The organism is Streptomyces sp. SGAir0957, from assembly GCF_043523415.1.
In genome coordinates this window covers 2,637,489-2,692,670 of record NZ_CP027293.1, presented here as the reverse complement: position 1 = coordinate 2,692,670, position 55,182 = coordinate 2,637,489, and the positions used below count along the sequence as shown (strand labels likewise).

General features: G+C 70.3%; 62 protein-coding genes and 1 riboswitch (2 of these 63 running past the window's edge). Of the genes, 34 read left to right on the top strand and 28 right to left on the bottom strand.

The window, feature by feature from the left end; all coding sequences use genetic code 11:
• The 5 genes from C1N81_RS16935 to yhfZ all read right to left on the bottom strand — a co-directional run.
• Positions 1 to 771: the 5' portion of a phosphotriesterase family protein gene (locus C1N81_RS16935; protein ID WP_394429973.1), read on the bottom strand. Its footprint begins 177 nt before the window's first position; the window shows 771 of its 948 coding nt (coding positions 1–771); it begins with the start codon at positions 769 to 771; its stop codon lies off the left edge, out of view.
• Between the two features lie 246 nt (positions 772 to 1,017).
• Positions 1,018 to 2,364 carry a YhfT family protein gene (locus tag C1N81_RS16930; RefSeq protein WP_394429971.1) on the bottom strand — a complete coding sequence of 449 codons (1,347 nt, stop codon included), beginning with the start codon at positions 2,362 to 2,364 and terminating at the stop codon, positions 1,018 to 1,020.
• A gap of 16 nt (positions 2,365 to 2,380) precedes the next feature.
• A complete protein-coding gene (locus C1N81_RS16925) occupies positions 2,381 to 2,737 on the bottom strand; it encodes a DUF2620 domain-containing protein (RefSeq protein ID WP_394429969.1) in 357 nt (118 codons plus the stop codon).
• A gap of 44 nt (positions 2,738 to 2,781) precedes the next feature.
• The gene (locus C1N81_RS16920) at positions 2,782 to 3,156 is read right to left on the bottom strand and encodes a PRD domain-containing protein (RefSeq protein WP_394429967.1); all 375 of its coding nucleotides are present in this window, start codon (positions 3,154 to 3,156) and stop codon (positions 2,782 to 2,784) included.
• A 94-nt stretch (positions 3,157 to 3,250) separates the two neighbouring features.
• Positions 3,251 to 4,195 (bottom strand): GntR family transcriptional regulator YhfZ, encoded by a 945-nt coding sequence (yhfZ, locus tag C1N81_RS16915; RefSeq protein WP_394429965.1) that lies wholly within the window; start codon positions 4,193 to 4,195, stop codon positions 3,251 to 3,253.
• 103 nt (positions 4,196 to 4,298) lie between these two features.
• On the opposite strand from yhfZ, the gene ftsH reads away from it, so the two are divergent.
• A complete protein-coding gene (gene ftsH / locus C1N81_RS16910; RefSeq protein WP_394429963.1) occupies positions 4,299 to 6,239 on the top strand; it encodes an ATP-dependent zinc metalloprotease FtsH in 1,941 nt (646 codons plus the stop codon).
• Between the two features lie 24 nt (positions 6,240 to 6,263).
• Here the strand turns inward: ftsH and C1N81_RS16905 are convergent, their stop codons facing one another.
• Complete coding sequence (locus tag C1N81_RS16905; protein WP_394429961.1) at positions 6,264 to 7,127, bottom strand: class I SAM-dependent methyltransferase; 864 nt, start codon at positions 7,125 to 7,127, stop codon at positions 6,264 to 6,266.
• A gap of 256 nt (positions 7,128 to 7,383) precedes the next feature.
• Here C1N81_RS16905 and proS point away from each other — a divergent pair, with 256 nt between their 5' ends.
• The 18 genes from proS to C1N81_RS16815 all read left to right on the top strand — a co-directional run bounded on the left by proS (position 7,384) and on the right by C1N81_RS16815 (position 22,187).
• A complete protein-coding gene (gene proS, locus C1N81_RS16900; protein WP_394429959.1) occupies positions 7,384 to 8,799 on the top strand; it encodes a proline--tRNA ligase in 1,416 nt (471 codons plus the stop codon).
• A gap of 259 nt (positions 8,800 to 9,058) precedes the next feature.
• Positions 9,059 to 9,655: a hypothetical protein gene (locus C1N81_RS16895; protein WP_361064993.1), complete on the top strand. Its 597-nt coding sequence runs from the start codon at positions 9,059 to 9,061 to the stop codon at positions 9,653 to 9,655.
• Between the two features lie 211 nt (positions 9,656 to 9,866).
• On the top strand, positions 9,867 to 10,289 hold the full coding sequence (gene rpsP, locus C1N81_RS16890) for a 30S ribosomal protein S16 (RefSeq protein WP_394429957.1): 423 nt from the start codon (positions 9,867 to 9,869) through the stop codon (positions 10,287 to 10,289).
• A 2-nt stretch (positions 10,290 to 10,291) separates the two neighbouring features.
• Positions 10,292 to 10,531, top strand: a complete 240-nt coding sequence (locus tag C1N81_RS16885; protein WP_324767399.1) for an RNA-binding protein — start codon at positions 10,292 to 10,294, stop codon at positions 10,529 to 10,531.
• A gap of 140 nt (positions 10,532 to 10,671) precedes the next feature.
• Complete coding sequence (gene rimM, locus C1N81_RS16880) at positions 10,672 to 11,256, top strand: ribosome maturation factor RimM (RefSeq protein WP_394429955.1); 585 nt, start codon at positions 10,672 to 10,674, stop codon at positions 11,254 to 11,256.
• A complete protein-coding gene (trmD, locus tag C1N81_RS16875) occupies positions 11,253 to 12,074 on the top strand; it encodes a tRNA (guanosine(37)-N1)-methyltransferase TrmD (protein ID WP_394429953.1) in 822 nt (273 codons plus the stop codon). The genes rimM and trmD overlap by 4 nt, the downstream gene beginning before the upstream one ends.
• A 132-nt stretch (positions 12,075 to 12,206) precedes the next feature.
• Positions 12,207 to 12,557 (top strand): 50S ribosomal protein L19, encoded by a 351-nt coding sequence (rplS, locus tag C1N81_RS16870; RefSeq protein WP_361064980.1) that lies wholly within the window; start codon positions 12,207 to 12,209, stop codon positions 12,555 to 12,557.
• Positions 12,558 to 12,622: 65 nt separating this feature from the next.
• Positions 12,623 to 13,327: a signal peptidase I gene (gene lepB / locus C1N81_RS16865; RefSeq protein WP_394429951.1), complete on the top strand. Its 705-nt coding sequence runs from the start codon at positions 12,623 to 12,625 to the stop codon at positions 13,325 to 13,327.
• Entirely contained in the window at positions 13,320 to 14,444 is a 1,125-nt protein-coding gene (gene lepB, locus C1N81_RS16860; RefSeq protein WP_394429949.1) for a signal peptidase I, read from the top strand. The genes lepB (C1N81_RS16865) and lepB (C1N81_RS16860) overlap by 8 nt, the downstream gene beginning before the upstream one ends.
• Positions 14,332 to 15,309 carry a signal peptidase I gene (gene lepB, locus C1N81_RS16855; protein ID WP_394429947.1) on the top strand — a complete coding sequence of 326 codons (978 nt, stop codon included), beginning with the start codon at positions 14,332 to 14,334 and terminating at the stop codon, positions 15,307 to 15,309. The genes lepB (C1N81_RS16860) and lepB (C1N81_RS16855) overlap by 113 nt, the downstream gene beginning before the upstream one ends.
• 90 nt (positions 15,310 to 15,399) lie before the next feature.
• Positions 15,400 to 16,140, top strand: a complete 741-nt coding sequence (lepB, locus tag C1N81_RS16850) for a signal peptidase I (RefSeq protein ID WP_394429945.1) — start codon at positions 15,400 to 15,402, stop codon at positions 16,138 to 16,140.
• Positions 16,133 to 16,645 (top strand): NUDIX hydrolase, encoded by a 513-nt coding sequence (locus C1N81_RS16845; RefSeq protein ID WP_394429943.1) that lies wholly within the window; start codon positions 16,133 to 16,135, stop codon positions 16,643 to 16,645. The genes lepB (C1N81_RS16850) and C1N81_RS16845 overlap by 8 nt, the downstream gene beginning before the upstream one ends.
• 55 nt (positions 16,646 to 16,700) lie before the next feature.
• A complete protein-coding gene (locus C1N81_RS16840; RefSeq protein WP_005311352.1) occupies positions 16,701 to 17,009 on the top strand; it encodes a DUF2469 domain-containing protein in 309 nt (102 codons plus the stop codon).
• Between the two features lie 104 nt (positions 17,010 to 17,113).
• Entirely contained in the window at positions 17,114 to 17,491 is a 378-nt protein-coding gene (locus tag C1N81_RS16835; RefSeq protein ID WP_394429939.1) for a YraN family protein, read from the top strand.
• Positions 17,491 to 19,110, top strand: a complete 1,620-nt coding sequence (locus tag C1N81_RS16830) for a YifB family Mg chelatase-like AAA ATPase (protein WP_394429937.1) — start codon at positions 17,491 to 17,493, stop codon at positions 19,108 to 19,110. Before C1N81_RS16835 ends, C1N81_RS16830 begins: the two co-directional genes overlap by 1 nt.
• A complete protein-coding gene (dprA, locus tag C1N81_RS16825; protein ID WP_394429935.1) occupies positions 19,107 to 20,288 on the top strand; it encodes a DNA-processing protein DprA in 1,182 nt (393 codons plus the stop codon). The genes C1N81_RS16830 and dprA overlap by 4 nt, the downstream gene beginning before the upstream one ends.
• A gap of 365 nt (positions 20,289 to 20,653) precedes the next feature.
• Complete coding sequence (gene whiG, locus C1N81_RS16820; protein WP_394429933.1) at positions 20,654 to 21,496, top strand: RNA polymerase sigma factor WhiG; 843 nt, start codon at positions 20,654 to 20,656, stop codon at positions 21,494 to 21,496.
• A gap of 133 nt (positions 21,497 to 21,629) precedes the next feature.
• A complete protein-coding gene (locus tag C1N81_RS16815) occupies positions 21,630 to 22,187 on the top strand; it encodes a TetR/AcrR family transcriptional regulator (RefSeq protein ID WP_394437996.1) in 558 nt (185 codons plus the stop codon).
• A gap of 247 nt (positions 22,188 to 22,434) precedes the next feature.
• On the opposite strand, the gene C1N81_RS16810 is transcribed toward C1N81_RS16815, so the two are convergent.
• Positions 22,435 to 23,103 carry a M23 family metallopeptidase gene (locus C1N81_RS16810; RefSeq protein WP_394437993.1) on the bottom strand — a complete coding sequence of 223 codons (669 nt, stop codon included), beginning with the start codon at positions 23,101 to 23,103 and terminating at the stop codon, positions 22,435 to 22,437.
• A 412-nt stretch (positions 23,104 to 23,515) separates the two neighbouring features.
• Here C1N81_RS16810 and rpsB point away from each other — a divergent pair, with 412 nt between their 5' ends.
• The 6 genes from rpsB to C1N81_RS16780 all read left to right on the top strand — a co-directional run bounded on the left by rpsB (position 23,516) and on the right by C1N81_RS16780 (position 28,987).
• Complete coding sequence (gene rpsB, locus C1N81_RS16805; protein ID WP_394429931.1) at positions 23,516 to 24,424, top strand: 30S ribosomal protein S2; 909 nt, start codon at positions 23,516 to 23,518, stop codon at positions 24,422 to 24,424.
• A 125-nt stretch (positions 24,425 to 24,549) separates the two neighbouring features.
• Complete coding sequence (gene tsf, locus C1N81_RS16800; RefSeq protein ID WP_394429929.1) at positions 24,550 to 25,386, top strand: translation elongation factor Ts; 837 nt, start codon at positions 24,550 to 24,552, stop codon at positions 25,384 to 25,386.
• A gap of 203 nt (positions 25,387 to 25,589) precedes the next feature.
• Positions 25,590 to 26,360, top strand: coding sequence for a UMP kinase (gene pyrH, locus C1N81_RS16795; protein ID WP_394429927.1), 771 nt, complete (start codon positions 25,590 to 25,592; stop codon positions 26,358 to 26,360).
• A 249-nt stretch (positions 26,361 to 26,609) separates the two neighbouring features.
• Entirely contained in the window at positions 26,610 to 27,167 is a 558-nt protein-coding gene (frr, locus tag C1N81_RS16790) for a ribosome recycling factor (RefSeq protein ID WP_324767379.1), read from the top strand.
• 212 nt (positions 27,168 to 27,379) lie between these two features.
• Entirely contained in the window at positions 27,380 to 28,687 is a 1,308-nt protein-coding gene (locus C1N81_RS16785) for a phosphatidate cytidylyltransferase (protein ID WP_394429925.1), read from the top strand.
• A 120-nt stretch (positions 28,688 to 28,807) separates the two neighbouring features.
• Entirely contained in the window at positions 28,808 to 28,987 is a 180-nt protein-coding gene (locus tag C1N81_RS16780; protein ID WP_394429923.1) for a hypothetical protein, read from the top strand.
• Between the two features lie 117 nt (positions 28,988 to 29,104).
• On the opposite strand, the gene C1N81_RS16775 is transcribed toward C1N81_RS16780, so the two are convergent.
• The 12 genes from C1N81_RS16775 to C1N81_RS16720 form a co-directional block, all read right to left on the bottom strand.
• Entirely contained in the window at positions 29,105 to 30,367 is a 1,263-nt protein-coding gene (locus C1N81_RS16775) for a tyrosine-type recombinase/integrase (RefSeq protein ID WP_394429921.1), read from the bottom strand.
• The gene (locus C1N81_RS16770; RefSeq protein WP_394429919.1) at positions 30,367 to 30,561 is read right to left on the bottom strand and encodes a helix-turn-helix transcriptional regulator; all 195 of its coding nucleotides are present in this window, start codon (positions 30,559 to 30,561) and stop codon (positions 30,367 to 30,369) included. Before C1N81_RS16770 ends, C1N81_RS16775 begins: the two co-directional genes overlap by 1 nt.
• A complete protein-coding gene (gene repSA / locus C1N81_RS16765; protein WP_394429917.1) occupies positions 30,558 to 31,955 on the bottom strand; it encodes a replication initiator protein RepSA in 1,398 nt (465 codons plus the stop codon). Before repSA ends, C1N81_RS16770 begins: the two co-directional genes overlap by 4 nt.
• Positions 31,956 to 31,962: 7 nt before the next feature.
• Complete coding sequence (locus C1N81_RS16760; protein WP_394429916.1) at positions 31,963 to 32,145, bottom strand: hypothetical protein; 183 nt, start codon at positions 32,143 to 32,145, stop codon at positions 31,963 to 31,965.
• 91 nt (positions 32,146 to 32,236) lie between these two features.
• Positions 32,237 to 32,569 carry a SpdD-like protein gene (locus C1N81_RS16755; RefSeq protein WP_394429914.1) on the bottom strand — a complete coding sequence of 111 codons (333 nt, stop codon included), beginning with the start codon at positions 32,567 to 32,569 and terminating at the stop codon, positions 32,237 to 32,239.
• A 24-nt stretch (positions 32,570 to 32,593) separates the two neighbouring features.
• Positions 32,594 to 32,749 (bottom strand): hypothetical protein, encoded by a 156-nt coding sequence (locus C1N81_RS16750; protein WP_394429912.1) that lies wholly within the window; start codon positions 32,747 to 32,749, stop codon positions 32,594 to 32,596.
• 11 nt (positions 32,750 to 32,760) lie between these two features.
• Entirely contained in the window at positions 32,761 to 32,949 is a 189-nt protein-coding gene (locus tag C1N81_RS16745) for a mobile element transfer protein (RefSeq protein WP_383525804.1), read from the bottom strand.
• Positions 32,950 to 32,969: 20 nt separating this feature from the next.
• Positions 32,970 to 33,656: a DUF2637 domain-containing protein gene (locus C1N81_RS16740; RefSeq protein WP_394429909.1), complete on the bottom strand. Its 687-nt coding sequence runs from the start codon at positions 33,654 to 33,656 to the stop codon at positions 32,970 to 32,972.
• Positions 33,657 to 33,667: 11 nt separating this feature from the next.
• Positions 33,668 to 33,850, bottom strand: a complete 183-nt coding sequence (locus C1N81_RS16735; RefSeq protein ID WP_394429907.1) for a hypothetical protein — start codon at positions 33,848 to 33,850, stop codon at positions 33,668 to 33,670.
• Positions 33,851 to 33,932: 82 nt separating this feature from the next.
• Entirely contained in the window at positions 33,933 to 35,270 is a 1,338-nt protein-coding gene (locus C1N81_RS16730; protein WP_394429905.1) for an FtsK/SpoIIIE domain-containing protein, read from the bottom strand.
• 3 nt (positions 35,271 to 35,273) lie between these two features.
• Positions 35,274 to 35,603: an SCO3933 family regulatory protein gene (locus tag C1N81_RS16725; protein WP_394429903.1), complete on the bottom strand. Its 330-nt coding sequence runs from the start codon at positions 35,601 to 35,603 to the stop codon at positions 35,274 to 35,276.
• A gap of 133 nt (positions 35,604 to 35,736) precedes the next feature.
• Complete coding sequence (locus tag C1N81_RS16720) at positions 35,737 to 36,516, bottom strand: GntR family transcriptional regulator (protein ID WP_394429901.1); 780 nt, start codon at positions 36,514 to 36,516, stop codon at positions 35,737 to 35,739.
• Positions 36,517 to 36,546: 30 nt separating this feature from the next.
• Between C1N81_RS16720 and C1N81_RS16715 the strand changes: the two genes are divergently transcribed.
• A complete protein-coding gene (locus C1N81_RS16715) occupies positions 36,547 to 37,011 on the top strand; it encodes an NUDIX hydrolase (RefSeq protein ID WP_394429900.1) in 465 nt (154 codons plus the stop codon).
• Between the two features lie 496 nt (positions 37,012 to 37,507).
• On the opposite strand, the gene C1N81_RS16710 is transcribed toward C1N81_RS16715, so the two are convergent.
• Complete coding sequence (locus tag C1N81_RS16710) at positions 37,508 to 38,368, bottom strand: TIGR02391 family protein (protein WP_394429898.1); 861 nt, start codon at positions 38,366 to 38,368, stop codon at positions 37,508 to 37,510.
• A gap of 484 nt (positions 38,369 to 38,852) precedes the next feature.
• Here C1N81_RS16710 and rlmN point away from each other — a divergent pair, with 484 nt between their 5' ends.
• The 5 genes from rlmN (at position 38,853) to C1N81_RS16685 (ending at position 44,829) form a co-directional block, all read left to right on the top strand.
• Positions 38,853 to 39,959: a 23S rRNA (adenine(2503)-C(2))-methyltransferase RlmN gene (rlmN, locus tag C1N81_RS16705; protein ID WP_394429896.1), complete on the top strand. Its 1,107-nt coding sequence runs from the start codon at positions 38,853 to 38,855 to the stop codon at positions 39,957 to 39,959.
• A 30-nt stretch (positions 39,960 to 39,989) separates the two neighbouring features.
• Positions 39,990 to 40,109: riboswitch (TPP riboswitch) on the top strand.
• A gap of 79 nt (positions 40,110 to 40,188) precedes the next feature.
• Positions 40,189 to 41,277: a thiamine ABC transporter substrate-binding protein gene (locus tag C1N81_RS16700; RefSeq protein WP_394429894.1), complete on the top strand. Its 1,089-nt coding sequence runs from the start codon at positions 40,189 to 40,191 to the stop codon at positions 41,275 to 41,277.
• Entirely contained in the window at positions 41,253 to 42,956 is a 1,704-nt protein-coding gene (locus tag C1N81_RS16695; protein ID WP_394429892.1) for an ABC transporter permease, read from the top strand. The genes C1N81_RS16700 and C1N81_RS16695 overlap by 25 nt, the downstream gene beginning before the upstream one ends.
• Before the next feature lie 10 nt (positions 42,957 to 42,966).
• Entirely contained in the window at positions 42,967 to 44,007 is a 1,041-nt protein-coding gene (locus tag C1N81_RS16690; RefSeq protein ID WP_394429890.1) for an ABC transporter ATP-binding protein, read from the top strand.
• Between the two features lie 9 nt (positions 44,008 to 44,016).
• Complete coding sequence (locus C1N81_RS16685; protein WP_394429888.1) at positions 44,017 to 44,829, top strand: maleylpyruvate isomerase family mycothiol-dependent enzyme; 813 nt, start codon at positions 44,017 to 44,019, stop codon at positions 44,827 to 44,829.
• 77 nt (positions 44,830 to 44,906) lie between these two features.
• On the opposite strand, the gene C1N81_RS16680 is transcribed toward C1N81_RS16685, so the two are convergent.
• From C1N81_RS16680 to C1N81_RS16650, 7 genes are all read right to left on the bottom strand, one after another.
• Positions 44,907 to 45,599: an LAETG motif-containing sortase-dependent surface protein gene (locus C1N81_RS16680; RefSeq protein WP_394429886.1), complete on the bottom strand. Its 693-nt coding sequence runs from the start codon at positions 45,597 to 45,599 to the stop codon at positions 44,907 to 44,909.
• Between the two features lie 195 nt (positions 45,600 to 45,794).
• Positions 45,795 to 46,955: an LOG family protein gene (locus tag C1N81_RS16675; protein ID WP_394429884.1), complete on the bottom strand. Its 1,161-nt coding sequence runs from the start codon at positions 46,953 to 46,955 to the stop codon at positions 45,795 to 45,797.
• 75 nt (positions 46,956 to 47,030) lie between these two features.
• Positions 47,031 to 47,438: a VOC family protein gene (locus tag C1N81_RS16670; RefSeq protein ID WP_394429882.1), complete on the bottom strand. Its 408-nt coding sequence runs from the start codon at positions 47,436 to 47,438 to the stop codon at positions 47,031 to 47,033.
• Between the two features lie 86 nt (positions 47,439 to 47,524).
• Positions 47,525 to 48,751 carry a hypothetical protein gene (locus C1N81_RS16665; protein ID WP_394429880.1) on the bottom strand — a complete coding sequence of 409 codons (1,227 nt, stop codon included), beginning with the start codon at positions 48,749 to 48,751 and terminating at the stop codon, positions 47,525 to 47,527.
• Positions 48,733 to 49,473: an ABC transporter ATP-binding protein gene (locus C1N81_RS16660; protein ID WP_394429878.1), complete on the bottom strand. Its 741-nt coding sequence runs from the start codon at positions 49,471 to 49,473 to the stop codon at positions 48,733 to 48,735. Before C1N81_RS16660 ends, C1N81_RS16665 begins: the two co-directional genes overlap by 19 nt.
• 212 nt (positions 49,474 to 49,685) lie before the next feature.
• Positions 49,686 to 51,065 (bottom strand): aspartate aminotransferase family protein, encoded by a 1,380-nt coding sequence (locus C1N81_RS16655; protein WP_394429876.1) that lies wholly within the window; start codon positions 51,063 to 51,065, stop codon positions 49,686 to 49,688.
• Entirely contained in the window at positions 51,050 to 51,565 is a 516-nt protein-coding gene (locus tag C1N81_RS16650; RefSeq protein WP_394429874.1) for an Lrp/AsnC family transcriptional regulator, read from the bottom strand. Before C1N81_RS16650 ends, C1N81_RS16655 begins: the two co-directional genes overlap by 16 nt.
• Positions 51,566 to 51,730: 165 nt before the next feature.
• Between C1N81_RS16650 and C1N81_RS16645 the strand changes: the two genes are divergently transcribed.
• From C1N81_RS16645 to C1N81_RS16635, 3 genes are all read left to right on the top strand, one after another.
• The gene (locus tag C1N81_RS16645) at positions 51,731 to 53,173 is read left to right on the top strand and encodes a gamma-aminobutyraldehyde dehydrogenase (protein WP_394429872.1); all 1,443 of its coding nucleotides are present in this window, start codon (positions 51,731 to 51,733) and stop codon (positions 53,171 to 53,173) included.
• The gene (locus tag C1N81_RS16640) at positions 53,170 to 53,670 is read left to right on the top strand and encodes a DUF1990 family protein (protein ID WP_394429870.1); all 501 of its coding nucleotides are present in this window, start codon (positions 53,170 to 53,172) and stop codon (positions 53,668 to 53,670) included. The genes C1N81_RS16645 and C1N81_RS16640 overlap by 4 nt, the downstream gene beginning before the upstream one ends.
• 153 nt (positions 53,671 to 53,823) lie before the next feature.
• Positions 53,824 to 55,026, top strand: a complete 1,203-nt coding sequence (locus C1N81_RS16635) for a polyamine ABC transporter substrate-binding protein (protein WP_394429868.1) — start codon at positions 53,824 to 53,826, stop codon at positions 55,024 to 55,026.
• 20 nt (positions 55,027 to 55,046) lie between these two features.
• On the opposite strand, the gene C1N81_RS16630 is transcribed toward C1N81_RS16635, so the two are convergent.
• Positions 55,047 to 55,182, bottom strand: the 3' end of a protein-coding gene (locus C1N81_RS16630; protein ID WP_394429866.1) for a hypothetical protein. Its footprint extends 635 nt past the window's final position; 136 of the gene's 771 nt are visible here — the last part of the coding sequence; the start codon falls outside the window, past its right edge; its stop codon occupies positions 55,047 to 55,049.

Below are 55,182 nucleotides of genomic sequence, written 5' to 3'. Positions count from 1 at the left end.
GCTGAGCAGGGCCCGGTCGGCGTACCCCGCCTCGATGAGGCCGAGCAGGAGGCGCAGCCGGGTCTCGTCGCTCTGGTAGCTCTCCTTTCCGACGGTGTCGAAGGCGACGTACGCGCCGCTCGCCGCCAGCTCCTTGTGCACACCCGGGTCGTCCAGAAGGTCCTGGTGGCCGACGGAGACGCGGTGCGCGGGCAGCCCCTCCGAACTGAGCAGCTCCAGCTGGGCGAGGCCGCCGCGCCCGAGCTGGGCGTGCGTGGCGACGGACAGCCCCGTGGCGACGGCGGCCCTGGCGGCGGCGCGCAGCGAACGGGCCTCCGGCTCGCTCGGCACGTCCCCGTGACTGCCGACCTCGCCGAGAACGCCGGGCCGGATGCCGCTGGGGCCGAAGCCGCCCTCGATCTCGCCCACGAGGCTCTCCGTGAGCTGCTCCACGCTCGCCTCCGCCACCTCCGGCGTGTGGAACGGCTCGTAGTACCAGCCGGTCGCCGCGACGACCGCGACCCCTGTCTCCCGGGCGAGCGCGGCGAGTGCGTGCGGATCGCGCCCCATGCCGCGGCAGGTCAGCTCTATGACGAGGGAGAGGTCGAACGCGTCGCGCAGCGCCGCGAGTTCGGCGGCGACGGCGGGGCCGTGCCGCCCGGTGTCGAGCACGGCACCGCCGTCGCCCTCGCGGTCCAGGTTCAGGACGAGGTGCTCGTGGGCGAGAGCGGGGCCGCGGACGGCTTCGTAGGAAAGGGGTCCCGTGACGGTGTGGAGGGTGGTGGTGGACATGATGGGTGTTCCTTTCCGGCGAACTGGCCCCGGCGGGCCGAACTGGCCCCGGCGGACCGGGTGGTGCGGTCGGCCTCGGTCGTGGCCCGGTCACCCCCTCAACGACTCGCGTTCCGCGAAAGTTTCACGGAGAGTGACCGAATCTGGGGTGAGTTTCACGGAACGTAGGATTCCGCGGAGATCGGAGACCGGAGACCGGAGACCGGAGACCGGGGACCGGAGAGCGGATCACGACGGGCCGGGCGTTCACGCCTTGATCGGCGTGAACAGGTCGAGCCAGTACAGGATGTTGAGCAGGATTCCGCCGACGATCACGGCCGCGGGCGCCGCCGCCATCCGCACGACGGGCCGTCCCATCGCCTCGTTCAGCAGGTAGAGGCCGCCGACGACGAGGATGCCGAGCCCGGCACCCATCGCGTTCGCCGCCATCAGCGAGCCGAACAGGATGGCCAGTTGAAGCGTGTCGCTGATCGCGCTGCGCAGGTGCTCCGACGAGTCGCGCACGCTCGGCAGCTTGCCGAGGAACCTGCCGATGTAGGACAGGGCGAGGACCTCGGCGGCGAAGACGAGAGCGCCCACGACGGCCGCGAGGAACGGGTTCGGCAGCAGGTACCCGATGGGGTAGACGAGCGTGAAGCCCGCGATGCCGTACGCGCCGGAGGCCAGGGCCGTCGTCGCGATCAGCGGGATGAAGCCGAACACCCGGTAGAAGTCGACCTGGGCCGCTTCCCCGTACTGCCCCTTGGCGATCAGGAAGCTGGTCGCCTCGCCGCCGCCGAATATGTGCATCTGGGCCAGGACGCAGACGCCCGCGCCGAGCACCATGAACAGCGGCAGATACCGGCGAAGGCGCGCGGCGCTCGCGCTGAACAGGGATGCCATGGGGTCGTCGCCGGGGGCGATCTCCTCGACGGCGTTCGCCCGGTCCGCCTTGCGCTGCTTGAGGTCCTTGGCGATCGCGAGGCCGATCAGCATCAGGACACCGACGGCCATGGCGAGGGCGCCCGCGAAGATGTTCGGCCACAGCTTCATCGTCATGACGACGAGGGCGAGTTCGAGGACGCCCGCGACGCCGCCCCACTTGCGCCCGAACTGCTTGCTGATGGCGAGCACCGGGAACAGCGTGAACAGGAACAGGATCGGCGTCGACATCTGCTGCATCGCGGTCAGGAAGTCGACGGGCAGGTCGTGCGCCAGGTTGTTGGCGCCGTTCAGGCCGAAGACGACGACCGCGCCCCAGGCCGCGCCCAGGATCGGCGCGAGCCACTTCTTGGGCGAGAGGATGCCCAGGATGTCGGTGGGCAGGAACACCAGCCACGGGTTGAGGACGCCCGTGGACAGGGCCATGGGCGCGCCGAGGCCGAAGATGAACCCGGCCGACAGGCCGAACGAGACCGCCGTGGTGGCGCTGCGGGTGGACCGCCCCTGGATGAAGTCGAGCATGAAGGGGCGCACACCGTCGTTGAAGACGGCGAGGGCCATGTGCGAGATGAACGCGGTCAGCGCGCACAGGGCGATCACGGTGAGCTGCTGCGCGAGGCTGAAGTCGAGGTTGGCACCTGCGGCGATGACGGTGCCCGTGGCTGTGTTCATGGTGTGTCCTACGCGGCTACGAGCGAGCCGCGATCGCCCGCGCGAGCAGCGGGGCGATCCGGTCGATCTGGTCCATGGAGAAGCCGAACACCTTCTTGCCGTCGGCAAGGAGGGCGCCGACCTCCTCCTCGGTCGGTACGCCACGCCCGAAGGTGTGACAGGCGGGCTGTCCCATCAGGCCGACGAGCACGCCGAGGGAGGCGCCCGCGCCGGTGTGGCAGGTGCCCAGGAAGTAGTCGGCCTGTCCGGCGCGCAGCTTCATCGCCGCGTCCATGTCGCTGGAGACGGTGACCTCGACGCCGTCGAGGCCGAGGCCCTTGACCGTGTCGGCCACTTCGACCTTGCCGACGCCACCGGTGAGGATCTTCGTCATGTCTGGTTCCTTCTTTCTGGGGCCCGGGAGCCCCGGGGTGGGACTCAGCGGGCGGGCTGCTGCGCCAGGACGGCGAGGTGCATGGCCAGGAAGTTGATCTCGGACTCCGGCAGAGTCCGGCCGAGCGCCGCACGCGCGCGTGCGGCGACGAGCCGGGCGCGCGCCACGGCGTCGGGGTGGTCGGCGAGTTCGGCGGCGACCTGGTCGTCCGTGAGGAACTGCTCGATCGGAGCGCCGTCCACGAGCCGGGTGAGCGCCATCATGAGATGGCTGGTCAGCATCCCGGCGCTCTCCTCGGTGACGGTGTTCCCCTCGTTCTCGAGGGCCGCGAGCTCGGTGGTCACGAACTCGGCGACCTCGGGCCCGACCTGGCCGCCCTCCTGGAACAGCCGGATGCGGAGCGCTAGTTGGTCGTCCATGGGACCTCCCAAACGAGACAGTAACCGGGATTTTGGATTTTGAGCCGAAGGGAGAACCCCGGAGGCCGGGACCCGAGCGACTCGCGTCAGGACGTCAGTACGAGGGGACGCGCTCGCCCCGCACCACTTCGGACTGCAGTTGTGCCACCTGGGACAGGTCGAGGGCGTCACGCACCGCGGACAGTGCCTTCGCGCCCTCGGTCCTGCCGATGATCGCCGCGCTGGAGTTGCGCAGCGCCAGGTCGCGCGTGACCTCGTCGCCGAGCGGCAGGACGTCCACCTCCATGCCGAGCCGGCCCTGCACCTCGTCGAGGTTCCAGACGGTGGCGTCGGCCTGCTTCTGTGCGAACAGGTCGCGCAGCTGCATGTAGGACGACTCGACCCACTGGATGTCGTCGCGTCCGGCGAAGGCGCGCTCCGCCAGCATGCGCTGGTCCTCCGAGGCGTGGTCGACCGCGACGCGCAGGCCGGGGGAGTCCAGGGAGACCCCTTCCCGCACCAGGAAGCCGTGCGCGCCCACGTACGTGGCAGGGCCCAGGTCGGCGACGAGGGCCAGCTGGTCCTTGTGCTGCTCGACCAGGCCGTCGGCCGCGAAGCGCGACAGGACCACCAGGTCGACCTTGCCTTCGAGCAGGGCCGCCGTACGGTCTCCGGCGCCGCGCATGAAGGTGATGGCGAAAGGTGTCCCGGCGGCTTCGAAAGCGGCGCGCAGGCCCGTGGCCAGGCCCTCGTAGCGGCGTGAGTAGGGCAGCGGCATCGCGGCCAGCAGGGTGCCGAGGCCGGAGAGGCGCCAGAGTATGGCGCGGTCCGAGCGGACCAGGAAGGTCCCCAGATGGCCCCGGGCGGCGGTCGAGATGGCGCCGGCCTCCTCCAGGAGGCGCAATGCCGCCTGCACGGTCCCGTTCCCGCACCCCAGTTCCTGGGCGAAGTCCTTCACGCGCGGCAGCCGCGTCTCCACCTCGTGGCCCATCAGGAGGACCGCGAGCTGGCGCGCCGCAAGGCCGTTGCGCGTAAGGAAGCGCTCGTCGAAACCGTTCACGAACCAGACAGTAACCAGGATTCTGGATACTGGCAAGAGGTCCGGATCTGTGCGGTCATGGGCGCAGGATTCCACCGTCGCAGCGGGCAGGAGGAGAAGAGGCGTGGCGAACCCCGTACCCCCGCGCGACCGGACCGACCAGCCATGGCGCTCCGAAGGCGCGCCCCCGCCCCCGCCCCCGCAGTCGCCCAAGCGCAAGATGCCCGGCGGCTGGGGCGGCCTCGTCCTGACGGCCCTGATCGTCTACCTCATCGCCAACCTGGTGCTGTCGTTCTTCAACGAGGGCGACGAGCCGACCATCTCCTACACCGAGTTCAGCAAGCAGGTCGCCGACGACAATGTCACCAAGATCTACGCCAAGGGTGACGCGATCCAGGGCCAGCTCAAGAAGGAGCGGCCCACCCCGGACGACAGCGACGGCGGCAAGAAGAACTACACGAAGTTCACGACCCAAAGGCCCTCCTTCGCCGACGACGACCTCTGGGCCAACCTGGAGAAGCACAACGTCGTCGTGACGGCCGAACCGGTCGTCCAGGAGCGCAGCTTCCTTTCCAACCTGCTCATCTCGCTCGCCCCGATGCTGCTCCTGGTCTTCCTGTGGATCTTCATCGCGCGGCGCATGAGCCAGGGCATGGGCGGCGCGGGCGGCATGCTCGGCCGGAAACAGCCGCCCAAGCCGGTCGAACTGGAGGCCGGTAAAAAGCGCACCACCTTCGAGGACGTCGCAGGAATCGACGAGGTCGAGGGTGAGCTGAACGATGTCGTCGACTTCCTCAAGAACCCCGATGCCTACCGCAGGATGGGCGCCAAAATGCCCCGCGGCGTCCTCCTCGCCGGCCCGCCCGGCACCGGAAAGACGCTCCTCGCGCGCGCGGTGGCGGGCGAAGCGGGAGTGCCGTTCTTCTCCGCCTCGGCCTCGGAGTTCATCGAGATGATCGTCGGCGTCGGCGCCTCACGCGTGCGTGAGCTCTTCGCCGAGGCCCGCAAGGTCGCCCCGTCGATCATCTTCATCGACGAGATCGACACCATCGGCCGCGCGCGGGGCGGCGGCAGCGGCATGGGCGGCCATGACGAACGCGAGCAGACCCTGAACCAGATCCTCACCGAGATGGACGGCTTCACCGGCTCGGAAGGTGTCATCGTCATCGCCGCCACCAACCGCGCCGACGTCCTCGACCCCGCCCTCACCCGGCCCGGCCGCTTCGACCGCGTCGTCACCGTCTCACCACCCGACCGGGACGGCCGCGAGGCCATCCTCAAGATCCACTCGCGCGAGATCCCCCTCGCCCCCGACGTGGACCTCGCCCAGGTCGCCCGTACGACGCCGGGCATGACCGGCGCGGAACTCGCCAACCTCACCAACGAGGCCGCCCTCATCGCCGTCAAGCGCAAGCAGGACCAGGTCACGCAGACCGACCTCTCAGAGGCGCTGGAGAAGGTACAGCTCGGCGCCGAACGGCCCCTGGTGATGCCCGACGAGGAACGCCACCGCACCGCCTACCACGAGAGCGGCCACGCCCTCCTCGGCATGCTCCAGCCGGGAGCCGACCCCGTCCGCAAGATCACGATCGTGCCGCGCGGCAGGGCGCTCGGCGTCACGCTGTCCACCCCGGACGCCGACAAGTACGCGTACACGGAGGAGTACCTCCGCGGGCGCATCATCGGCGCCCTCGGCGGCATGGCGGCCGAACAGGTCGTCTACGGCGTCGTCACCACGGGAGCGGAGAACGACCTCGAACAGGTCACCAACATCGCCCGCGGCATGGTCGGCCGCTGGGGCATGAGCCAGAAGGTCGGCCGGCTGTCCGCTCTGCCGAACGACGCCCAGCAGGCGTACGGCCTCGCCGCCGCCCCCGACACACTCGACACGATCGACCGCGAGATGCGCCGCATCGTGGACGAGTGCTACCAGGAGGCGTGCGACACCCTGCGCGAGAACCGCGCCAGGCTGGACGCCCTCGCCGACGCCCTCCTCGAGAACGAGACCCTCGACGAGGCGGACGCCTACCGGGTCGCCGGAATCACCCGCCTCGTCAAGGACTGACGAACGGCGTACGGGCCGTACAGCTCAGGGCGTACGGGCGATCAGGTAACGGAAGACATTGGGCATCCACACGGTGCCGTCCTTGCGCACGTACGGCTGCAGCGCCTCCGTCACCTCCTTGTCCACCTGCGCCAGATCCGTCGCGCTCACCGCCGCGTCGAAGAGACCCGTGGACAGCAGGCCGCGCACCGCGCTCTCCGCGTCCGCGTACCCGAACGGGCACGCCACACGACCCGAGCCGTCGGGCCGCAGCCCCGCCCGCTGGGCCACCTCCTCCAGATCGTCCCGGAGCGCGGGACGCCACGTCCCCGTACCGCACAGCGGGTCGGAGAGCTTCGTGGCCACCCGCAGGACCGCCGACGAGGCACAACGCTCCGGCGGGCCCCAGCCGACGAGCACGACAGCGGCCCGCCGCTCCGTCAGCGGCGTGATGCGCTCCAGGAGGCTGGACAGACCCGCCGAGTCACCGGCCGTGCGGCCGATCGGCTGGAAGGCGGTGACGAGGTTGTAGGGAGGCTCGCCGGGCTCGGCCACGCTGATGCCGTCCTCGCCGCCGTCCGTGAGCCGCAGGGCGCGGGAGCCCGGCCCTTCCCCGGCGGCGGGCAGCAGCCGCTCGCGGGCGAGCGCGAGCCGTTCGGGTTCGGCGGGTTCGACGCCTGTCACGGCAGCGCCGCGCGAGGCGGCCATGAGCAGGGCGAGGCCGGTGCCGCAGTCGAGTCCGAGGAGCCGGGTGCCCGAGCCGACCTCGAGCCGCTCGTACACCGCTTCGTAGACGGGGACCAGCATGCGCTCCTGGATCTCCGACCAGTCACGCGCGCGTGCGCACAGGTCCACGCGCGGCGCGGGGTCCGCGTGGGAAAGGTGTCGCCGCACGAGCGTAGGTGTCATCGAAAGTGCCCCAATCCAACGAGAGATGCCGAGAGTTGTCGCTGTGGTGTGTGAACCGATTTCGCGCGCTGCTCGCTCTCCCCCCGTAAGCCAGAGAACTCCGCATCGTCCGTCACGTCTAGGGGGTGTCAGGCAGGCGTGCCGACAATGCCCGCGTGCTCCGTCGTGCGCCCCCCGGTCACGGCCGGAGGGGGAGCGCGGCAACCGGGCGAAAAGGATTCCCGTCCGCCAAGGCCCGCGCCGTAGCATGCGCGCCATGGCCAAAGCACCTGTTCTCACGCCCCGGGCGGAAGACTTTCCGCGCTGGTACCAGGACCTGATCTCCAAGGCCGAACTGGCCGACAACGGACCGGTGCGCGGCACAATGGTCATCCGACCGTACGGCTACGGCCTGTGGGAGCGGATGCAGCAGGACATGGACGCCCGCATCAAGGAAACGGGCACGCAGAACGCCTATTTCCCGCTTCTGATCCCGCAGTCCTATCTTGCCAGGGAGGCCGACCACGTCGAGGGTTTCGCACCCGAACTGGCCGTGGTCACGCACGGCGGCGGCAAGGAGCTCGAAGAGCCCGCCGTCGTCCGCCCCACCTCGGAAATGATCGTCAACGACTACTTCGCCAAGTGGATCCAGAGCTACAGGGACCTCCCCCTCCTCATCAACCAATGGGCCAACGTGGTGCGTTGGGAATTGCGCCCCCGCCTCTTCCTCCGGACGACGGAATTCCTCTGGCAGGAAGGCCACACGGCGCACGCGACATACGAGGGGGCGCGTGACTTCGCGGCACGCATCCACCAGCACGTTTACGCCGACTTCATGGAAAACGTGCTCGCGATGGATGTCGTCCTGGGCCGCAAGACGGCCAGGGAACGCTTCGCGGGCGCCATCAACACCCTCACGCTCGAGGGAATGATGGGCGACGGCAAGGCCCTCCAGATGGGCACCAGCCATGAGCTCGGCCAGAACTTCGCCAAGGCGTTCCACACCCAGTACCTGTCCAAGGAGGGCAAGCAGGAACTGGTCTGGCAGACGTCCTGGGGCTCGACCACCCGCATGATCGGCGCGCTGGTGATGATGCACGGCGACGACAACGGGCTGCGCGTGCCGCCCCGGCTCGCCCCCGTCCAGGCCGTGGTTCTCGCCATCAAGGGCGACGACTCCGTGATCGCCAAGGTGCGCGAGATCGGCGACGCCCTTCGAACGGCGGGCGTCCGGGTGCACGTCGACGACCGCACGGACATCCCCTTCGGCCGCCGCGCCGTCGACTGGGAGCTGAAAGGCGTCCCCCTGCGGATCGAGGTCGGCCCCTGCGACCTGGAGAACGGCACCGCCATGCTGGCCCGCCGCATCCCGGGCGGAAAGGAAGCCGTGAGTGTCGACGCCCTGGCCGGACTCGTCCCCGTCCTCCTCGAGGAGGACCAGGCGCTGCTCCTTGCCGAGTCACGCCGGCGCCGCGAGGAGCGCACGAGCGAGGCCGCGACCTTCGACGAAGCGGTCGAGGCGGCCCTGGCGGGCGGCTGGGCCCGCATCCCGTGGGCGGCTCTCGGCGAGGAGGGCGAGGCGGCCCTGGCCGAGCACGGAGTGTCCGTGCGCTGTCTGCTCGCCGCGGACGGGTCGGTGCCGGACGCGGACGACGCACCCGGTAACGTCGCGATCGTGGCGCGCGCCTACTGAGCTACCTTCAGCAGCGCGGAAGAGGCCGAAACGTCTCTTGCGCACCGGACCGATACGTACGCCCCGGCGCGAGCAGGCCACCTACGCGCCGGGGCGTACGCGTTGCTACGCACCACCTTGGTGCGAGCTGTGCGGCTTCTCCGCAGATCAGCGCACCCGCCCTCGTCCGGATACATGAGCGACGACTGACTGGTACGTGCAAAATATTTGGGATGCCCCGGAATAGGAACACAGAGGTACCCCGGCTCGTTGTCACGACGTGAGCACGACACCACCTGTTCTCGCCGCAGAGCTGGCAGGGGCGTGGGCCGACATTCAGCGGCACCACCCCGAACTGCCGGATCTCGCCGCGCCCGAATCCCTGATCGGGGAGTCGTCGTCCGCCTGCGGGCACGAGCTCTCCTTCGAGCGACTCCTCCATGAGGCAGTCCACGGCATCGCCGCCGCGCGCGGAATCCGCGACACCTCGCGCGCCGGCCGGTACCACAACCGCAGATTCCTGGCCATCGCCGAGGAGTTGGGCCTCGACCATCCCGAGGAGCCGCATCCCAGCAGCGGCTTCTCCCTGGTCACGCTCAACCCGGAGGCCAAGCAGCGCTACCGGCAGACGATCGAGCGGCTGCACCGCGCCCTCAAGGCGCACACCGTCGCGACCGCCGCCGACACCAAGCGCAGCTTCCGCGGCCCGGCCGCCCGGCACGGCTCCTCCGGAGGAGGCGTCCGCGTCAAGGCGGTCTGCGACTGCGGCCGCAATGTGCGCGTCGTACCGTCGGTCCTCGCCCAGGCGCCGATCATGTGCGGCGGCTGCGGCAAGCCGTTCCGCATCCCGGAGGTCGTCGGAGCCGCCGTGGGGTGAGCGCCCGGCGACTGGTGGGGACGGCCGGCGAGCACGCGGGGGAGGGTGCGGCCGTCCCGGCGAGGTGTGGCACAATGGCTAGCTGTACTCGACAGTCGCACAGGACCCCTCTCTCCTCCGGCTGACGCGTCCATCGGGCACTCGGGTACCGCAACCCCACGCGGCAATCTCGCCGTGCCCACCCACGTCAAGACCAGGAGACACCACTTCCGTGGCAGTCAAGATCAAGCTGAAGCGTCTGGGCAAGATCCGTTCGCCTCACTACCGCATCGTCGTCGCCGACTCCCGTACCCGCCGTGACGGCCGGGCCATCGAGGAGATCGGTCTGTACCACCCGGTGCAGAACCCGTCGCGCATCGAGGTCGACTCGGAGCGCGCGCAGTACTGGCTGAGCGTCGGCGCGCAGCCGACCGAGCCCGTCATGGCCATCCTGAAGCTCACCGGTGACTGGCAGAAGCACAAGGGTCTGCCCGCCCCCGAGCCGCTGAAGGTCGCCGAGCCGAAGCAGGCCCGCCCCTCCTTCGAGGCGCTCGCCACGGCCGACGAGCCCAAGGGTGAGGCCATCACCCAGAAGAAGAAGGCTGAGAAGAAGGACGAGGCCGCTGAGGCTGCGTCCGAGTCGACCGAGGCCTGAGCATGCTCGAGGAGGCTCTTGAGCACCTCGTGAAGGGCATTGTCGACAACCCCGACGATGTGCAGGTCGCCTCGCGCAATCTGCGTCGTGGGCGCGTGCTGGAGGTCCGGGTCCACCCCGACGACCTCGGCAAGGTGATCGGCCGTAACGGCCGCACCGCGCGCGCTCTGCGTACTGTCGTGGGCGCCATCGGCGGCCGCGGTGTCCGCGTCGACCTCGTCGACGTCGACCAGGCTCGCTGACAAAGTTGAACACCGGCTCGGGCCGGGGAGGGCTTACGAGCCGTCCCCGGCCCGTAGTCGTTTGACGGCCCCCCGGCCGTCCGACCGGCCCTTCGGCCGGTCCCCTTCGTACGACAGGCATGACAGGAGAGTCACCGACCGTGCAGTTGGTAGTCGGGCGCATCGGCCGCGCCCACGGCATCAAGGGTGAGGTCACCATCGAGGTGCGCACCGACGAGCCCGAGCTGCGGCTCGGCCCCGGCGCGGTGCTCGCCACCGACCCCGCCGCCACCGGACCGCTCACCATCGAGTCCGGCCGCGTCCACAGCGGCCGGCTGCTGCTGCGCTTCGCAGGCGTACGCGACAGGACCGGGGCGGAGGCGCTGCGCAACACGCTCCTGATCGCCGAGGTCGACCCGGAGGAGCTGCCGGAGGACCCGGACGAGTTCTACGACCACCAGCTCATGGACCTCGACGTCGTCACCGCCGACGGCACCGAGGTCGGCCGCATCACGGAGATCTCGCACCTGCCCTCGCAGGACCTGTTCATCGTGGAGCGGCCCGACGGCAGCGAGGTCATGATCCCGTTCGTCGAGGAGATCGTCACCGAGATCGACCTCGAGGAGCAGAAGGCGGTCATCACGCCGCCGCCCGGCCTCATCGACGACCGCGCGGAGATCGCCTCCAGCCGCGACGGCGACGCCGACGCCAGCGACGCCGAGCGTGCCGAGGACGAGTCCGCATGAGGCTCGACGTCGTCACGATCTTCCCCGAGTACCTCGACCCGCTGAACGTCTCGCTCGTCGGCAAGGCACGCGCGCGTGGCCAGCTCGACGTCCACCTGCACGACCTGCGGGAGTGGACGCACGACCGGCACAACACGGTCGACGACACCCCCTACGGCGGCGGCCCCGGCATGGTCATGAAGACCGAGCCCTGGGGCGAGGCGCTCGACGACGTCCTGGCGGACGGGTACGAGAACGGGGCGCAGGGGCCCGTCCTGGTCGTCCCGACGCCCAGCGGGCGCCCCTTCACCCAGGAACTCGCCGTGGAGCTCTCCGAGCGCCCCTGGCTGGTCTTCACGCCCGCGCGCTACGAGGGCATCGACCGCCGCGTCATCGACGAGTACGCGACCCGTATGCCCGTCTACGAGGTCTCCATCGGCGACTACGTCCTCGCGGGCGGAGAAGCCGCCGTGCTGGTGATCACGGAGGCGGTCGCCCGCCTGCTGCCCGGTGTGCTCGGCAACGCAGCCTCGCACCAGGACGACTCGTTCGCGCCGGGCGCCATGGCCAACCTCCTCGAAGGGCCGGTCTACACCAAGCCGCCCGAGTGGCGCGGCCGGGACATCCCGGACGTGCTGCTCAGCGGCCACCACGGCAAGATCGCGCGCTGGCGCAGGGACGAGGCGCTGCGCCGTACCGTGCGCAACCGGCCCGACCTTGTCGAGCGCACGGACCCGAAGGCCTTCGACAAGAAGGACCGGGAGATGCTCTCGATCCTCGGGTGGCGGCCGGGACCCGACGGGCGATTTGGGCCAACGCCCGAGGCCGTGGAAGAATAGGCCGCTGCTGTACGTCCAGCCGGCGCCCCTGCCACAGGGGGAACGACGTCAGGCCCGACGCGATCAGCTACCGAAACTCATCGCATACCTCCCGCCGATGACCTGTGGCATCGGTGAAGAAAGCAGACGATCATGTCTCACCTGCTCGACTCCGTCGACGCCGCGTCGCTCCGCAGCGACCTCCCGGCCTTCCGCCCGGGTGACACCGTCAACGTCCACGTCCGCGTCATCGAGGGCAACCGCTCCCGTGTGCAGCAGTTCAAGGGCGTAGTCATCCGCCGCCAGGGCGCCGGTGTCCGCGAGACCTTCACGGTCCGCAAGGTCTCCTTCTCCGTCGGCGTCGAGCGCACCTTCCCGGTGCACACGCCGATCGTCGAGAAGATCGAGCTCGTCACCAGGGGTGACGTGCGCCGCGCCAAGCTGTACTACCTCCGTGAGCTGCGCGGCAAGGCCGCCAAGATCAAGGAGAAGCGCGAGAACTGATCTCGCGCCGCGGGAGCACCTCTCGCGGACGGCGTCACAGCGTGGCCGGATACCATCCGGTCTCGATGGACACCGAAGCACAGCCTGTGGAGCGCGACCGCTCCTCCCAGCCCTCGAAGGACACCTCGGCGGGCGAGGAGGACCGGTCGCGCTCCTCTTTGCTGTCCGGGCTCGCCGCATGGCTGCCCGGCGGCCGCGTCACCCTCACACTCCTGACGTGCGTCGCGTTCATGCTGGCCGTCAGCGTCTTCGTGATGCAGCCCTTCCAGATCCCCAGCAGCTCCATGGAGAGCACGTTGAGGGTCGGGGACCGCGTTCTCGTAAACAAGTTGGCGTACCGTTTCGGTGCCGAACCCGGCCGCGGGGACGTGGTCGTGTTCGACGGCAGCGGGTACTTCGGGAATGCCGACTACGTCAAGCGCGTCGTCGGGGTGGGGGGCGACCATGTGGTCTGCTGCGACAGCAAGGGGAGTATCGAGGTGAACGGGCGGTCCGTGGACGAGCGCTCCCTGCTGCACGCGGGGGACGCCGCTTCGGAGGTGCCGTTCGACATCAAGGTGCCCGAGGGCACCCTCTTCCTGCTCGGCGACCATCGCGGCGACTCCCGGGACTCGCGTGACTACCTCGGCGCCCCGGGCGGCGGCTTCGTCCCCGTCGACCAGGTGATCGGCAAGGCACAGTGGATCGCCTGGCCCTTCGGGCACTGGCGGTCCTTGTCGCGGACGGACGTCTACGCGCGCGTGCCCGCGCCTGGCGGTGCCCATGGGTAGGCGCGGCAAGGCCCGCGACGGCCATGGCCCTGGCGAGCAGCTGCCCACGGGAAGCCGGCCCACCAGCGGCCAGCCGCCGCGCGGCAGGGCGGAGCGGCGCAGACTCGCCCGCAAGGTGAAGCGGCGCAGAAGGCGCTCCGCGATCAAGGAGATACCGCTCCTCATAGGCGTGGCCCTGCTCATCGCCCTTGTCCTGAAGACATTCCTCGTGCAGGCCTTCGTCATCCCGTCGGGCTCCATGGAGCAGACGATCAAGATCGGTGACCGGGTCGTCGTGGACAAACTCACGCCCTGGTTCGGCGCGAAGGTGCACCGCGGTGACGTGGTCGTCTTCCGGGACCCCGGGAAGTGGCTGGAGCAGGAGACCGGCCCGGCGGAGGAGGCCCCGGTCGGGATCAAGCAGATCAAGACCGGCCTGACCTGGATCGGGCTGCTGCCCTCCGACGACGAGCGCGACCTGATCAAGCGGGTCGTCGGCGTCGGCGGCGACACCGTGAAGTGCTGCGACGCGCAGGGCCGGGTCACGGTCAACGGCGTCCCGCTGAACGAGGCCGCGTACATCCACCCGGGCAATGCCCCCTCCAAGTTCACTTTTTCGGTAAAGGTCCCGCAAGGGCGGCTGTTCGTGATGGGCGACCACCGGGCGAACTCCGCGGACTCGCGCTTCCATCTCACGGAGGCGTTCAACGGCACGGTCTCCGAGGAATCCGTGGTGGGCCGCGCACGGTGGATCGTGTGGCCCGTGGGGCACTGGTCGGGGCTCGATGAGCCGGACACGTTCGCGGCGGTGGCCGACGCGCATGGCGACGGGTCGGCAGCGGCCGCCGGTACGTCACATAGGCTGGACCTCGCGACCAGCGCCGTACCGGGTTCGACACCATCGAGAACATCGAATTCGGACGGATTGATCCCCCTCCCGACCCCTGCGGAACTCCCGCTCGTTATGGGAATGGTGGGCCTGCATCGCGTAGGGATCAGGCAGCGGCACGGAGTGAGGAGTGGATGTGGGGGACTTGGCGGTCGGCGCACGGTCAGGGCATGGACCCGAGGAGCAGCCCGGGCGATCCGACGACGCGGCGAGTCCGGCCGTGACGGACCGCGTTCCCGAGGACGGTGACGCGATGGAACCGGCACCCGCGGACGGGCCGGGATCCGGCAGCGACGAGGTCGCGAGCAAGCAGAAGAAGCCCCGCTCCTTCTGGAAGGAGCTGCCGCTCCTCATCGTCATCGCGCTCGTCCTCGCCCTGGTGATCAAGACGTTCCTGGTCCAGGCGTTCTCGATCCCCTCGGCCTCGATGGAGAACACGCTGCAGATCGGCGACCGGGTGCTCGTCGACAAGCTGACCCCGTGGTTCGGCTCGGAGCCGGAGCGCGGCGAGGTCATCGTCTTCCACGACCCGGACAAGTGGCTGGAGGGCGAGCCGACGGCGGAGCCGAACGCGGTGCAGCAGGTCCTCAGCTGGGTCGGCCTGATGCCGTCCGCGGACGAGAAGGACCTCATCAAGCGCGTCGTCGGCGTCGGAGGCGACACCGTCGAGTGCAACGGCACGGCGCCGCTCAGGGTGAACGGCAAGGCGCTCAGCGAGCCGTACGTGTACGCGGGCAACACCCCGTGCAGCGCGGACAACGCGGGCGGAACGTTCAAGGTGAAGGTTCCTGAGGGCAAAGTTTGGGTCATGGGCGATCACCGCCAGGACTCGATGGACTCCCGGTACCACCAGAGCGACAAGAACCAGGGCTTCGTCCCGGTGGACAACGTCGTGGGCCGGGCCATCGTCGTCGCCTGGCCGCCCACGCACTGGTCGACGCTGCCGGTGCCGGACACCTTCGACCAGCCGGGCATCAACACGGCGGCGAGCGTGGCTCCCGGCGCGCTGGGCCTCGCGGGCGCGGTGCCGCTGGTCCTGCTGCGCCGCCGCAAGATCAACAAGCGCCTCACCGAGGGGAAGACCAGGGTTTCTGGGACCGGTACCGCCGGGTAGGGTGCCGTCCCAGATCGCCGATCTTCGGAGGTCCGTGCCGTTCGGGCCGGGCCGCGCGGGTCGAATTCTCCGACGCGGGGAGCAACTGGGATGAGCGGGACACGTCGTACGAGCGAGGGCCACGGCCGGGCCGGCAGCACGCTGTCGGGCATAGCCGTGGCCCTCGGCTGTGTGCTGTTCCTCGGCGGATTCGTCTGGGGCGCGTTCGTCTACCAGCCCTACACGGTGCCCACCGACTCCATGTCGCCGACGATCGGCGCGGGCGACCGGGTCCTCGCGCAGCGCGTCGACGGCAGCGAGATCAAGCGCGGTGACGTCGTCGTCTTCCAGACCAAGAGCTGGGGCGACATGCCACTGGTCAAGCGTGTCGTCGGGATCGGCGGCGACCGGGTGGCCTGCTGCACGGACGGCAAGCTGACGGTGAACGGCAAGAAGATCGAAGAACCGTATCTGCAGGGCGGTCAGAGCGCCTCGATCACCGGCATCAAGTCCACGACCGTCCCCGCCGGACGTCTCTTCTTCCTCGGTGACGAGCGCAGCGGCTCCCTGGACTCCACCGTCCACCTCGACGACATCCAGCACGGTTCGGTGGCCCGTGACGCCGTGAAGGGCCGCGTCGACGCGGTGGCCTGGCCCATGGACGGCATGCTGCCCACGCCGACCGGCTTCGAGGAGCTGCCCGGCGGGATCTCGCAGCCGGGGCCGCTCAAACTGATGCTGACCGCGGTGGTCGTCGGCGCCTTCCTCGTCCTCGCCGGAGCGGCCTACGGCCCGATCGCCCAGCGCACGCGACGCTCGCGTACCAGGTCCGCGGAGCCGGCCCGTGCCTGAGCTCGGGAGCGAACTGCGCAAGGTCGCCCGCGTCGTGCTGCTCGACCAGGAGGACCGCGTCCTACTGCTCCACGGGCACGAGCCGGACGACCGGACCGACGCCTGGTGGTTCACGCCGGGAGGCGGCGTGGAGGGCGACGAGACCCGGGAACAGGCGGCACTGCGGGAGCTGGCCGAGGAGACCGGCATCACGGACGTGCGGCTGGGGCCCGTGCTGTGGCAGCGGACCTGCTCGTTCCCGTTCGACGGGCGCCGCTGGGACCAGGACGAGTGGTACTTCCTCGCGCGGACGACCGCCACGGCCGACGTACGGCCTGAGCTGCACGGGACGGGCCTGACCGACCTGGAACGACGCAGCGTCGCCGGAGCGCGCTGGTGGACGTACCAGGAGTTGGCCGACGCGCATGAGACGGTGTATCCGACCAGACTCGCCGAACTGCTGAACCGGTTGTTCGACGACGGTCCCCCGAGCCGGCCGCTCGTCCTGGACACGGAAATCGTCTAGGGGTTGCAGGGGCTGGCGCACAATAGGGGGACGCACGGCTGAAGGGGAACATGCCATGAGCGCCGAGGACCTCGAGAAGTACGAGACCGAGATGGAGCTGAAGCTCTACCGGGAGTACCGCGACGTCGTCGGTCTGTTCAAATACGTGATCGAGACCGAGCGGCGTTTCTACCTCACCAACGACTACGAGATGCAGGTGCACTCGGTTCAGGGTGAGGTGTTTTTCGAGGTGTCGATGGCGGACGCGTGGGTCTGGGACATGTACCGGCCCGCGCGGTTCGTGAAGCAAGTACGGGTGCTCACGTTCAAGGACGTGAACATCGAGGAGCTCAACAAGAGTGATCTGGAGCTTCCCGGGAGCTGATGCCCCTGACGGGTGACGCGGTTTTCCACAACCCCTGAGTAGTTCACCAAGATCCACTTCCTTCTGATCCGTGCGTCAGCGTGGGTGTCGGAGGTGGTGCCGACGTGAACGCACGGGGCGCGATGGGAAAGTACGGCGAGGACCTGGCCGCGAGGCGGCTGACCGAAGCCGGGATGACGGTGCTCGCGCGGAACTGGCGCGCGGGGCGGACGGGCGAACTGGACATCGTGGCGCGCGACGGCGACGCGATCGTCGTGTGCGAGGTCAAGACCCGCAGGGGCCGCGGCGCGGCAGGTGGCGCCTTCGAGCACCCCATGGCCGCGATCACCCCGCTGAAGGCCCGGCGCCTGCGCGACCTCGCGGAGCGCTGGGTGCAGGAGCACGGGGGAGCGCCACCGGGCGGCGTCCGTATCGACGTGGTCGGGGTGGTGCTCCAGGAGCGCGGCGCTCCGTGCGTCGAGCACGTGCGGGGGGTGACCTGATGGGTTTCGCGCGTACGTGTTCCGTGGCCCTGGTGGGTGTCGAGGGCGTCGTCGTCGAGGTGCAGGCGGACCTGGAGCCGGGCATCGCCGCGTTCACGCTGGTGGGCCTGCCCGACAAGAGCCTCATCGAGAGCCGGGACCGGGTGCGGGCCGCGGTCGTCAACTCCGGCGCGGACTGGCCGCAGAAAAAGCTCACTGTGGGGCTCAGCCCGGCGTCCGTGCCGAAGGGCGGGTCGGGGTTCGACCTCGCCGTCGCGTGCGCCGTGCTCGGTGCCGCCGAACGGATCGACCCGCGGGTCCTCGCCGACATCGTGATGATCGGGGAGCTGGGGCTCGACGGGCGGGTGCGACCGGTGCGCGGCGTCCTGCCGGCCGTCCTCGCCGCGGCCGATGCCGGGTACGAGCAGGTGGTGGTCCCCGAGTGCACGGCGGGCGAGGCGACGTTGGTGCCGGGCGTCTCCGTGCTGGGGGTCCGCAGCCTGCGCCAGCTCATCGCCGTGCTCACCGACGAACCCGTGCCGGACGAGGAACCGGAGGAGCGCGGCCGTCCCGATCCGCTGCTCTCCGGCCTCAGCATGCCCGGGGGCGGCGCGGGCACGGGGCTCGGCGGGCCCTTCGCGGACGGGCACGGGCTCGACCTGTCCGATGTTGTGGGCCAGCGGTCGGCACGCACCGCGATCGAGGTCGCCGCCGCGGGCGGGCACCACCTCATGCTTTCCGGCCCGCCCGGCGCCGGAAAGACGATGCTCGCCGAGCGGCTGCCGGCCGTCCTGCCGCCGCTCACCCGCGGGGAGTCCCTGGAGGTCACCGCGATCCACTCGGTGGCCGGCATGCTGCCCGCGGGCAAGTCGATGATCGACACCGCGCCGTACTGCGCCCCGCACCACTCGGCCACCATGCAGTCCCTCGTCGGCGGTGGGCCCGGGGTGGCACGCCCGGGAGCGGTGTCCTTGTCACACAGAGGGGTGTTGTTTCTTGACGAGGCGCCCGAGTTCAGCGGCAAGGCGCTCGACGCCCTGCGCCAGCCGCTCGAGGCCGGGCACGTGGTGATCGCCCGCAGCGCCGGCGTGGTGCGGCTTCCCGCGCGCTTCCTGATGGTGCTGGCCGCCAACCCCTGTCCTTGTGGGCAGTACCGGGCCCTGGGCGGTGAGTGCGACTGCCCGGCCGCCACCGTGCGGCGCTATCAGGCGCGGCTCTCCGGGCCGCTCCTCGACCGGGTCGACCTGCGGGTCGAGGTGGACGCCGTCACCCGCAACGAACTGTCCGGGTACGCGCCGGGTGGGGAAAGCACCCAGGTCGTCGCCGACCGGGTGCGGACGGCCCGGGAGCGGGCGGCGACGCGGCTCGCGGACACGCCGTGGCGGACCAACAGCGAAGTGCCGGGGCACGCCCTGCGCACGAGGTGGCCCGCCGCGCCCGGCGCCCTGGACGAGGCCGAGCTGGACCTGGAGCGCGGCTTCCTCACCGCCCGCGGCCTGGACCGGGTCCTGCGGGTGGCCTGGACCGTGGCCGACCTCGCGGGGCGCGACCGGCCCTTCGCCCAGGACGTGGCGCTCGCCCTGCAACTGCGGACCGGGATCTCGCGCGGCGTCCCCATGATGATCGGCGTGGGCTCATGACGGCCCCGAGCGCGCCCGAGGAGGTGCGCCTCGCGCGGGCCCGGCTGACCCGCATCGTCGAACCCGGCTGGGAGGTGGCGGGGCGCTGGCTGAAGGAGTTCGGGCCGGTGGAGACGGTGCGGCGGATCGACGAGGCCGAGGAGGGAGCGGGCGACCCGCCGTCGCTGCCCGGGGTGAGGGCGGAGCGCTGGGCCGGGCTGGTCGCGCGGGCCCGCGCGGCGCCGCCCCCGGAGCGTGACCTGGCGCGCGTGGCGGGGTGCGGGGCGCGGTTCGTGTGCCCGGGGGACGCGGAGTGGCCCGGACAGCTGGACGACCTGGGGGACGAGCGGCCGGTCGGGCTGTGGGTGCGCGGCGGCGCCAGTCTGCGGATGTGGGCGCTGCGATCGGCGGCCGTGGTCGGCGCGCGGGCCTGCACGGACTACGGCGTACGGATGGGCGCGAGCCTCGGGGCGGGCCTGGCCGAGCGCGGCTGGGTCGTCGTCTCCGGGGGCGCCTACGGGGTCGACGCGGCGGCGCACCGGGGAGCGCTCGGTGCCTCGGGGGCCACCGTCGCGGTCCTGGCCTGCGGGGTCGACCGTGTCTATCCGCGCGGGCACACGCAGTTGATCGACAGGATCGCGGAACAGGGGCTCGTCGTCGCCGAGTTGCCACCCGGGGACCATCCGACACCGAGCCGCTTCATCCTGCGCAACAGAGTCATCGCCGCGTTGACGCGGGGCACGGTCGTCGTGGAGGCGGCCTACCGCAGCGGGGCGCTGGGCACGGCCCGTTGGGCGCTGCGGCTCGGCCGCCATGCGATGGGGGTGCCGGGGCCGGTGACCAGCGGTGTCTCCAGCGGGGTGCACGAACTGCTGCGCAAGGAGGGCGTCCTCGTGACCGACGCCGCGGAAGTGATCGAGCTGATCGGCGACATGGGGGAGCTGGCGCCCGAGCGGTGCGGTCCCGTGCTGCCGCGGGATCTGCTGCCACCGGCGACAGCGCGGGTGCTCGCCGCGCTGCCCGCATGGGGAACGCACACCGTCGCGGAGATCAGCAGGGAGGCCGAAGCCGGCGCCGACGACACGATCGGGAGACTGTACGAACTGCGCTCTTTGGGGTTCGTCGAACGACTGGGCGACGGCTGGCAGTTGACACGCCAGGCGAACCGCCCGGTGTTTCCGGACGGAGGCAGGCCCTGACTCTCTCCTGACGCAGCGTATTGCGCCGTCCGGATGACGCCCCGACGACCGTGGCAGCACCGGCAGTTGGCGATGCGCCCCGGTTACGGACGGCAACCGGAGGGATCGCGCAAGTCCCCCAACGGAACGTATCTGCGCGCGTACGAACCCATACCCTTCGCACACTGCGACACTTCAGTCACGCTACGCTCACCAGGATTCGGGTTCGTCCCCCTCAATGCGGAATCAGGCAGGCGGTTCGGCACCAGTCACCATCAGACGGGCATCACTCCATCTTCACCAGCAAAGCGACCCCAGCGACCTCAGCGATCCCAGCGACCCTCTCCGACTCCGTCGGCAGGCAGCAGAACGGCACAAGGCGGCGCATGCCACAGCACATCTCCGGATCCGACCGGGCGGCGGCGGTACCCCCCGCCGCCCGCGGCTCCAGCGTGCGGCCTCCGGCTCCCTCCTCCCTCGAGGAGCTGTGGAGGTCGTACAAGGCGACCGGTGACGAGCGGCTGCGGGAGCAGCTGATCCTGCACTACTCGCCGCTGGTGAAGTACGTCGCGGGCCGGGTCAGTGTGGGACTTCCGCCCAACGTCGAGCAGGCCGACTTCGTCTCGTCCGGGGTCTTCGGGCTGATCGACGCGATCGAGAAGTTCGACATCGACCGCGAGATCAAGTTCGAGACGTACGCGATCACCCGGATCCGGGGCGCGATGATCGACGAGCTGCGAGCCCTGGACTGGATCCCCCGCTCCGTGCGGCAGAAAGCGCGCAATGTGGAGCGGGCCTACGCGACGCTCGAGGCGAAGCTGCGGCGCAGCCCATCGGAGAGCGAGGTCGCCGCCGAGATGGGGGTCGCGCTGGAGGAACTGCACGCCGTTTTCAGCCAGTTGTCGCTGGCGAATGTCGTGGCCCTCGAGGAGTTGCTGCACGTCGGGGGCGAGGGCGGGGACCGGCTCAGCCTCATGGACACCCTCGAGGACCGTGCGGCGGACAATCCGGTGGAGGTCGCCGAGGACCGGGAGCTGCGCAGGTTCCTGGCGCGGGCGATCAATACGCTGCCCGAGCGGGAGAAGACCGTGGTGACGCTCTACTACTACGAGGGCCTGACACTGGCGGAGATCGGCAATGTGCTCGGGGTGACGGAGAGCCGGGTCAGCCAGATCCACACGAAGTCGGTGCTGCAGCTGCGGGCGAAGCTGGCGGCGTTCGGGCGCTGAGCCGCCGGTGACTCCCTGAGGCGAATCGTCCCTGCCGGATGCGACCGCTCCCGGGCGTCGGGGGCCCGTGCGACTCCCGTCCCGGGCGGCTCGTCCGTAAAGTGGGGCTGTGCCAAGGATTCGAGCGGCCTCTGTGGCCGAGCACCGGTCGATGCAGCGCGGCGCCCTTCTGGACGCGGCGCGTTCCCTGCTGTCCGAAGGGGGGACGGAGGCGCTGACGTTCCCCGCGCTCGCGGAGCGGACGGGGCTCGCGCGGTCCTCCGTGTACGAGTACTTCAAGTCCCGCGCGGCGGTCGTCGAGGAGCTGTGCGAGGTCGACTTCCCGGTGTGGGCCGCGGAGGTCGAGGACGCGATGGCGCGGGCCGCTACGTCGGAGGGCAAGGTCGAGGCGTACGTCCGGGAACAGCTGGCCCTGGTCGGCGACCGGCGGCACCGGGCCGTGGTGGCCATCTCGGCGAGCGAGCTGGACGCGGGGGCCCGGGAGAAGATCCGCGCCGCGCACGGCGGCCTCGTCGCCATGATCGTCGAGGCGCTCGCGGACATGGGGCACGAGCAGCCCCGGCTCGCCGCGATGCTGCTCCAGGGCGTCGTGGACGCGGCGGTCCGCCGTATCGAACTCGGCGCGGCGGAGCATCCGGACGTGATCGTGGACGCGGCGGTGGGGATGGCGCTGCGCGGGGTGCGGGGATAGGGCCGGGCGCTGCGATCGGCTGAGCCACGCTTCCCGGCCCACCGACTCGACTGGGCGGGCCCTCGCGACCTGGCCGCACAAGCTTCCCGCGATCTAGTCACCCGCGCCCCTGCGGCCCGGTCCCGCGCGCCCCGGCGAGCTGGCTGCATGCGCCCGCCCCCCTGTGGCCTAGCCGCCCGCGCCCCTGTGGCCCAGCCACACGCGCCAGCCCGCAACCCCGTCACCCGCGCCCCGCGACGCCAGCCGTTCAGGCCCCAGGCCGACCGCCCGCACTCCCTCCCTGCAGCCCTTCGGCGCACGCGCCCCGCTCTGACGCACGCGCCCTGTGGCACACGACAGCCGCGCTCGCCCCCGGCCCCGCGGTCGTCGCCCACCCCCACACCGGCAGCAACCTCACCCGGGCCCCGCCCACGCCGGACAGGTCCAGCAGCGACAAGGGGTCGAGGTAGGTGTCGGCTCGGCGCAGGCCCCAGTGGAGGCAGGACCGGGTGGGGGCCGGGCAGTGGCCCGTCGGGAGTTGCAGGGTGCCGATCACGTCGCCGGGGGAGACGTCGACGCCCCTCTTCAGCGTGGCCGTCACCGGTTCGTAGGTGGTGCGGAGCGGAGGATCGCCGGTGTGGGCCAGTTCCACCGACACCACGCCCCGGCCCGCGACCTCGCCCGCGAAGGAGACCCGGCCGGCGGCCACCGCACGCACCGGGGCGTCGATCGGGGCCGCGAGGTCGACGCCCCGGTGGCCCGGGCCGTAGGGCGTCGCCGGTGGGGACCAGGCTCGTACCACCGGGGGAGGGGGCCCGTCGCCCACCGGCCAGACGGTACGGGCCGGCTGCCGGTTCGCCCCGGGCGTGCCGTCAGCCGCGTACGCGGGCGGGACCGGACAGCCGCAGAGCGATAGAAGCAGCAGCAGCGACAGCATCAGCGACAACGACAGCATCAGCGGCAACGACAGCGACAACGACAACGACAACGACAGTAGAAGCCGCAGCGGGCGGGTCAGCAGCGGGAGCGTCACGTTGCGTAGTTTTTGCATGGCTCGGACGATCCACGATCGGTACGGTTTCGGGGGATCATGGCCGGGAAACGTGGACTACCGGTCGGTTGTGGACAGCGGCGTCACCCCCCACCTCGCGGGTCCCGTACACTTCATGTGGCGATCCGGGCCACCGGATCGACTTCGCACGCCCCGACACCGAGTCGCGGTGGGTCTCATCAAGCCTTTTCGAGACGCACCGGCTTCGTGCCAAGCGCCCTTCGGTCCCGTACTCACGTACGCGGCAGGCGCGAGCGGGGCGTCAGGAAACAACCGAGAAAACACAAGGAGTACGGCCATGGCCGTCGTCACGATGCGGGAGCTGCTGGAGAGCGGCGTCCACTTCGGTCACCAGACCCGTCGTTGGAACCCGAAGATGAAGCGCTTCATCTTCACGGAGCGCAACGGCATCTACATCATCGACCTGCTCCAGTCGCTGTCGTACATCGACCGCGCCTACGAGTTCGTCAAGGAGACCGTCGCCCACGGCGGCACGGTCATGTTCGTCGGTACGAAGAAGCAGGCGCAGGAGGCGATCGCCGAGCAGGCGACCCGCGTCGGCATGCCCTACGTGAACCAGCGCTGGCTGGGCGGCATGCTCACCAACTTCTCGACCGTCTACAAGCGTCTGCAGCGCCTCAAGGAGCTCGAGCAGATCGACTTCGAGGACGTCGCCGCGTCGGGTCTCACCAAGAAGGAGCTTCTCGTGCTCTCGCGCGAGAAGGCCAAGCTGGAGAAGACCCTCGGTGGTATCCGCGAGATGTCCAAGGTGCCCAGCGCCGTCTGGATCGTGGACACCAAGAAGGAGCACATCGCTGTCGGCGAGGCCCGGAAGCTCAACATCCCGGTCGTCGCGATCCTCGACACGAACTGTGACCCCGACGAGGTCGACTACAAGATCCCGGGCAACGACGACGCGATCCGCTCCGTCACCCTGCTCACCCGCGTGATCGCCGACGCCGTCGCCGAGGGCCTCATCGCCCGTTCCGGCGCCGCGACCGGCGACCAGAAGCCGGGCGAGAAGGCCGCCGCCGAGCCGCTCGCCGAGTGGGAGCGCGACCTGCTCGAGGGCGAGAAGAAGGCCGACGAGAAGCCCGCGGAGGCCCCGGCCGCCGAGGCGCCCGCCGCTGAGGCCCCCGCTGCCGAGGCGCCCGCCGCCGAGGCTCCGGCCACGGAGGCCCCGGCCGCCGACGCCGAGCAGGCCTGACCCGTACGGGTACCGGTAGCCACACCGGTTTCATGAGGTGACGGCGGGGGCCAGCCACAAGCGGGCCCCCGCCGTCCCCCGTGACCTCTTCAGACTTCTCAGACTTCGTAGAGAGAACCAGGATCATGGCGAACTACACCGCCGCTGACGTCAAGAAGCTCCGCGAGCTCACCGGCGCCGGCATGATGGACTGCAAGAAGGCGCTCGACGAGGCCGAGGGCAACGTCGACAAGGCCGTCGAGGCCCTGCGTATCAAGGGCCAGAAGGGCGTCGCCAAGCGCGAGGGCCGTTCGGCCGAGAACGGCGCGGTCGTCTCCCTCATCGCCGACGACAACACCTCCGGTGTCATCGTCGAGCTGAAGTGCGAGACGGACTTCGTCGCCAAGGGCGAGAAGTTCCAGTCGGTCGCCAACGAGCTGGCCGCCCACGTCGCCAAGACGAACCCGGCCGACCTCGAGGCGCTGCTCGCGTCCGAGATCGAGGCCGGCAAGACCGTCCAGGCGTACGTCGACGAGGCCAACGCCACCCTGGGCGAGAAGATCGTCCTGGACCGCTTCGCGCAGTTCACCGGTGGTTACGTGACCGCGTACATGCACCGCACCATGCCTGACCTGCCCCCGCAGATCGGTGTCCTTGTCGAGCTCGACAAGGAGAACGCCGAGATCGCCAAGGGTGTCGCGCAGCACATCGCCGCCTTCGCGCCGAAGTACCTCTCCCGCGAGGACGTCCCGGCCGAGGTCGTCGAGTCCGAGCGCCGCGTCGCCGAGGAGACCACCCGCGCCGAGGGCAAGCCCGAGGCCGCGCTCCCCAAGATCGTCGAGGGGCGTGTCAACGGCTTCTTCAAGGAGGCGACGCTGCTCGGTCAGCCGTACGCCCTCGACAACAAGAAGTCCGTCGAGAAGGTCCTCCAGGAGGCCGGTGTCACCCTGAAGCGCTTCTCGCGCATCAAGGTCGGCATCTGAGTCCGTACGGTCTGTACGGTCCGTACGCGACAGCCGCGAGACCCCGGTAGCCGTTCATAGCCGCTAGGGTCGACAGCAGTCGCCCGGGCACGCGCCGGGCGACCGCAGATGTGACGAGGAGGCCATTGCCGCGCATGGGATGCGAACACCCCATCGGCAGTGGCCTCCTTCGTATGTGTGCCAAGTAAAGAGGCGAGAATTCCATGACCACCACTCAGGCCGACAACGGTGACAAGAGCGACGACGGCAAAGGCGCGGGCCGCTTTCTGCTGAAGCTTTCCGGCGAGGCGTTCGCCGGTGGCGGGGGTCTGGGTGTCGACCCCGACGTGGTGCACGCCATCGCCCGGGAGATCGCGGCCGTGGTCCGCGGCGGGGCGCAGATCGCCGTCGTCATCGGCGGCGGCAACTTCTTCCGCGGCGCCGAGCTGCAGCAGCGCGGCATGGACCGGGCGCGCTCCGACTACATGGGCATGCTCGGCACCGTCATGAACTGCCTCGCCCTCCAGGACTTCCTGGAGAAGGAGGGCATCGACAGCCGCGTGCAGACCGCCATCACGATGGGCCAGGTCGCCGAGCCCTACATCCCGCTGCGCGCCGTGCGCCACCTGGAGAAGGGCCGCGTCGTCATCTTCGGCGCCGGTATGGGCATGCCGTACTTCTCCACCGACACCACCGCCGCGCAGCGCGCCCTGGAGATCCACGCCGAGGCGCTCCTCATGGGCAAGAACGGCGTGGACGGCGTCTACGACTCGGACCCGAAGACCAACCCCGAGGCCGTGAAGTTCGACGCGCTCAGTTACGGCGAGGTCATCACCCGGGACCTCAAGGTCGCCGACATGACCGCGATCACCCTGTGCCGCGACAACGCGCTGCCCATCCTCGTCTTCGAACTGCTGACGTCGGGCAATATCGCCCGGGCCGTCAAGGGTGAGAAGATCGGGACGCTCGTGGGCGACCAGGGCACCCGCGCCTGACCCTCACGTCCGCGCCCCCGTTCTCCGTGCGAGCGTCCGCTCGGGCCCCGCAGAGGGCCTTTGCGGGAGGGCTCGCGGGAGCCAAGGGGGATGGACAATGTCCTGCCGGTCGGACACCGTGCAAGGACACGAGGACTGACGAGGACTGAAGGACACAAGGACGCGCGGGAAACCGCGCGCCAAAGACACGCGACGCAGCCGGCCGCCCCGTGCACGCCGGGCCTCACTCAAGACACGCAGGAGCAAGTGGTGATCGAAGAGACCCTCCTCGAGGCCGAGGAAAAGATGGAGAAGGCCGTCGTGGTCGCCAAGGAGGACTTCGCCGCGATCCGCACCGGTCGTGCGCACCCGGCGATGTTCAACAAGATCGTGGCCGACTACTACGGCGCGCTGACGCCGATCAACCAGCTGGCCTCGTTCTCGGTGCCCGAGCCGCGGATGGCCGTGGTGACCCCGTTCGACAAGAGCGCGCTGCGCAACATCGAGCAGGCGATCCGCGACTCCGACCTCGGCGTCAACCCGAGCAACGACGGCAATATCATTCGTGTGACGTTCCCCGAGCTCACCGAGGAGCGCCGCCGCGACTACATCAAGGTCGCCAAGGGCAAGGCGGAGGACAGCAAGGTCTCCATCCGCTCGGTCCGTCGCAAGGCCAAGGAAGCCATCGACAAGGCGATCAAGGACGGCGACATCGGCGAGGACGAGGGCCGCCGCGGCGAGAAGGAACTCGACGACACCACCGCCAAGTACGTGGCGCAGGTGGACGAGCTGCTCAAGCACAAGGAAGCCGAGCTGCTCGAAGTCTGAGCGAGCGCGGAACATCGAGGTTCGAGGAATCCGTGAACGACTCTTCCTGGGGGGCGCCGTCCGGGCCCGGGTACGTGGGGCCGTCCGGCCGGGGGCCCGCCCATGGTCAAGGGCCCGTCGATGGACAGAGCTCTGTCCATGGCCAGAACCCCGCCCATGACCAGAACCCGGCCAATGGTCAGGGTCAGGGGCAGGGGCAGGGGCAGGGGCCGGTGCACGGCCAAGGACCCGGCTACGGCCCCGAGTCCGGCTACGGTCAGGAGCCCTCGTACGGCCGAGCGCCCTCGTACGACCCGGCGCCCTCGCAGGGCCAGGGTGCCGCGTACGACCAAGGGCGCTCGTACGGCCAGGCGCCCTCGTACGACCAAGGGCGCCCGTACGACCGAGGGCGTCCTCCGGCGGGTCCCGCGTACGAAGGGCACGCGGTTGAGGAGACTCGGCCCATGCCCATCGTGCCCGATATGCCCGACGTGCCCGCCGGTGGTGGGGACGGGGAGCAGGACGACGACCGGGGGGCCGCTCGGCTGAGCGGCCCCTTGTTCCGCGACGACCCGGTCCCGCAGGAGCCCTTGCCCGCCGCAGGGCCGCAGCCGGCCCCGTCGCAACCGGCCCCTCCGCAGCAGCAGCCGTCGCACGCGTCGCAGCCGTCGCACGCCTCGCAGCAGCCGCAGGCAGCGTCGCGGCGTGCGGAGCCCGCGAAGGCGAAGAAGAGCGCGGGCCGGGACCTCGGCGCGGCCATAGGGGTCGGTGTCGGACTCGGCGTCGTGATCATCGCGTCGCTCTTCATCGTCAAGGCCGTCTTCGTCGGCGTGATAGCGGTCGCCGTGGTCGTCGGCCTCTGGGAGCTGACCTCGCGGCTCCAGGAGCGCAAGAGCATCAAGGCGCCGCTCGTGCCGCTCGCCATCGGCGGCGCGGCCATGGTCGTCGCCGGTTACGTGCGCGGTGCCGAGGGTGCCTGGGTGGCCATGGCGCTGACGGCGCTCGCCGTCCTGGTGTGGCGGATGACGGAGCCGCCCGAGGGCTATCTGAAGGACGTGACGGCGGGCGTCTTCGCCGCGTTCTACGTCCCGTTCCTCGCGACCTTCGTGGCGATGATGCTCACCGCGGACGACGGGGCGTGGCGCGTCCTGACGTTCCTGATCCTCACCGTCGTCAGCGACACCGGTGCCTACGCGGTCGGCTGGCGGTTCGGCAAGCACAAGCTCGCCCCGCGCATCAGCCCCGGCAAGACCCGCGAGGGCCTGCTCGGCGCGGTGGCGTTCGCCATGGTGGCCGGCGTGCTCTGCATGCAGTTCATGGTCGACGACGGGGCCTGGTGGCAAGGGCTCGTGCTCGGCGTCTGCGTCGCCGCCAGCGCGACCCTCGGCGACCTCGGCGAGTCCATGATCAAGCGCGACCTCGGCATCAAGGACATGGGCACGCTGCTGCCCGGTCACGGCGGCATCATGGACCGCCTCGACTCCCTGCTGCCGACGGCGCCGGTCGTCTGGCTGCTCCTGGTGCTGTTCGTGGGCTCCTGAACCCTGGTCCGCATTCCTCGCACGGTCGTGCCGGACCTGTACGGGCCTCCGCCTCACGGTGGGGGCCCGTTGCCGTGCGGGGCGGTTGCCGTGGGGCGCCTTGGCGTAAGGTCCGCGTTCATGGGGCGCGCCGAGCGGGACGAGGACGGGATCTATGCGGGCTACACCCCGTGCGCGTGGTGCGACACTTCCATCGATCAGACCGGCCGCCGCAGACGCCGCCGCTACTGCCGTACGGGACACCGCTGGCGCCACTACGGGGCCCGGGTCGGGGTGCTGATCGGCGGGATTCTCGGCTGATCCGCGACGCGTGCGACACTGGATGAGCCATGCCTAAGCCCGGAGAACTGGCAGTGATCCGGCATCAAAAAGGCCCCCGACCTGCGCGTTTGGCGCGGATCGGGGGCCTGTTTTGGCTTACTGGGCCGTCTCTGGGCCGTCAGGCTCAGGAGGTGGCGGCAGGAACACCCGGTCCACGGCGTTCCGGGTGCGCTCCTGGCTCGACGGCATCAGGTGCGCGTACACCCGGAGCGTCAGCGCCGGATCGGTGTGCCCGAGGTACTGGCTCACGGCCTTGATGCTCTCTCCGGCGTCGAGGAGGACGGACGCGTAGAAGTGCCTCAGAGCGTGCATGCCGTGCTCGCGGGCCGACTCGTACTTGCCATCGGGCCCGGCGTCCGGGATGAGGCCAGCGAGCGCCAGAGCGGGCTTCCAGTCCTGGACGTTGAAGTTGCTGCGCCACACGATCCCGTTCGCGGCGTTCGTGAACAGGAGACGGGCCGTCACCCTCGGGCCGTCCGGCTTCCGCCATGGCAGCGTGATCTCAACGGGCTTGAAAGCGTCCATGTGGAGGCGGAGCGCCTCAGCGACGTATGACGGCAGGGGGACATCGCGTTCCTTGCCGCACTTCGGTGGGGCGAACACAGCCTTGCCCCGGATGAGCTTCACCTGCCGGACCACGCGCAGGGTGCCGGCATTGAAGTCGATCGCGTCCTCGGCGAGACCGACGATCTCACCCTGACGGAGGCCGCACCCGGCGCCAGTGTCGACCATGGCCCGGTATCGCTGGGGGAGTGCTGCCCGAACTGCCTGTACCTGAGTGGGCAGCCAGGGGACCACGCGTCGGTGTTCGGCAGTCGGCGGGCGCACGGACTTCGCCGAGCACGGGTTCCGGGACAGAAGTCCGTCGTCCACGGCCGCACTCAGCACGGCACGTACATCGCCGTAGATGTTGCGTGCGTAGGCGCCGCTGACCGCCGGGTTGGCCTCCAGGGCGCTCGTGAGCTGGCGGATGTGCTCGGGGCGGAACGAGTCCAGCGGGCGCGTGCCAATGACCGGGAACGCGTGCAGGCGTAGCCGCTGCTCGGTGACGATCTGGCTGGACAGGTCCGAGGTGTGGGCCTTGAGCCAGTTCTCGGCGTACTTCTTGAAGGTGATCCGCGCGGCGCGAGGATCGATGTAGTTCCCGCGGGACATGTCCGACGCGATGTCGGTCAGCCACTGCTCCGCGAGCCGCTTCTGCCGGTCGGGGAAGCTCTTGGACTTCTCGGAACCGTCCGGGCCGACGTACCGGGCGCGGTAGCGGAGGCCGACGCCATAGCGGTCGCTCTTGACCTTGACGGGCTTGCCGTTGGGGCCGGGCTCTACCTTGAACCAGCGGTCTTGGATGTGTCCGGCCATCAGGCAGCCACCTCCATCTGCGACTTGACCCAGGCGCGAACGTCCTCGGGGTCGAAGCGAAGGTGCCGGCCGACGCGGAAGCCCTTCGGACCTGTGCGCTTACGGCGCCATTGGTAGACGGTCTCGACCGGGACGCCGAGGAGGTCAGCCAGGTCGACCGGGGTCAAGTAGCGGTCCGGTAGCGAGCTGTTCATGCCCACACCTCCATGTCGTCGTTGGGCTGGTCGGCGAGGGCTTCACGGGCGAGTTCGCGGTTGTGCTCGATGTCGCGGCGGATGTTGGCGGCGAGCCAGGATTCGCCGGGGGTGTGGCCGTGTCCGGCGTAGGTCCAGTGGGCGAGGGTGAGTGTGGTTTCCTCGGGGATGTCGTCGGGGTCGGGGAGGCCGAGGGCGGCGCGGTGTTGGGCGGCGCGGTAGTCGGCGCGGACCTGGCGCAGCGCGCCGAGGGTGGTGGAGTAACGGCGGGATTTGGTGGAGAAGTGGCCGCGGAAGCCGAGCATGTGGGCCCAGTCGCGGAGCTTGCGGTCCGGGTAGGCGGGGTGCAGGTCGAGGCAGGCCTCAATGAGGCGCCGGGGGTGGTCGGCTACGCCGAGGAGTTCGAGGGCTTCCTTGTTGCCGATGCGGCGGTCGACGGTGCCGGTGGTCTCGGCTGCTTTGGTGGCGTATTTGGCGACGTAGGAGGCGACGGCCTGTTCGGTGATCTCGGAGCCGTCGCCGAAGGCCTTGATGGGCTGGACGTCGAGCCGGTCTCCCCAGCACAGGACGCGGGCGGGGTGGTCGCCGGAGGCGTCCAGGTCGACGCGGACGCGAGCAGCTGCCGCGTGGATCGCGTCGGTGAGCAGCTGCAGCGTGGCCCAGTGCGGGGGCGGTGTGTCGGGTCCTTCCGGACCGTCGAAGCGGATGACGGCGTGGAAGTGGATGGCGCCGCGCTTTTGGTACTCGGCGACCTTGCCGAAGGAGAGCCGGGACTGTTCCTTGGCTGCCTTCTGGGTGAGTCCGGCGCGGGCGGCGATCTCGCGGCGGAGGTAGATCGTGAAGTAGCGCCACAGGTCGGAGGCGTGGTTGTTCCACAGCACCGAGCCCGCGTAGTCGTACGTCTCCGGGTCGAGCGGGGTGCCCAACTCGGCGGCGTTGTCCGGGTGGTGGGCGCCGCAGCGGCAGGGGCGGGTGCCGGGCAGGTTATGGACCGGGCCGAAGGACGGAGCCGTCAGCGTGGCGAAGACGCGGGGGTGTTCGCGGACGGTGGGCGGGGTGCCCTTGGCCGGGTCGCCGACGAGTCCGGCGCGGATCAGGTGGTAGGTGTCGCCCGCGTAGGTCCAGGCGCAGGACGGGCAGCGGGAGGCACGGCGGTTGCCACAGGCGACCCGAAGGCGTCCACCGGGCTCAATGTCGGTCGAGTACGAGTACAGGACCTGGCCGGTGGTGCGGTCGCGGGTGACGGTGGCGCCCTGGAGGTGGATCGGGTCGGTGCAGCCGCCGGTGCGCTTGATCTGGTCTTGGATGCGGTCGAAGCCGGGGGACCCGGCCACCCTCAGGATGTCGGCGAGGGTGGCCGGGTCCAGGCCCGCCATGGTGGCGGTGTCGGTCATCGCTGTGTCACCGGCCCGCGCGGGTGAGGACGGCGGGCGCGCTCTGGCCTCGGCCCTGGCAGGTGGGGCAGTGGGCGGTGAGGGTCTGGCGGGAGCCGTCGCGGTTGCGCAGGCCGGTGGTGACCTTAACGGTGGGGAAGCCGTCGCAGTCGTGGCAGATGCGCGGGCGGGCAGGGGTGGGCTGGGCCATGATGGAACTTCCTTCCGGATCGTTTGGTTCGGGCAGGAGGCACGGCTCCGGAGCGGGCGAAACTTGGCGGTAGAGGCCGCTCCGGGGCCGGTCAGCGGTGGTGCTTGGTCTCGTTGTTGATGAGCGAGCGGACGACGAGCGCGACGATGGCGAGCGAGCCCGCGGTGATCGCGACGGCCAGGAGCATGGAGACCAGCACGGCGCCGACGACGAGCACGGCCGCGGTGCCGCCGCCGACCAGGAGCGCGAGGGCGCCGGGGGTGAGCTGCACGGTGGGCCGGTTTGTTGCGGCTGGGGCGGGAGCCGGGTGCTGGCAGGAGCAGGCGGCCGGGGCGTGCTGGTGACCGTCCACCACGGTGGTGGCGTTGAGCGGGATGATGTGGCCGGTGGGCTGGTCGTTGACCGGGATCTTCGGGGTGAACACGGGCGGTGCTCCCTTCCGGGGTGGTCAGTTGATGAGGGAGCCGACAGCGGGGCCGAGGAAGCTGTCGGCGATGAGGTAGCCGCCGAGCAGGAGCAGGACCACGAGCCAGATCGGCGGGCGGGTGAGCTTGATGCCGAGCCATCCGACGACGATCACAGCGAGCCAGAGCGGGACATCCATGGCGGGGTCTCCTAGGCGGTGCAGCGGTGGGTGCGGGCGGCGAGTTCGGCGGCGGAGCGGTTGTCATATTCGGCGGAGAAGTCACAGCGCGGAGCGGTGCAGGCGGCGGTGTGGCGCTCGCGGCCGCGTCCGTCAAAGAAGGTGGCGACCTGAACGGGACCGAACTGGCGGACGTTGCGGAAGCGCCGGTAGGCGGTCATGACGGTTGGTCCTTCCTGGTTCAGGCGAGTTGGAGGTGGGCGGCGATCGAGTCGACGACCGGGGCGGGGAGCCCGAGTTGGGCGCGCAGGCTGGCGACGGGCAACGGGGTGCCGGTGGTCGCGCGGTGGTGGTCGGCGAGCTTGCGGGCGTGGTCCAGGAGTGCTGGCGGAACGCTCGCCGGGACCGGCATGGGCTCGGGGGCCGGTTCGGCCGCGGGGAGTTCTGGGGCCGGTTCGGTGGGCTCCGGGATGGTGTCGAGTTCCGGCGCGGTGTCCGTGCGGTGCAGGTCGACGGCGTCCGGTTCTTCGGTCGGCTCCGGCACAGAGGCCGGGGCGGAGGTGGTCTCGGTGGGGGTGTGGACGAGGAGCGTGCCGCCCAGGAAGGCGAGGGCGGGCCATCCGGCGACGAGGACACGCAGCCAGGCCGGGACATGGGCCAGGTCGAGGAGTCCGGCGGTCGCGATGTTGGCGCCGAGCGAGGCGAACAGGGCGATCACGAACCAGACCCAGGCCGCACCGTCACGCCGGTTGGTCCGCAGCCGCCGCCAGGCCGCGACGAGGAGCAGGTCGACACTGATCGGGTAGGCCCAGGCCTTCCAACCGGACTGCCCGGCGGCGTCGGCCAGGTCGTGCAGGTGGGAGAAGGACAGAGCCCCGGCGATCACGGCTTGCACGAGGACGGCGTCCAGACGGATGGAGCGGATCACTGCGGCCCTCCTCAGAGGTTGTCGATGGGCTGGGAAGCCGCGCGCGGGCCGAGCCACAGCAGCAGCTCGGCGCGGACATCCGCATCGGCCGTGCCCTGGTAGGCGGCACGCGCGAGGGTGAGCGCTCCGGTGTAGTCGTCCTCATCGAGGGCCCGCTGCACCGCTCGTACGGCGTGTTCGGTGCTGGGGAGCATGGGTGTGCCTCCCTTCAGTTCAGGCATGGGCGGGGTAGGGACCTGGCGTGAGGCGGTCACGCCGACCGGGAAGCGTGGAGCGTCAGGGAATCGCCGGGGCCGTGGTCGGCATGGGCGGGATCGTCGGCGCCGGGACTGAAACGGCCGGCCGGAAGGGCTCCAGGGCCGGGAGGTCCGGGATCAGGTGGGCGAAGGCCCGGCATACCGTCACGGTGTCGTCGACGGAGGTGTGCGGGGTGCGGATGCGTCCCCAGCCGCCGGAGGCGTCAGCGGCAACGGCCTGTCCGGGTCGGTCGGCGGGGATCGTGCACGCGGCCGGGACGGACTCCGGGGCCACGTCGTTCAAGCCCATTTCGGCGGTCTGTTTGTCGTTGACGCGGTGCACCACCCGGCCGGTGAGCTGGGCCCGGAGCATGGTGGCGCCCTTGCCCAGCTCGGAGCCGAACCGCTGCCCGCAGATCTCCAGGTAGATCCCGACCGCGCGGGCCAGCTGGGCGAGGCGGATCAGCCCGGTGACGATCCGTTCCCGCCGCTCCTCGTCCTTCTTCGAGGAGATCAGGAACAGTTCCGCGATCTCGTCGACCAGGACCACGACCGGCGCCGGGCGCAGATCCTCGGGCAGCTCCCACAGGTCCGAGACGCCGTGCTTGGCCAGAAGGTCGAAGCGGTCTTCCATCTCCGCCACGAGCACATCCACCAGTGACGCGGCATCATCCGGGTTCGTCGCCAGGGCGGACAGCCGCGGGGCGTAGCGGGACTGCTCGACGCCGCGCTTGCAGTCGACGCCGACCAGGGCGACGGGCAGTTGCGCCAGGCCCTTGATCAGGTTGCGCTGGTACATGGACTTGCCCGACTGGTTCGCGCCGAGGGTCAGCGCGTGCGGGATCTCGCGGTAATCCCGCACGTAGGCCGTGCCGTCGTCCCGCAGGGCGACCGGTACCACCAGATCACGCGGGGTGGCCTTCTTCGGCATCCGCACCCGGTGCAGCAGGTCGTGCCCGGTCATCCGCAGTTCCACATAGCCGGGCTTCTTGGCGATCACGTGGACGGAGTGGACGCCCCAGGCGTGCCGCAGTCGCTCGGAGGCCGCAGCCAGGTCGGCGGGTTCCAGACCGGCAGGCAGGCGCAGCGTGACCCGCAGACCGGTCGAGGTGCCCCGCACCCGGCGGATCTTCGGAGGGACCGGCCGGACCTCGCTGCGGGCGACCCGGCGCGACATGAACGCCCGCAGGCCGGACGGCTGCACCGTCAGCCCGCACACGTCCATCGTGTTCCGGTAGGAGAGGGCGAACCGGCCCCAGGCCATCGGCAGACCCACCGCCGCCCAGTACACGCGCGGAGCCTTGTACTTGGCGTAGCCGACGCCACCAGCCGCCGTTATGGCGCCCGACGCCTCCAGCCACATGGTCAGGTCAGCCACGGCTCAGACCCCCGACGTGAGCGCGATCGCGCGGAAGGAGATGCCGTGCCGCTTCTGGCCGTTGAACTCGTTCTCCCAGTCACGGGCCTTGAGACCGGTCACCCGGACCGGCATGCCCGGCGCGAGGCCCTCGGGGATGCCCGTCTCCGGCACGGTCACCTGGTAGAGGTTGCCCTCCCCGTCGTCCGAGACCAACAGGCCCACCGTCGACAGCGGCGCGTTCGTCTCCCGGTCCATGGCCCGCTCGCCCGTCTTCTGGTTCACCAGCTTCGGTGTCGGCGCGGTCGCCACGAACACCACGGCGGTCTGAAGGTCGATCTTGAAGGACGGCATTGTTTCTCCTCTACAAGAGCTTCCCTCCTGCACTCATGTACAGGAGTTATGAGTAGAAGAGTGCCTAACTCATGTACATGAGTCAAGCTACAGCGGCCGACGGCGGGTTAGTTGGCCGTAAAGTGAGCGCCTGTCAGTCCCGAGCGGCGAAGCGGTAGTCGAGAACGAACTGGTCAGCAGCCATGACCGTGTCGCAGACCTCCACCACGCGCCCGGCATCCGTGATCGCGTTTCGGACAAGATGGATCACGGGCGCCCCAGGACTCAGAGCCAACGCGGTTCCCTCGGCCTTGGTCGCGAGGCGGGCGCTGACGGTCTCGATGAACTCCGCGAGCAGGTGGCCGTGCTCTTCGAGGCGGGCGTAGATGCCGCCGCCCCCGGGGTTCTCCGCGAACATCTCCGGGATGTCCTTGATCACGTCCCACGGCAGGTAGGAAGTCGCCTCCTCGGTGGGAACACCATCCCGGAAGTAACGCCGCTTGCGGGCAAGGACTTTGGAGCCTGACGGAACCTCTAGCCGCTCGGCGATCTCCGGTGGTGCGTCAACCGGGCCGACGAACAGCACGTTGACCGACGGGACCCCGCCCGATTGCTCCGCCTCGGCCAGGTATGCAGCCTTCCCGGCCTTGCGGTGAGCCCTACGGAAACGGTCGGATGACTTCCGCTGCACGGGCGGACGCGAGCGCACGAAGGAACCGCGCCCATGGTGAGTCTCGATCAACTGGGTCGCACGGAGTTCCGCTACGGCCTTGCGCACCGTGCCGGATGCCACCCCGTACCGGGTCATCAGATCGGACTCACTGGGTACAGGAGCCCCAGCAGCAAGCGCGCCCGATTGAATCTGCGCAGCCAGGTCGTCCGCGATCTGTAGGTACTTCGCCTTCGCTGAAGATGCCACGTTGCTACTCGCCATAGTCCTACAGTCTCTCCTATTCTCCTGTACATGAGTAACAGCGTCTCCGACAAGCCGTCAATGCCCCTCCACTCCGTATCCGTGGCGGGGATCGTCGTGCGGGATGACGGGCGTGTGCTGGTTATCCGTCGTGCCGACAACGGACGGTGGGAGCCGCCGGGTGGGGTGCTGGAGCGGGACGAGGCCATCGAGGATGGGGTGTGCCGCGAGGTCTATGAAGAGACCGGGATCAAGGTGCACGTCGAGCGGCTCACCGGGGTGTACAAGAACATGACGATCGGGGTCGTGGCCCTGGTCTTCCGGTGCCGGCCGGACGGTGGACACGAACAGCTCTCGGACGAGTCGACCGCGGTGACCTGGCTTGCCCCGGATGAAGCCATGGCCTCGATGAGTGAGGCCTACAGCGTCCGCATCGCAGATGCCCTGACCGACGAGTTGGCGCCCCACATCCGAACCCATGATGGCCGCAACCTCACCGTCCCGGACGCCACCTAGTCCAACTGCCCGGGGCCAGAGAGCTGTTACGAGTTTCTCTACCTCATCAAGCACCCGGCTGCGCTCCGCTCCGCCGGGCGGGCTTCCCGGCTCCGCTCGGGGCTGCGCTCATGCCTTCGGCCCGCGCTGCCCCGGCTGCGCCGACGCCCGCCCACAGTGGATAGGCCCGGAGGTCATGAGGCGAGCACCCGACGACTTCGGCCCACGGTCACAGACGATGCCTCCGGCGGGGGATCGGCCGGCACCGGGTGGGAGGGGGCGCCGTTCCCGGCCGCAGGCCCGTGCGTGGTGAGCGTGGTGGGCTCCCATCCCGTCCACCATCGACCCAGGCAGAGCCGAGCAGACGCGGCCCATGGCGTCCAGGTCGTTCGTACAGTGGCGCGCTCCACCTGGACGCCATGAACCACGCCCGCTCCACGGTGTGTGGGTCGACGGCGGACGGGATGGGAGCTGGGGAGAGTGGGGGTGCATGGCTGTGAGGCTCAGCCTGTATCGATCACGGGGAGTTCAGTCGCTGAGAAGCCAGGTCCAGGCGGCGTAGTAGCAGGCTTCCAAAGGCAACCGCTTCGTAAGCTTCGGCCTCCTCTTCCTTGGGCGGGTTGCCATGAGCCCGAGGGTTTCGCAGGCCAGCCATGGCCCCCATATATAGAAACTTAAATCCCGCCTGCTCACTCTGGCCCGACATTCCATGAGATTTTCGCACGTCTAAACCCGCATCCGAGAACGCTTTAGCCATTAGCGATTGCCCTGATTCGGATAGCTCGCCTGTTACCTTTTGGACCCGGAATTCGATGTGACGGAAAACCGCAAGGACGGCCTGTGTGAAGTGGCCGTCGGCCCAGAGTTCGCCAGCCGCAGAAATCACCTCCGGGTGCATTCCGTCGAGCGTGCGACCCATGCGTAGGGTGTCAGATCTAAGGATGAAATCCTCGCGCCTACGCCAATAATCGGTAATACTTCGAGTCCCGGAAAAGAAGCGAATCCTGCTGTCGACCGACATTCCTGCAGGCACATACATGTCCCAGCCGCCGCTCCTAGATGCGCCGATACACCAGGGCTCAAGTTCCACAATCCCCATCAGGAAATCAACCGGATTGCGGAAGGTGAGTCCCGCAAGTGCAGACTTGACCCGATCGGTCTCCTCGGGGGTGATGCGTACTCGCCCCAAGGTCCATCGACTCTCTTCCCGCTCCTTCTCTGCAGCCTCCGCAAGGATCTCGAAGAAAACCCGCAAGATCGCGTCGGATCCGACGCAGTTGGCAACTCCTGCAAATGTCAGATGTACTTCGCCGATTGAGTTGCGGATGTTGATTTCTTCTGCGGTTTCTCTCGTAAGTCCAGAGGGCAATTCAAGCATGGCCTCGGGGAGTGACGTGCTAGACCTCTGAAGTAGCCGGTTCAGCTTTTTGGGGCTTAGCCAGCGGCCGTCTCTCTTGTGTGCCGTGAATAAAGACTGAAGGAGTAGCCTTCCGGAATCTCCGGCCGGTCGAGGGAATCCCTCGGGTAATTCGATTGAGATAGGCATCTTCTTCAGTTCCCCCTTGTGCGTCAATGTGTCGTTTTCTCCTGATATTGCCAGCAGTTGCCGCGGAAGCGATCGTGTATGGATACCCATGGCTTGAACGTCCTCATGCCCGTGCCTGGGGGGGCAATGCCGACGCGTTGCGGTAGACAGCCGAAACCGCCATCGGCCGAGGTGGATTGGGGTAGCACTGGCGCGGCCCGGGCCGTCCCTGGGCCGTCCGAGGCCGCTCACCAGTGACCAGCGGCGACCGACAGTGACAGGCGTCCAGCGCGACGACCCCAGGTCAGCCCCATCTATCTGCGACACTGGTACAGCCATGCCTAAGCCCGGAGAACTCACTTTCGTCGCCCCCCGCGGAGCCAAGAAGCCGCCGCGGCACCTTGCCGACCTTTCGCCCGCCGAGCGGAAGGAGGCTGTTGCCGCGATCGGTGAGAAGCCGTTCCGCGCCAAGCAGCTGTCGCAGCACTACTTCGCGCGGTACGCGCACGACCCCGCGGAGTGGACCGACATCCCCGCCGGTTCGCGGGAGAAGCTGCGGGAGGCGCTGCTGCCCGAGCTGATGACGGTCGTGCGGCATCTGTCGACCGACCAGGAGACCACGCGCAAGACGCTGTGGCGGCTGTTCGACGGGACGCTCGTCGAGTCCGTGCTCATGCGCTACCCGGACCGGGTCACCATGTGCATCTCGTCGCAGGCGGGATGCGGGATGAACTGCCCGTTCTGCGCGACGGGGCAGGCCGGGCTCGACCGGAACCTGTCGACCGGCGAGATCGTGCACCAGATCGTGGACGGGATGCGCGCGCTGCGGGACGGGGAGATCCCCGGTGGTCCCGCGCGGCTCAGCAACATCGTCTTCATGGGGATGGGCGAGCCGCTCGCCAACTACAAGCGGGTCGTCGGCGCCATCCGCGCGCTGACCGACCCCGAGCCGGACGGCCTGGGGCTGTCCCAGCGCGGCATCACCGTGTCGACGGTCGGGCTCGTGCCGGCCATTCACCGGTTCGCCGACGAGGGGTTCAAGTGCCGCCTCGCCATCTCGCTGCACGCGCCCGACGACGAGCTGCGCGACACCCTCGTACCGGTCAATACCCGGTGGAAGGTGCGCGAGGTCCTCGACGCCGGGTGGGAGTACGCCGCGAAGTCCGGGCGCCGGCTCTCGATCGAGTACGCGCTCATCCGCGACATCAACGATCAGGCGTGGCGTGGTGACCGGCTCGGCCGGCTGCTGCGGGGCAAGCCGGTACACGTCAATCTCATCCCGCTGAACCCGACGCCGGGGTCGAAGTGGACCGCGTCGCGGCCCGAGGACGAGAAGGCGTTCGTCGACGCGATCGCCGCGCACGGGGTGCCCGTGACCATCCGGGACACCCGTGGCCAGGAGATCGACGGGGCGTGCGGTCAGCTCGCCGCGACCGAGCGGTAGCCTGGGGCCGGCGGGAACAACTACATCTTCATATTCCGACAGGGGAGCGCCACAGCGCTGAGAGTGCGGCACCGGTTCCACACCGCAGGCCGCAGACCCTCTGAACCTCGCCCGGGTCATTCCGGGTAGGAAGTTCGGTCATCACTCATGCTGTTGCGCCCTGCCCGGGGACCTGTGAAGGCTCCGGGCGGGGCCGCGTCTTCTCCTGGTCATTCCAGGAGGAAAAACAATGAGCACCATCAGTAAGAGGACAAGCGTCGCCCTGGCCGTGGGGTTCGGGCTGGTCGCCCTCGCCGCCTGCGGGTCGTCCGGTGACGGCGGCTCCGGCGACTCGAAGACCGTCACCCTCGTCAGTCATGACTCCTGGGCCGTCTCCAAGAACGTGCTGAAGGACTTCGAGGAGAAGTCCGGGTACAAGGTGAGAGTCCTGAAGGACGGTGATGCCGGGCAGGCCGTCAACAAGGCGATCCTGTCCAGGGGCAATCCGCAGGGCGACGTGTTCTTCGGCGTCGACAACACGCTGTTGTCCCGGGCCGTCGACAACAAGATCTTCACCCCGTACAAGGCCAGGGGGATCGACCGGGTGCTGAGCGAGTTCCGGCTCGACGTCCTCGTCGGCAGGTACCAGGTCACGCCGGTCGACACCGGCGACATCTGCGTGAACTACGACAAGAAGTACTTCGAGCGGCACAAGCTGGCGCCGCCGTCCTCCTTCGCGGATCTCGTCGAGCCGCAGTACAAGAACCTGCTCGTCACCGAGAACGCGGCCACCTCCTCGCCCGGTCTCGGCTTTCTGCTCGGGACGGCCGCACAGTACGGCGAGGACGGCTGGCAGGGCTACTGGAAGAAGCTCGTGGCCAACGGGGTGAAGGTCGTCGACGGCTGGGACCAGGCCTACAACGAGGAGTTCAGCGGCAGCGCCGGCGGCAAGAAGGCGGGCGGCGACCGGCCGCTCGTCGTGTCGTACGCGTCCTCGCCGCCCGCCGAGGCGATCTACGCGGACCCGCAGCCGAAGACGTCGCCGGTCGGCGTGGCCACCAAGACGTGCTTCCAGCAGATCGAGTTCGCCGGGCTGCTCGACGGGGCGAAGAACGAGAAGGGCGGTCAGGCGCTGCTCGACTTCCTGATCTCGAAGGAGTTCCAGGAGGACATGCCGCTCAACATGTTCGTCGACCCGGTGACCGAGGACGCCCACGCGCCCGCCGAGTACACCAAGTACGCCGTACGGGTCGACGACCCCGCGTACATGAACATGCGCATGATCACGGACAATCGTGACAAGTGGGTCAAGTCGTGGACCTCGCTCGTAAGGAAGTGACGCGGGAGACCCCTGCGCGTACGTCCCGGCCCCGTCTCTCCGGGGACGCCGCGCGGCTCGGCCTCATGGTCGTGCCCGTGGCGTTCTTCGCCGTCTTCTTCGCCTATCCGGTCGTCGCCATCGTGCGCCGCGGGCTGCTCGTCGGCGGCGCCTGGCAGTTCGGCCGGATCGGGGACGTCCTCGGGGACGCGGACATCCGGCACGTCCTGTGGTTCACGGTGTGGCAGGCGCTCGCGTCGACGGCTCTGACGTTGCTGATCGCGTTGCCCGGCGCGTACGTGTTCGCGCGGCTCGACTTTCCCGGCAAGCAGATCCTGCGGGCGGTCGTGACCGTGCCGTTCGTGCTGCCGACCGTCGTCGTCGGGACGGCGTTCCTGGCGCTCGTCGGGCGGGGCGGGCTCCTCGACGAGCTGTGGGGAGTGCGGCTCGACACCACGGTCTGGGCGATCCTCGTCGCGCACGTCTTCTTCAACTACGCCGTCGTCGTGCGGACCGTGGGCGGGCTCTGGGGGCAGCTCGACCCGCGCCAGGAGGAGGCCGCGCGGATGCTCGGCGCCTCGCGGTTCGCGGCGTTCCGCAGGGTGACGCTGCCCGCGCTCGGTCCGGCCGTGGCCGCGGCGGGGCTGATGGTCTTCCTCTTCACGTTCACGTCGTTCGGGGTCGTGCAGATCCTCGGCGGGCCCGGCTACTCGACCCTCGAAGTCGAGATCTACCGGCAGACCGCGCAGATCTTCGACCTGTCGACGGCGGCCGTCCTCACGCTCGTGCAGTTCGTCGCGGTCGGGCTGATCCTCGGCGTGCACGCCTGGAGCGTGCGGCGCCGGGAGAGCGCGCTCCGGCTCGTCGACGCGGCGCACACGGCGCGCAAGCCGCGCGGGGCCGGGCAGTGGGCGCTGCTCGCCGGGGTCCTCGCCACCGTCGCCGTCCTGATCCTGCTGCCGCTCGGCGTGCTGATCCAGCGCTCGCTCGACGCACCGGGCGGATACGGGTTCGCGTACTACCGGGCGCTCGGCGACTCCGACGGCGGGACCTTCCTCGTAGCGCCGATCAATGCCGTCTGGAACTCCCTGGAGTACGCGCTCGCCGCCACCGGGATCGCCCTCGTCATCGGTGGGCTCGCGGCGGCGGCGCTGACCCGGCGCGCGGGCCGCCTGGTGCGCGGGTTCGACGCGCTGTTGATGCTGCCGCTCGGGGTGTCCGCGGTGACCGTCGGGTTCGGGTTCCTCATCACGCTCGACAAGCCGCCGCTCGACCTGCGCGCCTCCTGGATCCTGGTGCCGCTCGCCCAGGCGCTGGTCGGCGTGCCCTTCGTCGTACGGACGATGCTGCCGGTCCTGCGCGCCGTGGACGGGCGGCTGCGGGAGGCCGCCGCCGTGCTCGGCGCCTCGCCGCTGCGGGCCTGGCGGGAGGTCGACCTGCCGATGGTGCGGCGGGCGCTGCTGGTCGCGGCGGGGTTCGCGTTCGCCGTGTCCCTGGGCGAGTTCGGGGCGACGGTGTTCATCGCGCGGCCCGACAACCCGACGCTGCCGGTCGCCGTGGCGCGGCTGCTCGGCCGCGCCGGAGACCTCAACTACGGGCAGGCGATGGCCCTCTCGACGGTCCTGATGATCGTCTGTGCCGTCTCGTTGCTGCTGCTCGAACGCGCACGGCCCGCGCGGGCCACGACCGGGGAGTTCTGAAATGGCGGCCATGCTCGCACTGGACGACGCGACCGTACGGTTCGGGGGGCGCGCCGCGCTCGACCGCGTGGACCTGGAGGTCGCCGAGCACGAGATCGTCTGCGTCCTCGGGCCCAGCGGCAGCGGCAAGTCGACGCTGCTCCGGGTGGTCGCCGGGTTGCAGCACCTCGACTCCGGGCGGGTGGTCCTCGCCGGGCGCGACCAGGCGGGCGTGCCCGCGCACAAGCGGGGCGTGGGCCTGATGTTCCAGGACCACCAGCTGTTCCCGCAGCGGGACGTGGGCGGCAATGTGGCGTTCGGGCTGCGGATGCACGGTGCCGGGAAGAGCGAACAGCGGGCGCGCGTAAGGGAGTTGCTCGACCTGGTCGGGCTGCCCGGGGCCGCCGGCCGGGCCGTCGGCGCCCTGTCCGGCGGTGAGCAGCAGCGCGTCGCGCTGGCCCGCGCGCTCGCGCCGCGGCCCCGCCTCCTCATGCTCGACGAGCCGCTCGGCCAGCTCGACCGGTCCCTGCGCGAGCGCCTGGTCGTCGAACTGCGCCAGCTGTTCGGCGAGTTGGGCACCACCGTCCTCGCCGTCACCCACGACCAGGGCGAGGCGTTCGCGCTCGCGGACCGCGTCGTCGTCATGCGGGACGGGCGCATCGCCCAGTCCGGCACGCCCCTCGACGTGTGGCGGCACCCGGCCGACGAATTCGTGGCCCGCTTCCTCGGTTTCGACAACGTGGTCGAGGCGACCGTCTCGGTCTCGGGTGACGCCGCGGACACCCCGTGGGGCAAGGTGCCGGTCCCGGCCGGCGCGCCGCGGGGGCCCGGCAAGATCCTCGTACGGCCCGCGGGCGTACGGCTCGTCGACGCCGCCGATGCCCAGCTGACCTGCACCGTCGCCGCGCGCACCTTCCGGGGGACGCACGTCGCGCTGCACCTGCGGCCCGAGGACGCGCCCCAACTGGAAGCGGCCTGCGCGCTGCGGGACGCGCCGGAGCAGGGCGCCGAGGTCGGCGTGGCCTTCGACGCAGCCGAAATTGTGGTGCTGGGCGGGGGACCGGCTACGTAGGGTCGGCGCATGACGACACCCGCGCGCACCCCCGACAGCCTGCTCACCCACGACCGCTTCTGCGCCGAAATCATCGCGCAGAGCGACCTGTTGCGGGCGCATCTGGACGGGGCCGATCTCGCGGCGACCGTGCCGACCTGCCCCGACTGGACCCTGCGCGAGCTCGTCGAGCACGTGGGCCGCGCGCACCGCTGGGCCGAGGCGATGGTGCGCACCCGGGCGAGCGAGCAACTGGACGAGGACGACGTGCCGGACCGCGCCCCGGCCGACGACGACCCCGCCACCCTCGGCGCCTGGCTCGCCGACGGGGCCCGGCGCCTCGCGGACACCCTGCGCGCGGCGGGGCCCGACACCGCCTGCTGGAGCTGGGCGTGGCAGCACGACTCCGGGTTCTGGGCCCGCCGGATGACCCACGAGACGGTGATCCACCGGGCGGACGCGGCGCTCGCGGCCAAGGCGGAGTACGACGTGGCGCCCGAGGTCGCCGCCGACGCGGTCGACGAATGGCTGCGGATCGTGCGCTACGTGCAGGACGTCGACGCCCGGGACGCGGCGCAGGAACTCAAGGCGGGCGGCCGCACGCTGCACCTCCACGCGACCGACACGGCCCCCGAGTCGGCCGCCGAATGGCTGATCGAGCTGGGCGACGAGGGGATCGGCTGGCGGCGCGAGCACGGCAAGGCCGACGTGGCGCTGCGCGGCCCGATGACCGATCTGCTGCTCGCGTTCTACCGGCGACAGCCTCTGGACTCCGGGCGGGTCGAGGTGCTCGGTGACCGCGCGCTGCTCGACTTCTGGCTGGAGCGGGCCACCTTCGGCTGAGACCGGGGCCGTCCCGGCCCCGGGCGCGCGAAAGGGGCCGTACGGGGCAGATGCCCCGTACGGCCCCTTCCTTGCTGCTAGTTCTGGGCCGCGCCGCGCTTGCGCAGGGCGAAGACCACACCGCCACCGGCGACGACGAGCGCCGCCGCGATGCCGGCGAACAGGCCGGTGTTGCTGTCGGCACCGGTCTCGGCGAGGTCCGAACCACCGGCCGGGGAGGCCGAGTTGTCCGGGGCCGGGGCCGCGGGGGTCTCGGACTCGGGGGCCGACGGGGTCGGCGTGGCGGTCTCGGCCGGGGTCGACGTCTCCGGGGCCGGGGTCGGCTTCTCAGTGACCGGCGGGGTCGGCTTCTCGGTGACCGGCGGGGTCGGCTTCTCGGTGGCGCAAGCCGTCGCCGGCGTCTTGACGTCGCCCTTGATGTAGTCGTCCACGTTGTACTTGACGGTCTTCACGTGGACGCGGTACGTGGTGCTCGGGGCCCAGTTCTCCTCGAACGTGATGGTGGCGCCCTCGCGGGTGCCCTTCACGGTCTGCTGGCCGAGCTGCTTGCCCGACGCGTCTTCGAGCGTGACGGTGGCCTCCGTGCCAGAGGCGTCGACGTCCGTGACGGTGATGACGCCCTTGTCACCGACGCAAGAGGCCTTGGCGCTGAACTCGTTGATGTTGCACGCAGAAGCGGTACCGGCGACGCCCAGCGTCAGCGCGGTCGCGGCGGCCGCGACACCGGCGAAACGGGCGGCGCGTGCGGATATACGGGGGGTTACGGACACGGTTGTCCTTCACGGGATCAGTGCAGAAAAAGATGAGGTGCCGCGAGGGGAACGCGTAGCTCCCGCCTCAGCACCCTCACGGTCCCCTCACGTTTACAAGTGGGCATGACGTAGCGTCAATACGGAAAGAGGTTTAAGACGCGACTCTTGACCTGTACTTGACCTTACGTGGCTCAGACAAGCCCTGGTCGATCTTCATACGGCCCGGATCCGCGCCAGCGCCTCGCCCGCCTCCTCCACCGAGTCGACGAGCGCGATGCGCGACTCCATCGACCGGCCGCGCGCGAGCGCCTCCAACAGCGGCCAGGCGGGCAGTTTTTGGGTCCAGTGCTCGCGGTCGACGAGGACCATCGGGGTCGGCTCGCCGCGGGACTCGTAGTAGTTGGGCGTGGCGTTGTCGAAGATCTCCTGGACCGTGCCGGCCGCGCCGGGCAGGAAGATGACGCCCGCGTTCGAGCGCGCCAGGAGGCCGTCCTCGCGGGTGGCGTTGGCGAAGTACTTGGCGAGGTGCGCGGCGAACGCGTTGGGCGGCTCGTGCCCGTAGAACCAGGTCGGGATGCCGACCGACGCGCCACCCTCCGGCCAGCGCGAGCGCACCTCGAACGCGGCCGCGGCCCAGTCCGTGACCGACGGTGTGAAGGAAGGGTGTTTGGCGAGGAGGCGCAGCGCCTCGTCGAGCACGCCGTCGGCGAGCGGGGCGGCGTACGCGCCGAGGTTGGCCGCCTCCATGGCGCCGGGGCCGCCGCCCGTCGCCACCGTGAGCCCGGCGCGCGCGAGGGTGCGGCCGAGCCGGGCCGCGCCCGCGTACGCGTCGGTGCCGCGCGCCATCGCGTGGCCGCCCATGACGCCCACCACCCGGGCACCGGCGAGGAGTTCGTCGAGGGCGTCGGAGACGGAGTCGTCATGGACGGCGCGCAGCATGGACGCGAACACGTCGCCGTCGGCCTTGGTCCGCTGGAACCAGGCGTACGCGCGCGCGTCCGGTGTCGCCTCGTACCCGTCGGGGCCGGAAAGGCCGTCGAAGAGTTCGCCGGGCGTGTAGAGATGACCGCGGTACGGGTCGAACGGCAGGCCCGGGACCGGCGGGAAGACCAGCGCCCCCTCGGCCCTGACCCGGGCGGCCGCCGCCGGGTCCATGGGGCAGCCCAGGAACACGGCGTCCGCGACGTCGGCGGCGAGCAGCCGGTCCGTCCGCTCGGTCAGGTCGACGGCCTGCACCCGGTGCCCCGCGAGCGTGCCGCGGGCGGCGAGGACCTCGTCGAACTCGGCGAGCGTCTCGATCTCGTGGTCGTCGGAGGTGACGGCGGCGCCGCGCGGGGCCGGTACGGACGGTGGTGTTGCTGAGGTCGGCTGCACCCGCCCATGCTAGGCGCGGCCGCACACGCCCATGTCACGTACGGCCGCAACCGTCCCCGCCCGCCCGGTGGTTGCTCAGCTCTCGATGACCGACGGGTCCATCCAGGCGACCTCGAAGGTGTGGCCGTCCAGGTCGTCGAAGGCGCGCCCGTACATGAAGCCGTGGTCCTGCTTCTCGCCGGACTCGGTGCCGCCCGCCGCGATCGCCCGCTCCACCAGCTCGTCGACCTTCTCCCTGCTCTCCGCGCTGAGCGCGAGCAGGACCTCGCTGTGGCTGGTCGAGTCGATGATCGTCTTCTTGGTGAAGCCCGCGTACTTCTCCTTGGTCATCAGCATCAGCACGATGGTGTCGCTGATCTCCACGGCGGACGCGGTCTCGTCGGTGAACTGCTTGTTGATGGTGTAGCCGAGCTCGGTGAAGAACTTCTTGGAGGCATCCAGGTCGTTCACGGCCAGGTTCACGAAGATCATCTGCTGGTACATGGGAGGCCCGTCGCCTTCTCTGTGTCGGTGAGGTCTTGCGCGTACGCAGGATTAGACGGACCCCGGCGGCAAAAGTCATCGCCAAGTCATCGGGAAATCAGGGGAATGGCCGAAAGTTCCGCGACGGCCCAGGTCAGCGGCGCGAAGACGAGCAGCAGCGCGCCCGCGCGCAGCGCCGCCGCGGCGCGCAGGGACACCGCGGGGGCGCCCAGGCGCAGCAGCGCGGCGGCCGTGTGCCTGCGCGCCTGGCGGGCCTCTGCGGCGGCGGTCAGCAGGGTGGCGAGGGTGCAGCCGATGACGAGCACCGCGCCGAGCGCCGTCAGCGGGCCGAGCCCGGGGGCCGACGCGGGGGCGTGCCCGTACAGCACGTTCGCCGCGTACGCGCCCGAGGCCACGGCGCAGACGACGCCGAGCGGGCGGCCGATGCGCCGCGCCTCCTCCTGGAGCACGCGCCCGGCGAGCAGCCGGACCGCGCCGGGCCGTACGGCCTGCAGCGCCCAGCCGGTCAGGTAGGTGAGGCCCGGCCCGGCGAGCGCCAGGCCGAGCGCGGTCAGCGCCCAGCCGGCCAGGACCGCGCTGGGGCTGCCGCCGAGCCCGCCCGGCATCCGCAGCCCGTCGCCCGCGCCGGCGCGCGCGGCGTACGTCTCCACGGCGAGTCCGGCGGCGAGCAGGGCGACGCCCCAGGGGAGGCCGGCCGGCGCGGGGACGGGTTCGGCGAACAGTTCCTCGGGCTCGGCCGCGGCCTGTTCGGCGGCCCGGGGCGCTCCGCCGTAGCGACCGCCGCCCCTCGCGGGCGCCGCCGCCTTGCGCGGCCGCAGCACGACCGCGCTCGCGCCGGACGCGATCAGGGGCACGAACGTGAGGAGCGTGAGGGTGGCGGGCAGCGGCAGGGGGTGGTCGGCGGCGAGCAGGCCGCGTGCCGCGCCGTCGAACGGGAGCCCCGAGAGGTCGCCGCGCAGATGCAGGAAGAACAGCAGCGCGAGGAGCGAGCCGAGCGTGCAGGCGATCGCCGTGGAGATCGCGGCGAGCAGGGTGAGCCGGGCCGGGCCGAGGCCGACGGCGGAGAGGCCGGAGCGCGGTTGCGTGCCCGGGTCGGAGCGGGCGACGGCGACCGCGAAGTACACGGTGGCGGCGAGCGGCACGGCGCACCACAGGAGCCGGGCCACGGCGCCGGTGGCGGCTCCGGGGTGGCCGAGCGCGTAGCCGAGGGTGCACAGGAGCAGGAAGCCGGTGCCCGCGGAGGCGGCGGCGACCAGGAGCCGGCGGAGCTGGACCAGCGGACGGCCGCCGCGCACTAGACGGAGAGCGAGCACTCGGCGAGCCCTTCGGGACCGGCCGCCGCGGTCGGCAGCTGGACGGTGGTGACGCGGCGCCCGTCGAGCAGCGGCACCGTGCGGTCGGCGTGCGCGCCGACCTCCGGGTCGTGCGTGGCGAGGACGACGGTGATGCCGTGCGAGCGGGCCGCCGCCGTCAGGGTGCGCAGGACGTGGGCGCGGTCGGCGCGGTGCAGGGTCGCGGTCGGCTCGTCGGCGAAGACCACGTCGGGGGCGTGCACGAGGGCGCGGGCGATGGCGACGCGCTGGCGCTCGGCCATCCGCAGGGCGCCGGGCCGCTTGCGCGCGAGGTGTCCGACGTCGAGTCGCTCCAGCCACTCCTGGGCGGCGTTCTTCGCGGCGCGGCGCCCTGTGCCGCGCAGCATCAGCGGCAGGGCGGTGTTCTCCCAGGCGTTCAGCTCGGGGACGAGCGCGGGTTCGGGGTCGATCCAGCCGAACCGGTCGCGCCGCAGCCGCTCGCGCACCAGGGTGCCCATGGTGTGCACGGGGGTGCTGTTGAACCACACCTCGCCCTGCTGCGGCAGGAGCTGGCCCGAGAGGCAGCGCAGCAGAGTCGTTTTGCCTGAGCCGCGCGGGCCGCTGACGGCCAGCGTCTCGCCCTCGCGGACCTCGATGGAGACACCCGTGAGCGCCGGGGTGCCGTTGTGCGAGACGTGCAGCGTGCGTGCCCAGAGCACGTCGTTGTCCGGCGGGGCCACCATGGCGTACACCTCGGTTCGGATCAGTTGTGCCGGGAGGGGATCCCGTCCCCCGTGCGTCCCGTCCCCCGTACGGGGGAACGAAGGCGGGGCCGATCGGTTACAGGCACGTTAGGTATTCCGGACGATATGGCTGGAAAAGACGCGGCCCGGCCGCGCCCATCTCACTCGGATGGGCGCGGCCGGGCCGTCGACGCACTGGCTCCCGGGGGAGGTCAGATCTTCGTCCAGGCCTCCGTGAGGACCTGACGGACGATGGACTCGATCTCGTCGAACGTCGACTGGTCCGAGATCAGCGGCGGGGAGAGCTGGATGACCGGGTCACCGCGGTCGTCGGCGCGGCAGTACAGGCCGTACTCGAACAGCTTCTTGGAGACGAAGCCGTACAGGACGCGCTCGGACTCCTCGTCCGTGAACGTCTCCTTGGTGGCCTTGTCCTTGACGAGCTCGATGCCGTAGAAGAAGCCGTTGCCGCGGACGTCGCCGACGATCGGCAGGTCGTGCAGCTTCTGCAGCGTCGTCAGGAAGTTCGCCTCGTTGTCGAGCACGTGCTGGTTGAGGCCCTCGCGCTCGAACAGGTCGAGGTTGGCGAGGCCGACCGCGGCCGACACGGGGTGGCCGCCGAAGGTGTAGCCGTGCAGGAAGGTGTTGTCGCCCTTGTAGAAGGGCTCCGCGATGCGGTCGGACACGATGGCCGCACCGATCGGGGAGTAGCCGGACGTCATGCCCTTGGCGCAGGTGATGATGTCGGGCACGTAGCCGAACTTGTCGCAGGCGAACATCGTGCCGAGGCGGCCGAAGGCGCAGATGACCTCGTCGGAGACGAGCAGGACGCCGTACTGGTCGCAGATCTCGCGCACGCGCTGGAAGTAGCCGGGCGGGGGCGGGAAGCAGCCGCCCGCGTTCTGCACCGGCTCCAGGAAGACGGCCGCGACCGTCTCCGGGCCCTCGAAGAGGATCTCCTGCTCGATCTGGTCGGCGGCCCAGCGCCCGAACGCCTCGGGGTCGTCACCGTGGATCGGGGCGCGGTAGATGTTGGTGTTCGGCACCTTGTGCGCGCCGGGCACGAGCGGCTCGAAGGGAGCCTTCAGTGCTGGCAGCCCGGTGATGGACAGGGCGCCCTGCGGGGTGCCGTGGTAGGCGACCGCGCGGGAGATGACCTTGTACTTCGTGTGGTTGCCGGTGAGCTTGTGGTACTGCTTCGCCAGCTTCCACGCGGTCTCGACGGCCTCGCCGCCGCCGGTGGTGAAGAAGACCTTGTTGAGGTCGCCCGGCGCGTGGTGGGCGAGGCGCTCCGCCAGCTCCACGGCCTTGGGGTGGGCGTACGACCAGATCGGGAAGAAGGCCAGCTCGGACGCCTGCTTCGCGGCGACCTCGGCCAGCTCGCGGCGGCCGTGCCCGGCCTGGACCACGAAGAGCCCCGCGAGCCCGTCGAGGTACTTCTTGCCCTGGTCGTCCCAGATGTAGGTGCCCTCGCCACGCACGATGGTGGGAACGGGCGCGTTCTCGTACGACGACATCCGTGTGAAGTGCATCCACAGGTGGTCGTACGCGGTTCGGCTGAGGTCCTTGCTCACGGCTATCGGGTTCCCCACATATAGGTCTGCTTCTTGAGCTTGAGGTAGACGAAGCTCTCGGTGGAGCGCACGCCGGGCAGGGCCCGGATGCGTTGGTTGATGACCTCCAGGAGGTGGTCGTCGTCCTCGCAGACGACCTCCACCATCAGGTCGAACGAGCCCGCGGTCATCACCACGTACTCGCACTCCGGCATGGCCGTCAGCGCGTCCGCCACGGGGTCGAGGTCGCCCTCCGCGTGGATGCCGACCATCGCCTGGCGCCGGAAGCCCACGGTGAGCGGGTCGGTGACGGCGACGATCTGCATCACGCCCTGGTCGAGCAGTTTCTGGACGCGCTGGCGCACGGCCGCCTCGGAGAGGCCGACGGCCTTGCCGATGGCGGCGTACGGACGCCGCCCGTCCTCCTGGAGCTGCTCGATGATCGCGAGGGAGACGGCGTCGAGGGGCGGGTTGCCACCACTCCTCGAACGGGGTCCCTTGGGGTCTGCGCTGCGACTGGCCACGACGTCACTGTGCACGAGGACTCGACAGTTCCGCAAGCCCGGATCGATGTAATCCGTTGTCTACGGAGTGGATAGTCACGGATTTCGTAGGTGCGGGCGGGTGGGGGGTGTCGAAAGCGTCGGTGCACGGCTTAGGGTGGGTGTCTCAAGCAGTGGACATCCCGACAAGGAGGCCGGTCAGTGACCACCAGTGAGCTGCGTCGTCTGAGGAATTACATCGATGGCGAGTTCCGGGACGCCGCCGACGGCCGGACCACCGAGGTGGTCAACCCGGCCACCGGCGAGGCGTACGCGACCGCGCCGCTGTCCGGGCAGGCCGACGTCGACGCCGCCATGGCGGCCGCCGCCGCGGCGTTCCCGGCCTGGCGCGACCAGACCCCGGCCGAGCGGCAGAAGGCCCTCCTCAAGATCGCCGACGCGTTCGAGGAGCGGGCCGAGGAGCTGATCGCGGCCGAGGTGGAGAACACGGGCAAGCCCATCGGGCTCACGCGGTCCGAGGAGATCCCGCCGATGGTCGACCAGATCCGCTTCTTCGCGGGCGCGGCCCGGATGCTGGAGGGCCGCGCGGCCGGTGAGTACATGGAGGGCCTCACCTCCATCGTCCGGCGCGAGCCGATCGGCGTCTGCGCGCAGGTCGCGCCGTGGAACTACCCGATGATGATGGGCGTGTGGAAGTTCGCCCCGGCGCTCGCCGCGGGCAACACGGTCGTGCTCAAGCCGTCCGACACCACCCCCGCCTCCACGGTCCTGATGGCCGAGATCATCGGCTCGATCGTCCCGAAGGGCGTCTTCAACGTCGTCTGCGGCGACCGCGACACCGGCCGCCTCATGGTCGAGCACGACACCCCGGCGATGGCGTCCATCACCGGCTCCGTGCGCGCCGGCATGCAGGTCGCCGAGTCCGCCGCCAAGGACCTCAAGCGGGTCCACCTGGAGCTGGGCGGCAAGGCGCCGGTCGTCGTCTTCGAGGACACCGACATCGCCAAGGCCGTCGAGGACATCTCGGTCGCGGGCTTCTTCAACGCGGGCCAGGACTGCACGGCCGCCACCCGTGTCCTCGTCCAGGAGTCCATCCACGACGAGTTCGTCACCGCGCTCGCCAAGGCCGCCGCCGACACCAAGACCGGCATGCCGGACGACGAGGACGTGCTCTACGGCCCGCTCAACAACCCCAACCAGCTCAAGCAGGTCTCCGGGTTCATCGAGCGGCTCCCCGCGCACGCCAAGGTCGAGGCGGGCGGCCACCGCGTCGGCGAGAAGGGCTACTTCTACGCCCCGACCGTCGTCTCCGGGCTCAAGCAGGACGACGAGATCATCCAGAACGAGGTCTTCGGCCCCGTCATCACCGTCCAGTCCTTCACGGACGAGGCCCAGGCCACCGAGTGGGCCAACGGCGTCGACTACGCCCTCGCCTCCTCGGTGTGGACCAAGGACCACGCGCGCGCGATGCGCATGTCCAAGGTCCTCGACTTCGGCTGCGTCTGGATCAACACGCACATCCCGCTCGTCGCCGAGATGCCGCACGGCGGCTTCAAGAAGTCCGGCTACGGCAAGGACCTGTCCGCGTACGGCTTCGACGACTACACGCGCATCAAGCACGTGATGACGTCGCTGGACGCGTGAACCTCACCTACCGCGAGGTCGGCGCGACCCTGCCGGAGACCTCCGCACTCCCGCGGGGATACGCCCACCTGGACCGCCGCGTCCGTCTCGGCTCGGGGCAGCGGTGCTTCGAGCGGGCGGGGGCGGCGGTCCTGTCGTGGGGAGCGCAGCGCGGCGCCGGCATGTCGGTCACGCCCGGCGAGGACGCCCGCGAGGGCGCGGACATCGTCATGCGCCTGCTGTGGCTGCGGATTCCCTGCCGGGTGGTGCGGGTCGTCCGGGACGCGGACCGCACCGGGTTCGCGTACGGGACGCTCCCCGGCCATCCGGAACGCGGCGAGGAGGCGTTCCTCGTGACCCGGGACGCGGACGGCACCGTGTGGTTCCGCATCCGCGCGTTCTCCCGGCCCGGCCGCTGGTACACGCGGATGGCGGGGCCGGTGGGACGGGCGGTGCAGGGGTGGGCGACGCGGCGGTATCTGCGGGCGGTGGTGAAGGCCGCCGGAAACGGCTCGTAGGCGCCGGGAACGGCTCGTGGGCGATGGAAGCGGCTCGGGGGCGACGGAAGTGGCTCGGGGGTGGCGCCCTGTCGACAGGGTGTCGCCCCCGGCCCGCGCCGCTCGACGCAGCGTCCATTGCCGGGCGAGCGGCACGGGCGGCATCCTGCGGACGTGCGAGCCAAACACCTCTCCTCCCAGGTCACCCGTCGGTCCTTGCTGCGCGCCCTGGGCGGTGGTGCCGGCGCGCTGGCCGTCGGCGGGCTGGCCACGGGGTGCGGGGTGCCCGCGGCGTACGTCGAGCCGGGGGACCGGGCCGCGCGGGACCTGTCGTCCACCGAGAAGCGGCTGACCTGGGCGAACTGGCCCCTCTACATCGACGTCGACGATGACGACCCCGCGAAGCGGCCGACCCTCGACGCGTTCGAGAGGCGGTCCGGCATCCAGGTCACGTACACCGAGGAGATCAACGACAACGACGAGTTCTTCGGGAAGATCAGCCCGTCCCTGATGAACCATCAGAGGACCGGCCGGGACCTCATCGTCATCTCCGACTGGATGTGCGCGCGTTTCGTGCGGCTGGGCTGGGTCCAGGAGATGGACCGGGCGCGGCAGCCGAACGTCACCAGGTACCTCGACCCGTTGCTGCGTTCGCCCGCCTTCGACCCCGGCCGCAAGTACACCGTGCCCTGGCAGTCCGGCATCACCGGCATCGCGTACAACAAGCGCCGCCTCGGCCGGGAGATCCGGCACGTCAGTGATCTGTGGGCGGACGACCTCAAGGGGCGCGTCACCCTGCTCTCCGGGCTCGACGAGTCCTTCGCGCTGCTCATGCAGGGCAACGGCGTCGACATCACCAGGTGGACCGCCGACGACTTCCACCGCCTCTGCGACCAGGTCGAGAAGCGCGTCAGGTCCCAGCACATCCGCCGCTTCACCGGCAACGACTACATCAAGGACCTCTCCAGCGGCGACGTCCTGGCCTGCCAGGCCTACAGCGGCGACGTCATCCAGCTCCAGGCCGACGACCCCGACATCGAGTTCGTCGTCCCCGAGGAGGGCGCCGAACTGTGGGCCGAGTCCCTGATGGTCCCCAACCTCGCCGCCCACAAGGCCAACGCCGAACGGCTCATCGACCACTACTACGAGCCCGAGGTCGCCGCCGAGCTCGCGGCCTGGGTCAACTACGTCTGCCCGGTCCCGGCGGCCCGGGACGTACTGGCCGCCGCCAAGGACCGGGAGACCGCCGAACTCGCCGAGGACCCGCTGATCTTCCCCGACGACGCGATGCGGGCGCGTCTCGCCATCGCGCGGGACATCGCGCCGTCGGAGCGGACGGAGTTCGCGAAGCGGTGGAACGCGATCGCCGGGCTGTAGGAGCGCGGCGGGGGCCCGGGTCAGCGGCTGACGGCCTCCTGCATCGACCGGGCGTCGCGCGGCTTGCGGCCGGGGAGGGTGTCGGAGACGTCGGGCCGGCCGGCCGCGGTGAGGAGTTCGCCGACGCGGTGGGCGAAGTCGGGACCCGGCAGAGGC

What these genes read in the sequence shown, in the direction of transcription:
- C1N81_RS16930 (WP_394429971.1), bottom strand. Translation starts at nt 2,364, where the DNA reads ATGAACACAGCCACGGGCACCGTCATCGCCGCAGGTGCCAACCTCGAC.
- C1N81_RS16925 (WP_394429969.1), bottom strand. Translation starts at nt 2,737, where the DNA reads ATGACGAAGATCCTCACCGGTGGCGTCGGCAAGGTCGAAGTGGCCGAC.
- C1N81_RS16920 (WP_394429967.1), bottom strand. Translation starts at nt 3,156, where the DNA reads ATGGACGACCAACTAGCGCTCCGCATCCGGCTGTTCCAGGAGGGCGGC.
- C1N81_RS16905 (WP_394429961.1), bottom strand. Translation starts at nt 7,127, where the DNA reads ATGACACCTACGCTCGTGCGGCGACACCTTTCCCACGCGGACCCCGCG.
- proS (WP_394429959.1), top strand. Translation starts at nt 7,384, where the DNA reads ATGGCCAAAGCACCTGTTCTCACGCCCCGGGCGGAAGACTTTCCGCGC.
- C1N81_RS16885 (WP_324767399.1), top strand. Translation starts at nt 10,292, where the DNA reads ATGCTCGAGGAGGCTCTTGAGCACCTCGTGAAGGGCATTGTCGACAAC.
- trmD (WP_394429953.1), top strand. Translation starts at nt 11,253, where the DNA reads ATGAGGCTCGACGTCGTCACGATCTTCCCCGAGTACCTCGACCCGCTG.
- rplS (WP_361064980.1), top strand. Translation starts at nt 12,207, where the DNA reads ATGTCTCACCTGCTCGACTCCGTCGACGCCGCGTCGCTCCGCAGCGAC.
- lepB (WP_394429951.1), top strand. Translation starts at nt 12,623, where the DNA reads ATGGACACCGAAGCACAGCCTGTGGAGCGCGACCGCTCCTCCCAGCCC.
- lepB (WP_394429949.1), top strand. Translation starts at nt 13,320, where the DNA reads ATGGGTAGGCGCGGCAAGGCCCGCGACGGCCATGGCCCTGGCGAGCAG.
- lepB (WP_394429945.1), top strand. Translation starts at nt 15,400, where the DNA reads ATGAGCGGGACACGTCGTACGAGCGAGGGCCACGGCCGGGCCGGCAGC.
- C1N81_RS16840 (WP_005311352.1), top strand. Translation starts at nt 16,701, where the DNA reads ATGAGCGCCGAGGACCTCGAGAAGTACGAGACCGAGATGGAGCTGAAG.
- C1N81_RS16830 (WP_394429937.1), top strand. Translation starts at nt 17,491, where the DNA reads ATGGGTTTCGCGCGTACGTGTTCCGTGGCCCTGGTGGGTGTCGAGGGC.
- dprA (WP_394429935.1), top strand. Translation starts at nt 19,107, where the DNA reads ATGACGGCCCCGAGCGCGCCCGAGGAGGTGCGCCTCGCGCGGGCCCGG.
- whiG (WP_394429933.1), top strand. Translation starts at nt 20,654, where the DNA reads ATGCCACAGCACATCTCCGGATCCGACCGGGCGGCGGCGGTACCCCCC.
- C1N81_RS16810 (WP_394437993.1), bottom strand. Translation starts at nt 23,103, where the DNA reads ATGCTGTCGCTGCTGCTGCTTCTATCGCTCTGCGGCTGTCCGGTCCCG.
- rpsB (WP_394429931.1), top strand. Translation starts at nt 23,516, where the DNA reads ATGGCCGTCGTCACGATGCGGGAGCTGCTGGAGAGCGGCGTCCACTTC.
- tsf (WP_394429929.1), top strand. Translation starts at nt 24,550, where the DNA reads ATGGCGAACTACACCGCCGCTGACGTCAAGAAGCTCCGCGAGCTCACC.
- pyrH (WP_394429927.1), top strand. Translation starts at nt 25,590, where the DNA reads ATGACCACCACTCAGGCCGACAACGGTGACAAGAGCGACGACGGCAAA.
- C1N81_RS16780 (WP_394429923.1), top strand. Translation starts at nt 28,808, where the DNA reads ATGGGGCGCGCCGAGCGGGACGAGGACGGGATCTATGCGGGCTACACC.
- C1N81_RS16775 (WP_394429921.1), bottom strand. Translation starts at nt 30,367, where the DNA reads ATGGCCGGACACATCCAAGACCGCTGGTTCAAGGTAGAGCCCGGCCCC.
- C1N81_RS16770 (WP_394429919.1), bottom strand. Translation starts at nt 30,561, where the DNA reads ATGAACAGCTCGCTACCGGACCGCTACTTGACCCCGGTCGACCTGGCT.
- repSA (WP_394429917.1), bottom strand. Translation starts at nt 31,955, where the DNA reads ATGACCGACACCGCCACCATGGCGGGCCTGGACCCGGCCACCCTCGCC.
- C1N81_RS16760 (WP_394429916.1), bottom strand. Translation starts at nt 32,145, where the DNA reads ATGGCCCAGCCCACCCCTGCCCGCCCGCGCATCTGCCACGACTGCGAC.
- C1N81_RS16750 (WP_394429912.1), bottom strand. Translation starts at nt 32,749, where the DNA reads ATGGATGTCCCGCTCTGGCTCGCTGTGATCGTCGTCGGATGGCTCGGC.
- C1N81_RS16745 (WP_383525804.1), bottom strand. Translation starts at nt 32,949, where the DNA reads ATGACCGCCTACCGGCGCTTCCGCAACGTCCGCCAGTTCGGTCCCGTT.
- C1N81_RS16735 (WP_394429907.1), bottom strand. Translation starts at nt 33,850, where the DNA reads ATGCTCCCCAGCACCGAACACGCCGTACGAGCGGTGCAGCGGGCCCTC.
- C1N81_RS16725 (WP_394429903.1), bottom strand. Translation starts at nt 35,603, where the DNA reads ATGCCGTCCTTCAAGATCGACCTTCAGACCGCCGTGGTGTTCGTGGCG.
- C1N81_RS16720 (WP_394429901.1), bottom strand. Translation starts at nt 36,516, where the DNA reads ATGGCGAGTAGCAACGTGGCATCTTCAGCGAAGGCGAAGTACCTACAG.
- C1N81_RS16715 (WP_394429900.1), top strand. Translation starts at nt 36,547, where the DNA reads ATGAGTAACAGCGTCTCCGACAAGCCGTCAATGCCCCTCCACTCCGTA.
- C1N81_RS16710 (WP_394429898.1), bottom strand. Translation starts at nt 38,368, where the DNA reads ATGCTTGAATTGCCCTCTGGACTTACGAGAGAAACCGCAGAAGAAATC.
- rlmN (WP_394429896.1), top strand. Translation starts at nt 38,853, where the DNA reads ATGCCTAAGCCCGGAGAACTCACTTTCGTCGCCCCCCGCGGAGCCAAG.
- C1N81_RS16700 (WP_394429894.1), top strand. Translation starts at nt 40,189, where the DNA reads ATGAGCACCATCAGTAAGAGGACAAGCGTCGCCCTGGCCGTGGGGTTC.
- C1N81_RS16690 (WP_394429890.1), top strand. Translation starts at nt 42,967, where the DNA reads ATGCTCGCACTGGACGACGCGACCGTACGGTTCGGGGGGCGCGCCGCG.
- C1N81_RS16685 (WP_394429888.1), top strand. Translation starts at nt 44,017, where the DNA reads ATGACGACACCCGCGCGCACCCCCGACAGCCTGCTCACCCACGACCGC.
- C1N81_RS16670 (WP_394429882.1), bottom strand. Translation starts at nt 47,438, where the DNA reads ATGTACCAGCAGATGATCTTCGTGAACCTGGCCGTGAACGACCTGGAT.
- C1N81_RS16660 (WP_394429878.1), bottom strand. Translation starts at nt 49,473, where the DNA reads ATGGTGGCCCCGCCGGACAACGACGTGCTCTGGGCACGCACGCTGCAC.